The organism is Corynebacterium sp. MSK044 (assembly GCF_030232825.1).
Taxonomy (GTDB): Bacteria; Actinomycetota; Actinomycetes; order Mycobacteriales; family Mycobacteriaceae; genus Corynebacterium.
Genome location: NZ_JASPJJ010000017.1, coordinates 1 through 41,386 on the forward strand (window position 1 = coordinate 1; position 41,386 = coordinate 41,386).

General features: G+C 61.1%; 41 protein-coding genes and 1 tRNA gene. 28 read left to right on the forward strand and 14 right to left on the reverse strand.

Features of this window, described 5'->3' with window-relative positions:
* Nucleotides 1-180: 180 nt before the first annotated feature.
* Entirely contained in the window at nucleotides 181-1,137 is a 957-nt protein-coding gene (locus QP994_RS09205; protein ID WP_284866385.1) for an HAD family hydrolase, read from the reverse strand.
* 95 nt (nucleotides 1,138-1,232) lie between these two features.
* On the opposite strand from QP994_RS09205, the gene QP994_RS09210 reads away from it, so the two are divergent.
* From QP994_RS09210 to QP994_RS09240, 7 genes are all read left to right on the forward strand, one after another.
* On the forward strand, nucleotides 1,233-1,451 hold the full coding sequence (locus QP994_RS09210; RefSeq protein ID WP_284856017.1) for a glutaredoxin family protein: 219 nt from the start codon (nucleotides 1,233-1,235) through the stop codon (nucleotides 1,449-1,451).
* Nucleotides 1,452-1,638: 187 nt separating this feature from the next.
* A complete protein-coding gene (locus QP994_RS09215; RefSeq protein WP_284866387.1) occupies nucleotides 1,639-3,387 on the forward strand; it encodes a bifunctional uroporphyrinogen-III C-methyltransferase/uroporphyrinogen-III synthase in 1,749 nt (582 codons plus the stop codon).
* Between the two features lie 63 nt (nucleotides 3,388-3,450).
* The gene (locus QP994_RS09220) at nucleotides 3,451-4,044 is read left to right on the forward strand and encodes a hypothetical protein (protein WP_284866389.1); all 594 of its coding nucleotides are present in this window, start codon (nucleotides 3,451-3,453) and stop codon (nucleotides 4,042-4,044) included.
* Nucleotides 4,045-4,064: 20 nt separating this feature from the next.
* Nucleotides 4,065-4,595 (forward strand): hypothetical protein, encoded by a 531-nt coding sequence (locus tag QP994_RS09225; protein WP_284866390.1) that lies wholly within the window; start codon nucleotides 4,065-4,067, stop codon nucleotides 4,593-4,595.
* Nucleotides 4,596-4,635: 40 nt separating this feature from the next.
* A complete protein-coding gene (locus QP994_RS09230; RefSeq protein ID WP_284866392.1) occupies nucleotides 4,636-7,353 on the forward strand; it encodes a heavy metal translocating P-type ATPase in 2,718 nt (905 codons plus the stop codon).
* Nucleotides 7,346-8,380, forward strand: coding sequence for an FAD-dependent oxidoreductase (locus QP994_RS09235; RefSeq protein WP_284866394.1), 1,035 nt, complete (start codon nucleotides 7,346-7,348; stop codon nucleotides 8,378-8,380). The genes QP994_RS09230 and QP994_RS09235 overlap by 8 nt, the downstream gene beginning before the upstream one ends.
* Before the next feature lie 31 nt (nucleotides 8,381-8,411).
* Nucleotides 8,412-9,200 (forward strand): DedA family protein, encoded by a 789-nt coding sequence (locus QP994_RS09240; RefSeq protein WP_284866396.1) that lies wholly within the window; start codon nucleotides 8,412-8,414, stop codon nucleotides 9,198-9,200.
* Nucleotides 9,201-9,214: 14 nt separating this feature from the next.
* On the opposite strand, the gene galK is transcribed toward QP994_RS09240, so the two are convergent.
* Genes galK through QP994_RS09265 form a run of 5 tightly spaced genes read right to left on the reverse strand, consistent with a single transcriptional unit; the run spans nucleotide 9,215 to nucleotide 14,399 of the window.
* Nucleotides 9,215-10,426 (reverse strand): galactokinase, encoded by a 1,212-nt coding sequence (gene galK, locus QP994_RS09245; RefSeq protein WP_284866397.1) that lies wholly within the window; start codon nucleotides 10,424-10,426, stop codon nucleotides 9,215-9,217.
* Complete coding sequence (gene galT, locus QP994_RS09250; protein ID WP_284866399.1) at nucleotides 10,423-11,532, reverse strand: galactose-1-phosphate uridylyltransferase; 1,110 nt, start codon at nucleotides 11,530-11,532, stop codon at nucleotides 10,423-10,425. Before galT ends, galK begins: the two co-directional genes overlap by 4 nt.
* Complete coding sequence (locus QP994_RS09255; protein WP_284866401.1) at nucleotides 11,533-11,793, reverse strand: hypothetical protein; 261 nt, start codon at nucleotides 11,791-11,793, stop codon at nucleotides 11,533-11,535.
* Nucleotides 11,794-11,807: 14 nt separating this feature from the next.
* Nucleotides 11,808-13,451: a sodium:solute symporter family protein gene (locus QP994_RS09260; protein WP_284866403.1), complete on the reverse strand. Its 1,644-nt coding sequence runs from the start codon at nucleotides 13,449-13,451 to the stop codon at nucleotides 11,808-11,810.
* 54 nt (nucleotides 13,452-13,505) lie between these two features.
* Nucleotides 13,506-14,399, reverse strand: coding sequence for an aldose 1-epimerase family protein (locus tag QP994_RS09265; protein WP_284866405.1), 894 nt, complete (start codon nucleotides 14,397-14,399; stop codon nucleotides 13,506-13,508).
* Nucleotides 14,400-14,582: 183 nt separating this feature from the next.
* Between QP994_RS09265 and QP994_RS09270 the strand changes: the two genes are divergently transcribed.
* From QP994_RS09270 to QP994_RS09295, 6 genes are all read left to right on the forward strand, one after another.
* Nucleotides 14,583-15,191, forward strand: a complete 609-nt coding sequence (locus QP994_RS09270; RefSeq protein ID WP_284855996.1) for a histidine phosphatase family protein — start codon at nucleotides 14,583-14,585, stop codon at nucleotides 15,189-15,191.
* The gene (locus tag QP994_RS09275) at nucleotides 15,192-15,791 is read left to right on the forward strand and encodes a TlpA disulfide reductase family protein (RefSeq protein ID WP_502870039.1); all 600 of its coding nucleotides are present in this window, start codon (nucleotides 15,192-15,194) and stop codon (nucleotides 15,789-15,791) included.
* Entirely contained in the window at nucleotides 15,792-16,574 is a 783-nt protein-coding gene (locus QP994_RS09280) for a cytochrome c biogenesis CcdA family protein (protein WP_284866407.1), read from the forward strand.
* Nucleotides 16,575-16,648: 74 nt separating this feature from the next.
* Nucleotides 16,649-18,355 (forward strand): cytochrome c biogenesis protein ResB, encoded by a 1,707-nt coding sequence (locus QP994_RS09285; protein WP_284866409.1) that lies wholly within the window; start codon nucleotides 16,649-16,651, stop codon nucleotides 18,353-18,355.
* 61 nt (nucleotides 18,356-18,416) lie between these two features.
* The gene (ccsB, locus tag QP994_RS09290; RefSeq protein WP_284866411.1) at nucleotides 18,417-19,433 is read left to right on the forward strand and encodes a c-type cytochrome biogenesis protein CcsB; all 1,017 of its coding nucleotides are present in this window, start codon (nucleotides 18,417-18,419) and stop codon (nucleotides 19,431-19,433) included.
* A gap of 116 nt (nucleotides 19,434-19,549) precedes the next feature.
* A complete protein-coding gene (locus QP994_RS09295; RefSeq protein ID WP_284856000.1) occupies nucleotides 19,550-19,798 on the forward strand; it encodes a helix-turn-helix domain-containing protein in 249 nt (82 codons plus the stop codon).
* A 100-nt stretch (nucleotides 19,799-19,898) separates the two neighbouring features.
* Here QP994_RS09295 and QP994_RS09300 read toward each other — a convergent pair whose 3' ends face one another.
* Nucleotides 19,899-20,183 (reverse strand): hypothetical protein, encoded by a 285-nt coding sequence (locus tag QP994_RS09300; protein ID WP_284866413.1) that lies wholly within the window; start codon nucleotides 20,181-20,183, stop codon nucleotides 19,899-19,901.
* Nucleotides 20,184-20,243: 60 nt separating this feature from the next.
* Between QP994_RS09300 and QP994_RS09305 the strand changes: the two genes are divergently transcribed.
* Nucleotides 20,244-20,582, forward strand: a complete 339-nt coding sequence (locus QP994_RS09305; RefSeq protein WP_284856002.1) for a DUF4229 domain-containing protein — start codon at nucleotides 20,244-20,246, stop codon at nucleotides 20,580-20,582.
* A 10-nt stretch (nucleotides 20,583-20,592) separates the two neighbouring features.
* Here the strand turns inward: QP994_RS09305 and QP994_RS09310 are convergent, their stop codons facing one another.
* A complete protein-coding gene (locus QP994_RS09310) occupies nucleotides 20,593-21,534 on the reverse strand; it encodes an AEC family transporter (RefSeq protein ID WP_284866415.1) in 942 nt (313 codons plus the stop codon).
* A gap of 42 nt (nucleotides 21,535-21,576) precedes the next feature.
* Entirely contained in the window at nucleotides 21,577-22,548 is a 972-nt protein-coding gene (locus tag QP994_RS09315) for a 1,4-dihydroxy-2-naphthoate polyprenyltransferase (protein ID WP_284866441.1), read from the reverse strand.
* A gap of 100 nt (nucleotides 22,549-22,648) precedes the next feature.
* Between QP994_RS09315 and QP994_RS09320 the strand changes: the two genes are divergently transcribed.
* On the forward strand, nucleotides 22,649-23,530 hold the full coding sequence (locus QP994_RS09320; protein ID WP_284866417.1) for a glycosyltransferase: 882 nt from the start codon (nucleotides 22,649-22,651) through the stop codon (nucleotides 23,528-23,530).
* Nucleotides 23,531-23,534: 4 nt separating this feature from the next.
* Here the strand turns inward: QP994_RS09320 and QP994_RS09325 are convergent, their stop codons facing one another.
* From QP994_RS09325 to menE, 3 genes are all read right to left on the reverse strand, one after another.
* Complete coding sequence (locus tag QP994_RS09325) at nucleotides 23,535-24,680, reverse strand: type II toxin-antitoxin system HipA family toxin (protein WP_284866419.1); 1,146 nt, start codon at nucleotides 24,678-24,680, stop codon at nucleotides 23,535-23,537.
* Nucleotides 24,677-24,892, reverse strand: a complete 216-nt coding sequence (locus QP994_RS09330) for a helix-turn-helix transcriptional regulator (protein WP_284866421.1) — start codon at nucleotides 24,890-24,892, stop codon at nucleotides 24,677-24,679. Before QP994_RS09330 ends, QP994_RS09325 begins: the two co-directional genes overlap by 4 nt.
* Nucleotides 24,893-25,089: 197 nt before the next feature.
* The gene (menE, locus tag QP994_RS09335) at nucleotides 25,090-26,238 is read right to left on the reverse strand and encodes an o-succinylbenzoate--CoA ligase (RefSeq protein ID WP_284866423.1); all 1,149 of its coding nucleotides are present in this window, start codon (nucleotides 26,236-26,238) and stop codon (nucleotides 25,090-25,092) included.
* A 75-nt stretch (nucleotides 26,239-26,313) separates the two neighbouring features.
* Here menE and QP994_RS09340 point away from each other — a divergent pair, with 75 nt between their 5' ends.
* The 5 genes from QP994_RS09340 to QP994_RS09360 all read left to right on the forward strand — a co-directional run bounded on the left by QP994_RS09340 (nucleotide 26,314) and on the right by QP994_RS09360 (nucleotide 31,939).
* The gene (locus QP994_RS09340) at nucleotides 26,314-27,471 is read left to right on the forward strand and encodes a sensor histidine kinase (protein ID WP_284866443.1); all 1,158 of its coding nucleotides are present in this window, start codon (nucleotides 26,314-26,316) and stop codon (nucleotides 27,469-27,471) included.
* Between the two features lies 1 nt (nucleotide 27,472).
* On the forward strand, nucleotides 27,473-28,123 hold the full coding sequence (locus tag QP994_RS09345) for a response regulator transcription factor (RefSeq protein WP_284866425.1): 651 nt from the start codon (nucleotides 27,473-27,475) through the stop codon (nucleotides 28,121-28,123).
* 58 nt (nucleotides 28,124-28,181) lie between these two features.
* Nucleotides 28,182-28,895, forward strand: coding sequence for an ATP-binding cassette domain-containing protein (locus QP994_RS09350; RefSeq protein ID WP_284866446.1), 714 nt, complete (start codon nucleotides 28,182-28,184; stop codon nucleotides 28,893-28,895).
* 4 nt (nucleotides 28,896-28,899) lie between these two features.
* Entirely contained in the window at nucleotides 28,900-30,339 is a 1,440-nt protein-coding gene (locus tag QP994_RS09355; RefSeq protein ID WP_284866427.1) for an ABC-2 family transporter permease, read from the forward strand.
* Nucleotides 30,340-30,475: 136 nt separating this feature from the next.
* Nucleotides 30,476-31,939 carry a PepSY domain-containing protein gene (locus QP994_RS09360; RefSeq protein ID WP_284866429.1) on the forward strand — a complete coding sequence of 488 codons (1,464 nt, stop codon included), beginning with the start codon at nucleotides 30,476-30,478 and terminating at the stop codon, nucleotides 31,937-31,939.
* On the opposite strand, the gene QP994_RS09365 is transcribed toward QP994_RS09360, so the two are convergent.
* Nucleotides 31,936-32,901: a 1,4-dihydroxy-2-naphthoyl-CoA synthase gene (locus QP994_RS09365; protein ID WP_284866431.1), complete on the reverse strand. Its 966-nt coding sequence runs from the start codon at nucleotides 32,899-32,901 to the stop codon at nucleotides 31,936-31,938. The two genes, QP994_RS09360 and QP994_RS09365, sit on opposite strands and share 4 nt — an antisense overlap.
* Nucleotides 32,902-33,060: 159 nt before the next feature.
* Between QP994_RS09365 and QP994_RS09370 the strand changes: the two genes are divergently transcribed.
* The 6 genes from QP994_RS09370 (at nucleotide 33,061) to QP994_RS09395 (ending at nucleotide 38,738) form a co-directional block, all read left to right on the forward strand.
* Nucleotides 33,061-34,098 (forward strand): o-succinylbenzoate synthase, encoded by a 1,038-nt coding sequence (locus tag QP994_RS09370; RefSeq protein WP_284866448.1) that lies wholly within the window; start codon nucleotides 33,061-33,063, stop codon nucleotides 34,096-34,098.
* Nucleotides 34,091-34,675, forward strand: a complete 585-nt coding sequence (locus QP994_RS09375) for a hypothetical protein (RefSeq protein WP_284866433.1) — start codon at nucleotides 34,091-34,093, stop codon at nucleotides 34,673-34,675. Before QP994_RS09370 ends, QP994_RS09375 begins: the two co-directional genes overlap by 8 nt.
* 27 nt (nucleotides 34,676-34,702) lie before the next feature.
* Nucleotides 34,703-36,346, forward strand: a complete 1,644-nt coding sequence (gene menD / locus QP994_RS09380; RefSeq protein ID WP_284866435.1) for a 2-succinyl-5-enolpyruvyl-6-hydroxy-3-cyclohexene-1-carboxylic-acid synthase — start codon at nucleotides 34,703-34,705, stop codon at nucleotides 36,344-36,346.
* Between the two features lie 84 nt (nucleotides 36,347-36,430).
* Nucleotides 36,431-36,820 carry a DUF3592 domain-containing protein gene (locus QP994_RS09385; RefSeq protein WP_284866450.1) on the forward strand — a complete coding sequence of 130 codons (390 nt, stop codon included), beginning with the start codon at nucleotides 36,431-36,433 and terminating at the stop codon, nucleotides 36,818-36,820.
* 51 nt (nucleotides 36,821-36,871) lie between these two features.
* The gene (locus QP994_RS09390) at nucleotides 36,872-38,035 is read left to right on the forward strand and encodes a glycosyltransferase family 4 protein (RefSeq protein WP_284866451.1); all 1,164 of its coding nucleotides are present in this window, start codon (nucleotides 36,872-36,874) and stop codon (nucleotides 38,033-38,035) included.
* A gap of 16 nt (nucleotides 38,036-38,051) precedes the next feature.
* Entirely contained in the window at nucleotides 38,052-38,738 is a 687-nt protein-coding gene (locus tag QP994_RS09395; protein ID WP_284866437.1) for a demethylmenaquinone methyltransferase, read from the forward strand.
* Between the two features lie 20 nt (nucleotides 38,739-38,758).
* Here QP994_RS09395 and QP994_RS09400 read toward each other — a convergent pair whose 3' ends face one another.
* A complete protein-coding gene (locus QP994_RS09400; protein WP_284866439.1) occupies nucleotides 38,759-40,009 on the reverse strand; it encodes a geranylgeranyl reductase family protein in 1,251 nt (416 codons plus the stop codon).
* Between the two features lie 92 nt (nucleotides 40,010-40,101).
* On the opposite strand from QP994_RS09400, the gene QP994_RS09405 reads away from it, so the two are divergent.
* Together QP994_RS09405 and QP994_RS09410 are read left to right on the forward strand one after the other, a co-directional pair.
* Nucleotides 40,102-41,118, forward strand: coding sequence for a polyprenyl synthetase family protein (locus QP994_RS09405; RefSeq protein ID WP_284856015.1), 1,017 nt, complete (start codon nucleotides 40,102-40,104; stop codon nucleotides 41,116-41,118).
* Nucleotides 41,119-41,189: 71 nt separating this feature from the next.
* Nucleotides 41,190-41,275, forward strand: a tRNA-Tyr gene (locus tag QP994_RS09410).
* Nucleotides 41,276-41,386 lie beyond the last annotated feature (111 nt).

The following is a 41,386-nucleotide window of genomic DNA, read 5'->3' on the forward strand; positions in this document are numbered from 1 at the left end:
AGCATATACTTTCAACGTTAATGCAGGTCACCTACTGGAAATCAGCCAATCCAGACACACTTTTTGACCCTTAAGCCCCAGCCCCAGTGTCCGCGTGCCCTTAACTCCCCGGAATCGTGCACGGATCCCTCTAAAACCCTAGGACTGCCCTTAAGTCCCCGGAATCGTGCACAAAGAACCTTACTTCTTCCTCCGGGCGGCTTTCCACCCCTTCATCAGGGCCACAACCCCACCGACAACCAACAAAGGAATGAAGGCCTCGGTGAAAGCGCGGCGGACCGGACGGTAGTCGCGGATGAGCCAGCCATTTTTCTCGGCGTGTTTGCGTAGTTGGCGGTCAGGGTTGATGGCTACGGGGGTGCCAACGAGGGAGAGCATGGGGATGTCGTTGACGGAGTCGGAGTAGGCGGTGCACTCCTTGAGGTCTAGGCCCTGGGCTTCCGCTAGTGCTTGGACGGCGTGGGCTTTACCGGGGCCGTGGAGGATGTCGCCGACGAGGCGGCCGGTGAATTTGCCGTCTTTTTCTTCGGCGACGGTGCCCAAGGCGCCGGTGAATTCGAGGCGTCCGGCCAGTGCTTGTCCGACTTGGACCGGGGTGGCGGAGACGAGCCACACTTGTTCGCCGGCGGCGATGTGCATGGCGGCGAGTTCGCGGGTGCCGTGGTAGGTGCGGTCCACCAGGTGGTTTTCCACGATGTCGGTGCACAGTTGCGTGAGTTCTTCCACGCTTTGCCCCTTGACCACACTGAGTGCTTTTTCCCGGCCTGAGGCCATGGCGTCGGGGAGTTCGGAGCCGAAGACACGGTAGCGAACTTGGGCGATGAGGTAGGGGAAGATATCCCCAAGTTTGATGTAGCGCCGTTTGAACAGTTGGTAGCCAAGGGCGATGAGGGAGTTGCCTTGGATGAGGGTGTTGTCTACGTCGAAAAAGGCGGCGGCGGTGACGTGTTGGGGGATGTCGGGGTCGGGGGTGGTGATGCGGATGCCACCGGCTTCGACGGCGGCGCGGGCGGCGGCGAGGCCGGCTTTGCGCTGATGGTCATCGTCGATAGGCGGGAGTGCGGTGCTTTCGATGAAGCGGCGCACGTTGCCCCGCGAGTGGGACCACTGTGAGCGGGGTCCATTGATTGGGCTCACGGGGTGTGTCCTTTCGGTCGTGCTGGTGGCGGTAGCCTAGTCCATCGTAGGCGCCCAACGCGTTGGAGAGGGGTTGGAAGGTGCTGGTTGAACTCATGGTGCGTGCGACGTGCGGTTCTTGTGAGCGTGTGGCCGCGCAGATTGAGCCGGTTGTCGCGGATGCGGGTGCGCAGTTAGTGCTTATCGACGTCGACGGGGACCCCGAACTCGCCACCGAATTCGGCGACCGCGTTCCCGTGGTGGTCATTGATGGTGAGGAATTCGCGTGTTGGGAAGTGGATAACGCGGAGCTTGCCGCGGCACTTCAAGGGTGATGGTGTAGGCGTCAGTTTTTTATTTCCGGCTGCTCAATTTAAGGTGTAACTACCACATGCCGTCGGCACTGCTATTCATATGGTCCCCTGAACGCTGATTCGGAGGATCTAGCAGGCGCGACGGCTACCCTGTGAATTTTTAGGTTCACCCAGTTTTAGCAGTCTGTTTTAGAAGAGATTTGTGTCAATGACGAGTGCCTCCACGCCCTTAGCCGCGCCCAAAAAGGCAGCTACCGCTAGTTCTGGCGACCCAGAATTGGCTGCTCTGCGGGGGAAGGTCATTTTCGTCGGCGCAGGTCCGGGTAATCCGGATCTGTTGACTATCCGTGCGCGTGACGTGCTGGAGCGCAATGCCGTTGCGGTTGTTGATCCGGATGTCTCCGCAGGCGTGCGTGATGTTGTTGGTTCGGTGCTTCCTGTCCCGGCGGAGAAGCTTGAAGCGGCTGCTGCTGCCTATGAGGAGATGTGCGCCAAAGCGAAGGAAGCCGGTGCGCGCCGTAAACCGGCTAAACCGGCTGATCCGACGGCGGCGGAGGTGTCGGAGTGGGCGCCGGATGGGGAAGGGATCGTCGAAAAGCTTGAGGTCGCTTTGGATGAGGCGGCTGCTGCGATTGATCGCGGTGATGCGGGCGATGGTGACGTGATTCGACTTGTTGCGGGTAACCCGTTGACCCGAAATGCTGTCATGCAGGAGATTTCTGCTGTGGCGGCTGCCGGGATTGAATTCCAGGTTGTGCCGGGCATGTCGTTGCCGTCGACCGTGCCGTCCTTTGCGGGCATCGCGCTGGGGTCCACGTACACCGAGGCTGACCTGGCTAATGAGCCGATTGATTGGGATGGCCTGGCTGCCGCACCGCAGCCGCTTGTGCTTCAGGCGGAAGTTGAGCACCTGCCGGTGATCAGTGCGGAGCTCACCGCGCGGGGCTTTTCCCCGGAAACTCCGTTGACGGTCACGGTCAACGGTACGACCCGACTGCAGCGCACGTTTGATGCGACGTTGGGCACGGTGGGCAAGCTGGATGCGGATTTGGATGGCACGCTCGTTGTCACCATCGGTACCGCGGTGGATGACCGTTCGAAGTACTCCTGGTGGGAGAACCGCCCGCTGTACGGCTGGCGCGTGCTGGTCCCGCGTGCGAAGGAGCACGCCGGGCCGATGAACGCGCGGTTGAACTACTACGGCGCTATCCCACAGTCTGTGCCCACGATTTCTATGGAACCGCCGCGTAACCCGGCGCAGATGGATCGCGCGATCAAGGGCATTGTTGAGGGCCGCTACCAGTGGATCGTGTTCACCTCCGTCAACGGTGTGGATGCCGTGTGGGACAAGTTTGAAGAACTCGGGCTGGATGCGCGCTCCTTTGCTGGTGTGCACTTGGCGGCAGTGGGGCAAAAAACCGCTGATGCGATTCGTGCCCGTGGCATGATCCCTGAACTGGTGCCACATCGCACGAAGCAGACCGCCCAGGGCCTGGTCGATGTCTTCCCGGATTACGTGGAAGAGATCGATCCGGTGGGCCGCGTGCTGCTCCCGCGCGCTGATATTGGTGGCGACGTTTTGGTGGAAGGCCTCAAGGAGCGCGGCTGGGAGGTGGACGATGTGGTGGCGTACCGCACCGTCCGTGCCGCCCCGCCGGCACCGGAGGTGCGCGACATGATCAAGACTGGTGGTTTTGATGCCGTGTGCTTTACCTCCGCATCCACCGTGAAGAACCTGGTGGGTATCGCCGGTAAGCCACATGCCCGCACCATCATCGCCTGCATTGGCCCTATGGCCGCGGCGGAAGCCAAGGAACAGGGCCTGCGCGTTGATGTTGTGCCGGAATCGGCTGACGTACCATCCCTGGTTGATGCGTTGGCTGAGCATGTTGCTGGACTGCGTGCTGCTGGCCAGCTGCCGCCGCCGCGCAAGAAGCGTCGCGCGCGCCGTTCTTAAGCCTCTAAGCTCATTTGTCAGCTCGGAGATTCCGGGACTGGAAGGATCAGTGATTTCATCACTATGACCACACCTGATCGGGGCACGCCCCCAAGCTACATTGCCCCAGCTGCTGCCGAGGAGCCGGGGAAGCCGGAGGCAGTGCGCCTGTTTGTGCTCACCGCCATTGTCATGCTGTGTGGTGAGGTGATTCACCAGATGTTCTCCGTAGCTGCGGTCCTGCTGGATCCATCCGCGATGATTGAGCAGGCGAAGCAGGCTCGTCCATCCGCGGCGAAGGAGGTTGGAGATGCAAACATGATGCTGCTTGCGTACGCTTCCGTGGGCATTGCGGCGCTGTTTGCCTTAGCCATCGTGGTGGTGCTGGCTATTGCGGTGCGGGCAGTGGCTAAGCAGGCCTCTTGGGCGGAAAACGCACTGAAGTTGCTCATGGTTTTCGGCGGTTACTTCGCGCTACGCGTCATGCTGATCTTTGCAGTGCCAGTCAGTGGCAGTGCTGTACCGACACCACTGATCGCCTTAGATGGGGCGATGCAGATCATCGCGGGAGTGGCCGGCGTGTGCGCCATTGTTTTTGCCACCCAGGATGAGGTGCGCAAGTGGACAGCCAAGCCCAATACCTCAAAGGATGCGAAGACACCGCACGGCCCCAAGTGATCTGAGGCAGACTAAAGACCATGGCCGGTATGTTTCCCACGATGGTGACGGATCCGAATGATCCAAACCGCAATCACAGGTCCTCAGCGTGGACAGCAGGGCAGGGCTGCCCACGCAACCTGCGTGTGGCGTTCTATCTCATCTGCACCGCGGGTGTACTGATGCTGCTCACCGCGTTCACGCTGCTGGCCAACGGCTATCCCGGTGATGACGTGATCCATGATGTGAGCAAACTCTTGGGTGATGTCGCCGACGAAGAATTTCGCCAAAGGTACATGACCAACATGCGGGTCACGGCGTGGGGCAGCATTATTCTCACGCTGTGGCTGGTGTCCGCAGCAGCGTATTTCCCCAAAGGCAGCAGTACCGCGCGCCGTTGGGCTGGTGTGGGCGTGGCTTTAACGTGTTTCTTGCACTTGGCGTCGTTTGTGGTGCAGTTAACGGCGTGGGTGTCCATGGTTGTGGTGGTTCTGCTGGTTGTGGCTATGCTTCTAGCGTTTCGTCCGGATTCAAACGCGTATGTGGATGAGATGAGTCCACGCTTCCAATGAAGCCAAGAATGAAGCCAAGAATAAAGAGCAAAGAGTAGCCATGACCAACCCAGAGAACAACGGTGAACACCCGGACCCGGTGACGGAGTCCCATGAGCAGCTTGGCCGTTCCATCCAGGATGCGATGGATGCTGCGCGTGAGGCGGGTATTGGCGTGGAAGAAAAGCCGGGGGAGGCATCCGTTTGGTTTGCGGCGGATGTTGAGGACAGGCCACATGTGTCCTATTCCTTCGTGTTGAAGAATCTGCCACCGGCGCCGGATATTGACATGGTTGAGGCCGCGGTGGAAGAGCTCGACGGGGTGGAGTGCCGTGTGGTTCATCCGCGTAAAACGGCGTGGGTGACGGCGACGGTGGATACGAGGCCGGAGGTGATCGTCGATAAGTTTGCGGAGCTTGGCATTGAGGCTTCGTTGACTGATACGTCGATGTTCCGTTACGCGGCGGCGGTGGAAAGTGCTGAGCATTATGTGCGGCGTAAGGCAACAAAGGATGTTCCGATTCAGCTGCGTCGTCGCCGTCGTTCAGCACAGCGTTCCCTGGATCGAGCGCGGCAGGCGGGTTTCGGTCCGCGGGCGCGACGCGAGGAGGCGCAGCGGAAGAACCAGAGCAAGGACCCGGTGAAGCGGGACAGGAAAGACGATGTTCTGTACACCGCACGTGATCTGATTACGCCGGCGCGCATGTGGGTTGCGCTGGTGCTCACTCTTCCGGTGTTGGTGCTGGCGTATGTTCAGGCGGCGCAGTTTGATGGCTGGCAGTGGATTGAGCTCGCCTTGGCCACCCCGGTAGTCACGTGGTGTGCGTTTCCTTTCCACCGTGCGCTGGCGGGTGGTGTGCGGCGCGGTATTACGGCGCTTGATGGCGCGAGTTCTGTGGCCATCATCATTGCTTATTTGTGGTCCGCCGCGGTGATTCTTCTCGCGCCGACGGGGCAGCGTGGTGGGCATTCAGGGTTCACGTGGTTTGCTACGACGTTGGGTACGGATCATGGCCCCGAGTTGTTCCTGGATGTGGCGTGCGGGATCACGTTGTTGCTGCTCATCGGCCGGAGGTATTCCATTCGTGCGCGCCGGTTGTTGATTGATGAGATGGCGGATCAATCACTCAACCCGGAGGTTGAGTACATCCGCATTAATAAAATGCGGGGGCGCGCGGAGATTGATAAGGAGCTCATCCCGGTTGCTGAGATCAACCGCGGCGATGACATTGTGGTGCATGTTGGTGAGGTCATTCCTGCTGACGGCAAGGTCATCGGTGGCAAGGCTCGTTTGAAGCAGGGGCTTATCGACGTCCACGAGCCCAACGACGTCAAAGTCGGCTCCACCGTCTATGCCGGTTCCGTGATTGAATCCGGGGAGATCAAGGTGCGTGCGCAGCGCACCGGCCATGCAACGCGCTGGTTGGTGGTGATGCAGTGGCTGCGGGATGTAGAGGTGCGTCAGCGGTACGCGACGGTCCAGTATGCCCAGAGTGCTGCACGGCTGTTGCCGGTATCGATGACCGTGGCCTTTTTCAGTTTCATTTTGTGGGGCTTGATTTCGGGCGATTACAACGCGGCTTTGCGTACTTCTTTGGCGGTTCTAGCTGGCATCGCACCGGTGGCGTTGGCATTGTCCCCAGCGTTGGCGCTGCGGTTGGGTATTGAGTCCGCGGCGCGCAACGGTGTGTTGTTGCGTGATGGTAATACGCTGCGTTCGTTGGAGACGGTGGACACGGTTGTGTTCAACCGCGTGGGCACCCTGGCAAAGTCCCAGATGTGTGTGGAAACGGTGACACCGGCGGAAGGGGAGAGCGAGGAGATGATCCTCCGCATCGCCGGTGCGGTGTCCATGGAATCGGACACCCCGGCCGGGCGCGCGCTGGTGCAGGGGGCACGTGAGGCGAAGACTCAGACGGACAACAATCCGGATCTACCCACGCGCTATGAATTGGTGAATGTGGCCACGGAGCCGAGCGGAGATGTGAGCGCGCGCGTGAATCTGGTGTTTGTGGATGAGGAGGGCCGTGAGACATCCACCCAGGTTGATGCCTTGTTGTGGCGGCCGGTGAATCTGTCTCACCTGCGTGGCCGTTTGGCGGTGGCTGCCACCTCGGGCGGTACCCCCGTGGTTGTGCGGTGGAAGGGCAAGGACCGTGGCGTGATCACGTTGTATGACCCGTTCAAGGACGACGCCGATGAGGCTGTGTCCCGCTTGGAGCAGATGGGCGTGGAAACGGTGATGCTCACGCGGGATACGTACCCGGTGGCTCGTCGTTTTGCGGATTTCTTGGGTATCTCCAACGTGCTGGCGGGTATTACGAATAACCGGAAGGCCGGGGCAATCCGCAACCTTCAGGCGGCGGGGGCGGAGGTCGCTTTGGTCGGTGATGCGTCCGTACGTGATGCGCTGCGCGCAGCAACGGTGAGCATCATGTATGCGGATTCGGAGGAGCTGGAGTTTTCCCGCCGTCGCGGGCGCACGGTGTCTGCGGTGTTGTTGCGCCATGATGTGATGGCGGTGCCGCAGCTTGTGTCGCACGCCCGCAAGGTGTGTGAGGTCATTGACCGCAACTTGGCGCTGGCGTGGATCTACAACGGCCTCATGTTGGTGTGTGCGGTGGCCGGTGTCATTCCGCCGATCGCGGCAACCGTGCTCATGCTTGGTTCTTCGCTGCTCATCGAGGGGTTGTCTATGCGCGCGCGTAGTTTCCCGAATGAGGATCGCGTGGAGCCGGAGACTATTTCTGAACTGGTCAACGGAGAGAACAATGGCTAAAACAAACATCGCTGTTATCGGTGCCGGGTTGGCAGGGCTCACCGCGGCCAAGCACATTAGGGGCGCGAGCGTCGATGTGTATGAAGCAACCGATCGCATCGGCGGCAAACTCCATACCGTCGCATTCGAAGGTGGCCCCACGGACATCGGTGCGGAATCTTTCATTCCCACCGACGTCACGCGCGCATTCGTCGAGAAGCTCGGCCTCACCGGGTCCCTCGTCGAACCCAGCGATGCGCCAACCATGCTGTGGGATGGCAAGGAGCTTTCGCTTATCGACGTCCCCCGCACCACCACCTTCCGCCACGGCCTCCAGGAGCTAACGGAGAAGCTCGCAGAGGAATCCGGTGCTGATATTTACATTGATGCGTTCATCTCCGGCATCACGCGTGCGACGGATAAGGAAAGCGGCAAAGAGGGCTTCCGCCTCAAAGGTGGGGAAGACAAGCTGTACGACCACGTTGTCCTGGCTGTGCCGGCACCGACCGCCGCGCTTTTGCTCAAGCAAGTGGATGCGGATGCTGCACAAGCGTTGGCGAAGGTGAAGTTGGCCAACAGGGTTGTGGTGGGCATGCGCTTTGCCACCGGCGAGGGCTTGCCAGAGGCTGCGGAGATCCGCATTGCGGACGGTGCGGACGGTGCGCAAGGCGTCCATACCGAGTCTTTCGTGTTCTCTTCCCAGCGTTGGCCACATCTCGCGCAGCGCGCGGGCGCACTGGTCCGCGCAACTCTCAATGCCGAAGCGCATGCGGATGAGGATGACCTGGTGGATTGGGCCCTAGATGACCTGACAAAGGTCACCGGCTTTGATGGCCGTGCTGCCGGACTGGAAGAAATCTACGTCCAACGCTGGTTCGGTGCCTTCCCGGAAGCCACCGATGCCAACAAGGCTGCGGCCACCGAAGCAGACGAAATGATCGCGCAGATCCCCGGTATCTCTGCAACCGGCGCATGGGTAAGCGGCCCTGGCATCCCCAATGTCATCGCCCATGCCCGTGCGACCGCGGATGAAGTGCCCACTGCGTAGATCGCTTCAACCCCGTGTAGTTTTGGGTGCCATGCACAAAGAGCAGGAGCCAACAGGCAACGAGGAGATGGTTGATCCGGTGGAACCCGATCAGCCAGATACGTCAGGTGTGCCAGAAGGTTCGAACAAAGAAGAACCGGAATGGTGGGAGCAACCCGGTCTGCCGTGGAACTCTAAGCCGACGAAGTCGGACTACTGGTGCCTGGCCTGGTTTGGCTTCGTGGGCATCTTTGGCATGTCCATGATCCCGCTGCGCGCGTGGCTGCTCGGTTTGGATCCACCGATCTTGCTGGCGGTGACGGGCTCGCGCATTGGTGCGGCCTCAACGGGCGCGCTCGCCGCGGTGGGTGAAGCACCGGGCTGGTTGTGGTTCCTGCTCATTGGCTCGCTGGTGAACATCAAGTTTGACTGGGTGTACTGGTGGGCTGGCAAACTGTGGGGCCGCGGCATTTTGGAGGTGCAGGCGCAAAACTCCAAGCGCACGGAGAAGAACTTCAAGCGCGTGGAGGGCTGGTTCCACCGCCTCGGCTGGGTAGCCATTTTCCTTGCGTACCTGCCCATCCCGTTGCCCATCGCGTTCGTTGTCTTTGTTTTGTGTGGCGCAACCGGCATGGATGTGAAGAAGTTCATGGTCCTCGACTTTGTGGCGAAGACCATGTGGTCCTTCCTCTACTTCGGCCTGGGCTGGTCGATCGGCGAGCCCGTCGTGTTTGTGCTTGAGCAGTACTCCAAGGTGGCCAACTGGATCGCCATCGGCCTTATCGTCGTGGTGTTCTTCGGTGTCTTCCGCGGGCAGTCCAAGACCGCACGCAAAGCGTGAGCTAATACCGCGAGCTAATCCACGCGCCGGGCGCCATCCTGCGCACTGGTCGCGTAGATCACCGGAGTGGGGTGGCCTTGGGCGGTGGTGTCAGCAGTGATAGCTGCGGCCACCGCATCAACATCCTCATCTCGGCATAGGGCGATGATGGACCCACCAAAACCACCACCGGTGATGCGGGCGCCCACTGCACCAGTGGACATTGCGGCCTGAACAGCAGTTTCGAGGGCGTCCGGGACGATCTCAAAATCATCACGCAACGAGGCGTGGCTTTCATTCATCAGCTGACCAAACTGAGGGATATCGCCAGCCTTGAGTGCCGCAATCGCACGGAGAGTGCGGGCGGTTTCCGTGTGTACGTGGCGCACACGGCGACGTACGACGTCTGCAGTGAGGTCAGTGGCACCGGATCCAGCTGAAGATGCCCATTCCACGGCGCGGTCCACCACATCGTCCTCACGGAACGTGCAGTCAAGGGCAGCAGCAACCTGGTCGATGAGACCGCGCCGGGAGCTGTACTCGCCCGTCACGTGGGAGTGTTCAACACGGCTGTCAGAGACAAGGAGCTGGTAGCCCTCCCAATTGCACGGAACCTGCTCGTGGGTGCCAGCCAGGAAATCGAGGGCCAGGGCAAAACCTTCACGGCCACGAACCACGGCGTTTTGGTCCAAGCCACCGGTGTTAGCACCCACGTAGTGGTTCTCAGCGCGCATGGTGGCGGCGATGATCTGATCATCAGTCGTCACCGACGCCAACAGGTCACGCACGGCAACAGCAACAGCGCACTCCAAAGCAGCGGAGCTAGATAGGCCAGAACCCAACGGCACATCGGAGATCACCGCGATGTCCAGGCCGGATGTGGCATCGCCGATGAGGGCATGGACAGTGCCGGCAATGTAGCCACGCCAATCAGGCAAACAGCCAGGCTCCGAGCTGGCGGTAGAGAGTTCTGCCAGATCCACTTCGGCATCGAGGATCTCGCCGTTGGGGGAGTGGGAGACCATACGCACAATGCTGTCCTCCCGCGCGCGGGCAGCCACGGCGGTGGCCATGGTGGTGGCAAAGGGCAGGCACACACCGAAGGCATAGTCCACGTGATCACCGATGAGGTTCACCCGGCCAGGAGCAACCCACACTCCGGTGGCGGTGCCACCAATGTGCTCAGTGAAGAATGCGCGCGCATCGGTGCTGAGACGGTCGGGGCTGCGGGTGGAAGAAACAATCACTGGTAGGCCTCCTTCAACGTGGCGGCGATGACCTCAGGGGTGGTGTCATTGATCCACGCGCCCATGCCGGATTCACTCCCAGCCAAGAACTTCATGCGGCCGGGGGAGCGCATGAGAGAGAACAGCTGGAGGTGGAAGCGCCCATCCTCCGGGGCATCCACCGGCGCTTGGTTCCATGCGGCGATGTACGGGGTGCGTTCAATGCCGGGGAAGAACTGATCCACCGAGGCGAAGAGCTTGTCGCAGATCACCGCAAGATCATCACGTTCAGCAGTGGTCAGTTCAGCGAAATTCGGCACCGCACGCTTAGCCATCACCATGACTTCTAGTGGCCACTTCGCCGCGGCGGGAGTGAACACCACAAAGTGGTCCGTCGCCTCGATGATGCGGCGGGCGGAGGTGAGTTCGGCGGCCAAGAGCGCGTCGAAAAGCGATGTGCCATGCGCTGCGCGATGAGACTGTGCCTGGCGTGCAATCGCGGCCATGCGGGGTGGGACGAACGGGTAGGAATAAATCTGACCGTGCGGATGGTGCAAGGTCACGCCGATTTCCTCACCGCGGTTCTCAAACGGGAAGACGGCTTTGACCGGTTCGAGGGCGGAGAGTTCGGCGGTGCGGTGGGCCCAGACGTCGATAAGCGCGCGCTTGCGGGTAAGTGGCAGATCCTTGAATGAGCCATTCGCGTCCGGCGTGAAACACACAACCTCGCAGCGTGACCACGCAGGAGCGCGCTCGAAAAGCTCTTGGCTATCGACGAACGGGCTATACCCCTCCGGCACATCCAACCGCATGCTCAAGGACGGGAAGCGGTTTTCAAACACGACAACCTGGTAGTCATCCTCCGGGATCTCACTCGGCTTCTGGCCGGGGCGTGTGGGGGCCAACGGGTCCTCATTCGCGGGCGGGAGGAAGGTCCGGTTCTGTCGGTGCGCGGCATAAATCGCCCACTCACCGGTGAGCGGGTCACGCCGCATCCAGGACTCGGTGAGCACCTCCGGCAATCCGCGCTCATCGGTGGCGGTGCGGTCCGGTGTGCCGGGCTCATCGAAGTAGATGAGCTCACGGCCATCAGACAATGTCGTACGCGTGATCTTCAACTCAGTCATCTACTCTGCTGCTTCCAATGTGTCGGGGTTGAAGGCGATTGGGCGCAACCGTGCCCACAGGAAGAACACCAGCGCAGTGACAGCAAGGGCGATGCCCACCCGCAGATTGTCGCTGGATTCTTTAGGGATCTTCTCGTCCACATTGAATCCCGGGTCGAGTACGAAGGAGCAGATGATCAGCACGATCCCATAGAAACCCAGCAGCGCGCCAATGACGTTGCGGATATCAAACGTTGCGGTTTCTGCTTGTGAATTAGCCATAAGAATCACTTCCTTTAGAGGAACATCAAGTTCAGGCCGATGACAAGGACAAGAGCGATCACACCAAGCGGGATGGTGCGCTGGTACCACGGCAGGGTGGCCTCAGAAGCATCAACGAGCTGGTCCTTCGGGGTGACGCTGCGGACAAAGCCCACGAGCTCCTCATCCGGCTTCGGGGTGGTGAACAGGGATACGATGACGGACACGAGGATGTCCACTGTGAACGCCAGGGAGGCAGCGACGAATGCGGTGCCCTGGCCGGGCAGACTGACCAGTGGGTCCTCACCCAGCGAGCAAGCCCAGAAGATGATGGCGGCAGCGGTACCTGCCACCAGGCCGGACCAACCGGCGTGCGGGGTCATGCGCTTCCAGAACATACCCAGGATGAAGGTGGCAAACAGCGGGGCGTTGAAGAAGCCGAACAGCGTTTGCAGGTAGTCCATGATGTTGCCAAAGTTGGCGGCGAGCAGCGCCGTAAAAACAGCGATCACGGTTGCGCCGACGGTGGCCAGGCGGCCAACGCGCAGGTAGTAATCATCGTCCTTGTCCTTGACCACGTAGGTCTGCCACAGGTCATAGCTGAACACGGTGTTGAAGGACGAAATATTCGCTGCCATACCGGCCATGAATGCAGCCAGCAGGCCAGCGATACCCACGCCGAGAAGACCATTGGGCAGCAAATCGCGCATGAGGTACAGCACCGCATCATTCGGATTGGCAGCACCCTCCATGATCGGGGTGACCAGGACGGACGCGACCATGCCCGGCACAACCACGATGAAGGGGATGAACATCTTGGGGAATGCGCCGATGATCGGAGTCTTGCGCGCCGAGGACAACGAATCAGACGCCATAGCGCGCTGAACTTCAACGAAGTTGGTGGTCCAGTAACCGAAGGACAGCACGAAGCCGAGGCCGAACACGATACCCACGACGGACCACACCGGGTTGTTGAATCCGGAGATGTCCTGGCCAGGCCAGGTGGAGAAGTGGCTCGGATCGTTGATAGCTTCCTTCAGTCCACTCCAGCCACCCACGTGGCGCAGACCAATGATGGTCAGTGGCAGCAGCGCGGCAACGATGACGAAGAACTGCAGCACCTCGTTGTAGATCGCTGCAGACAGACCACCCAGTGTGATGTAGGCCAGAACGATCACGGCGGCAACAACGAGCGTTGACCACAGCGGCCAACCCAGCAGTGCTTCCACCACCGTGGCCAGCAGGAACAGGTTCACGCCGGCGATGAGTAGCTGTGCGACCGCGAAGGAAATCGCATTAACCAAGTGTGCGGCCGGGCCGAAGCGTTTGAGCATGAATTCCGGGACGGAGCGGACTTTGGAGCCGTAGTAGAACGGCATCATCACAATGCCGAGGAAGATCATGGCGGGCACGGCGCCGATCCAGAAATAGTGCATGGTCTGCACGCCGTATTCCACACCATTGGCAGACATGCCGATGATCTCCACCGCGCCGAGGTTCGCCGAGATGAAGGCCAAACCGGTGATCCAGGCGGGTAGCCCGCGGCCGGAGAGGAAGAAATCAATCGACGAGGACACGCCGCGCTTCGCGGCCCATCCAATCCCCAGCACGAACGCGAAAAATACCGCGACGAGCATGTAGTCGACCCAGGAGGCGTCGAGCCTGAGGGCTGTATCCATGGCGGACACTCGCTTTCTGTTGAGTTACGGGTTCCGTATTTAGTTACTCGTTGTTCAATTATTAATCGCCCGCACGGTCCAGCTCACGCTTATACGCTCACCAGGTTCCAGCACGGTCAGGTCTTCGCCCGTGGCCAGGGCATTCGGAGGCGCGGTCATCGGTTCGACAGCCAACTCCCGCTGCGGGGAGGTGAAGATTTGGGTCCAGGGCATGTTTGCGTGCGCCTCTAGTTCCACCCCGCGCCCATCCCCATCCACCAGCCGGGCAATGTGTGGGTGTTCCACCGAATCAAACCCCGCGTCGTCGAGGTACACCCCGTTCATGTGCATCGGGCTGGCCGGCCACGGTTGGCGTGGGCCGGTGGGAATGTTGCGGGAGTCCACCGGTTGGCGCTCTTCGATGGTGTGGTGCAGCGTGCACTCATCGAGAGGTGCACCTTGGGGGTCTAAGTAGGTGTGCACACCCAAAGCGCATGGTGCGGGGCCGTGGTCACTGTCAGCCGGGGTGATGTTGCGCGCTGTCATCGTGCCGGTGATCCCGGTATCCGTCAGCGTGTACGTCACGGTGAGCTCAATCTGCCACGGCCAGCCAGGCTCCGGGCCCAGGACGGTGCGCAGCGTCGCGCTGTTGTCGGTGTGATCCACGATGTCGAAGATCCGCCCCCACGTGAACCCGTGGATGGCATGCCCACGTTCAGCTTCGGTGACCTCCAATTGGTGGGTCACGCCGTTGAAGGTGAACGTTGCATCCGCGACGCGGTTTGGCCACGGTGCCAGCACAATATTGGCTGCACCCGGTGGTCGGGGAGTGGGGTCGAAGCTCTTGAGTAAAGGGCGTTCGTCTACCTTCAAACGTCGAATAGCAGCACTTGAGGCCGTAATAATCGCGGTGACCTCGTGGTCCGCGTCCTGTCGAAGCGTGACTTCCGGAATTGTCTGGGCACCCATGCATCAATTATCCACGGGTGCACCCTCCTGCATGCAACCAGTATCAACCAATAGGATTAGTAATCGCGTTGTGTCTGGGTTTGTGTCCGTGACTATGTCCCAGGCACACTTTGACTTAATCGGACGCACCCCCTGCGTCCAGCAATTCCATGAAAACTGCAGTTTTAAAGAGGAGGGCTTGTCATGGTTGAGACCGTTGTCCACCTCGTCCGACACGGGGAAGTGCACAACCCGCAGAAATTGCTCTACGGGCGACTCCCTGATTTTCACTTGAGTTCCCGTGGCCGCTCCATGGCGGCACGTACCGCCGCGAGCTTTGAAGGCAAGGACGTGACCTACCTGGCAGCGTCCCCGCTGGAGCGCGTGCAGGAAACCGCGGCACCGATCGCAGAAGTGCTTGGGTTGGAGATTCAAACGAACCGGGACCTCATTGAGTCCGGCAATATCTTCGAGGGGCTGCGCACGAAGGGGCTTCGTAGCCAGCTGTTCAACCCGATCCGGTGGCGCCACATGGTCAACCCGTTGAAGCCCAGCTGGGGTGAGCCGTATACGGAGATTCTGGAGCGGATGCGACGCGCCGTGGATAAGGCTCGGGCTGAGGCTGAGGGCCATGAAGCAGTGCTCGTGTCCCATCAGCTGCCCATCGTGATGGTGCAGCGTTGGGCCCAAGGCAAGCCTTTGCCACATAGTCCGGCGACGCGAAAGTGTGACTTGGCCAGTGTGACCTCCTTGGTCTTTGAAGGGGACACCCTGAAGTCCTGGTCCTACGCTGAACCAGCGAAGGGGATTTAGATGCGTCGCTTTCATGCCATGGTTCTGTCAAGCGTGGCACTCCTCGGCGCGTTCGGGATGTCTGCCTGCGCTGTGCCTGGTTCGAGTGAGACTTTTGCCTTCCACTCACCCGGCGGCCAGGTAGAGATTTTCTACGACGAGGCGGATCGTGCTCCCTTGTCGGAATTTTCCGGCGAGTCTTTGATGGAGCCGGGCACGCAGATTTCCTTGTCGGACTTTGAAGGACAGATGGTGGTGCTCAACGCATGGGGCCAGTGGTGCGCGCCGTGCCGTGCGGAGGTGGATGACCTGCAGGAGGTGCAGGAACACTTGACTGGCCAGACTGTGGACGGCAAGCCCTCCGGCACGATCCTGGGCATCAACGTCCGTGACTACCAGCCGGAAATCTCCCGGGACTTTCTCACGGACAACGGGGTGACGTACCCGTCCATCTATGACCCGCCTTTCCGGACTGCCGCGGCCTTGGGTGGTATTCCCACCTCCGTCATTCCCACCACGATCATCCTGGACAAGCAGCACCGCCCCGCGGCAGTGTTCCTGCGTGAGGTAACCGCGTCCGAGATCATTGAGGTCACGGACCGCCTGGCGGGTGAGAACTAAATGGGTCATACGTTTGCGGACCTAGTTTCTAACGGCCCGCTTTTCGCGGGTTTCTTCGCAGCAGCCGTGGCCGGTCTCGTGTCCTTTGCGTCCCCCTGCGTGATCCCACTGGTGCCGGGGTACCTGTCGTACCTCACCGGCATTGTCGGTGGGGAAGTGAAGATGAAAGAGGGGGAAATAACCGTGGGCAAACGCCGCCAGGGAGCGGTGGTTGTTGCAGCGGCGCTGTTCATTGCGGGCTTTACCGCGGTGTTCCTGCTGGCCACGGTGACAGTCTTCGGTGCTATCAGTGTTATTGCGTTGAATTCTGACACCTTGATGCGCATCGGTGGTGTGGTGACCATCATCATGGGCCTGGTGTTCATGGGGAGTGTGCCGATTCTGCAGAAAGACACCCGCATGCAGCCTAAGAAGTGGGCCACGTGGTTGGGTGCGCCGCTGCTCGGCGGTGTGTTCGCGCTCGGCTGGACACCGTGCGTGGGCCCCACTCTCGGCGCGGTGATTTCAGTCTCCGTGGGCACCGAAGGCATGACCGCTGCTCGTGGCATCGTGCTGGTAATTGCTTATTGCCTTGGCCTGGGCATTCCCTTCCTGCTCCTGGCACTGGGCTCCGCCAAGATGGTGGAGGCCGTGGGCTTTTTGCGTAAGCATTCGCGTACCATCCAAATCATCGGCGGTGTTGCCATGGTGCTGGTTGGTTTGTTGCTGCTCACCGGGGCCTGGAATGTGTTCATCTCCTGGACCCGCCAGCTGGTTTTCGGTTACGGCGCCACCGTGCTCTAGAACTACTGAATAGTCGATAGATTCTTATGCTCTCTCCCGCGAAACCCTCCGCGAACTCTTCCGCAAGGTCTGCCATGACATTGTGGGCTAAGCGCACCTGGCACTGGTTGACCAGCATGCGCACGGCGCTGGTGTTGTTGTTCCTGCTGTCCGTCGTTGCGGTGCCGGGTGCGCTGTTGCCTCAGCGGGAAGTAAACGCCAGCAAGGTGGATGAGTACATCGCGGCGAACCCGACGATGGGCAAGATCTATGACGCATTGAGTTTGTTCGATGTGTTCGCCTCCCCCTTCTTTGTGGCGCTGCTGACTTTGCTGATCATCTCCTTGATCGGCTGCATCATTCCGCGTTCTATCGACCATTACCGCGCGTACAAGGCGAAGCCGACGCGCGCGCCGAAGTACCTGCACCGCATGCCATTCCATGCTGATGGTGATGTGGATGTGCCGCTCGAAGAGGCAGTGCAGCACGCCAAAGCCCAGTTCAAGCGCTGGCGGGTGGCGGAGTACACCGCTAAGGAAGATCGCGCGGGTGCTGTGTCCATCTCCGCGGAGCGCGGTTATTCGCGTGAGCTGGCCAACCTCATCTTCCACGTGGCCATCGTGGCCATCATCGCGGTCTTCGCGTTCGGCCGGATGGTGTTCTACGAAGGCCAGGTCATCGTGGTAACCAATTCAGAATCAGAGTTCGCGGTGCCCGTGGAGCAGTCGCGCGAATTCTGCAATACGTCCCCCGCCAACTTTGATACCTTCCGCGCCGGCCCGCTTTTCGACGGCACCGGGCTCACCCCCTTCTGCTTCGTCTCCCACGACTTCACCGCGGATTACCTGCCCAATGGCCAGGCAGACACGTTCTCCTCCACGGTCTCCTATGCGGAAGGGGAGGCGATGGCTTCCACTCCGCCGAAGAACCCGGGGGAGAACCAGCGCGGTTGGGAGGACTACACCCTGCGGGTAAACCACCCGCTGCGTGTGGGTGGGGACCGCGTGTATCTGCAGGGCCACGGTTTTGCCCCGCAGATCACCGTGACGTGGCCTAACGGTGAAACACGCACCCAGATGATTCAGTTCCGCCCCACGGATCTGACCTTCTTCCTGTCCACCGGCGTCATGCGCTTTGACCCGCCGGCGGGCATGTACCCGGATTTGATGGAGCGCCGCCAAAACCAGATTGCCATTGAGGGCGTCTTCGCCCCCACCGCCGCGTGGACGGGCCCGAACGGGGACATGCTCCAGTCGGCTTTCCCATCCATGAATGATCCGGCGGTCTCCCTCGACTTGTACATCGGTGATGCCGGCCTGGACACCGGCCGCCCGCAGAATCTCTTTGAGCTCGACCAATCCCTCATCGCCTCCGGTGAACTGGAGCGGGTGGAACGAGTGATGCTTAGTGCTGGTGAGGAGGTCACCATTCCCGCAGGGGATAACCCCGAAGGAGGGGAGATCACCTTGCGTTTCGACGGCGCCGCTGAATACGCCAACTACCAAATCTCCCGCGACCCCACCCAGGGCTGGGCACTCGTTGTCACCACCCTGTTATTAGGTTCCCTTGTTGGTTCTTTGCTGATAAAACGGCGCCGCGTGTGGGTCCGTTTCACCCCTTCCGCTGCTGGCGGAACGCACATTGAACTCGCAGGACTCGCCCGAACGGATCGCGCCGGGTGGGGCAGTGAGTTTGATGAGGTGGTGGGGGCGGTGCTCCGGGGCGTCGATAAGCAAGAGCTCGATGGCGCCCCACACGAGGCTGAGCTTGACGACGACTCTGATGCCGAAGAGTGGCACTGACGTGCAGTGATATGCCCCACAGCCTTGGTGCGTTGAGGGCGCGTGGAGTAGGGTTATTCGCATGTTGGTCAACTCCACCCTCGCCGACGTTTCCGATTTGTCGCTGCGTACGGCATTCGCTGTTTATATTGTTTGCCTGATTCTTTCCTGCATTCACTCCATGCGCGCGCAGGCCGTCATCGACCTCAAGCGTGAGCGTGCTGCGGTGGAGGAGAAAGAACTCGTCGCTGTCGGTGGCGGTGCTGGGGTGGAGAAGCCACGTTCGTCTGAACTAGGCAGCATCACCGTTACTGACGAGGACATTGATGCCGCTCGCCTGCGCGCCCGCAAGATGGCTGGCAGCACCCAGTACCTGACGTGGGTGGGCATCATCTTCCACGTGGTCGCTGTGGTCACGCGTGGCATGTCCGTGAGCCGTTTCCCCATGGGCAACATGTACGAGTTTGTGATCACCTCGACCGCTGTGACCATGGTCGCCGCCGCCGTGATCATCCAGCGTCGTGGCTGGCACACCACTTGGCCGTGGCTGCTCGCGCCGAACATCGTGCTGCTCTTCCTGGCCGCCACCGTGCTGTATGCCCAGGCTGCTCCGCTCGTGCCTGCACTGCAGAGCTTCTGGTACCCCTTCCACGTGTCCACCGTGTCCGTGGGTGCTTCCATCGGCCTGATCTCCGGCATGTTCTCCCTGCTGTACCTGCTGCGCATCTGGCAGCCGCGCGGGGAGGAGAAGGGCTTCTTCGGCGCGATTGCGAAGCCTCTGCCCAGCGCTAAGAAGCTGGATTCTTACGCCTACCGCACCGCGATTATCACCCTGCCTGTCTTCGGTATTGGCATCATGCTCGGCGCGATCTGGGGTGAGGTCGCATGGGGTCGCTTCTGGGGTTGGGACCCGAAGGAAACCGTCGCCCTGATCACCTGGATCCTCTACGCCGCGTACCTCCACGCCCGCGCTACCGCCGGCTGGAAGAACGCCAAGGCGGCGTGGATCAACGTGGCTGCTTTTGCAACAAGTATCTTCAACTTGTTCTTCATCAACCTCGTTGCATCTGGCCTTCACTCCTACGCGGGGCTCAATTAGCCTGTAAAAATCCTCAGGGGCGGGTATCTTGTAATAACAAGTTAGGTTTTCGGATGGTTAGTCCGCTGAAACCCTGTTAGAACTCTGTTATGCTCTGCCCATGAAGGAGCCCTCGCGTGCCTAATCCCCGCAATAAACAAGGCAAGCCCGCCAGCGACATCCCCGTCTTGATTGAACTCGGCGCCGCCCTTGCCCAGTACCGGCGTGAGGCTGGTCGCCTACAGCAGGAAGTCGCTGATGCCGCAGGCGTCTCGCGCTCAACGCTGCACACCATCGAACGTGGCGGTGCCGGGGTGCGCTGGGAGAAGGTCGTTGCCGTCGCCCAGGCCCTGGGGCTTGAGCCGCAATGGACAGAAAAGAAGTAGTTGCGGGGGATAGGTGTGATCGACTTTGGAAAGTCGGTCGCATGTCCTGCGAGTTTAATGAATTCCTGCAGCAGATCAGGATCTGTGTAGCGCTGGCCCTCTAGTCGTCTTGTTCCTCTTCTCGCTGCTGCTCGCGGCGCAGCCGGCGTTCCTCTTCCTCCCGGACGCGGCGCTCTGCTTCTTCCTTTGCGCGGCGTTCTTTGAACCGGTTCTTCTCAATGTTCCACAGGAACTCTTCATCATCGTCCGGCCCTTTAATGGCGGGCGGCTGCTGCACATTCTTGGTCCGCAGCGGGCCGTAGCGTTCAGAACTGCCTGGGCCGAAAGCGCGCCATAGCAGCCAGACGGCCAGAACGATCAGAAGCAAAAGAATTAACCGACCCATGCCTTCCAACATACTGGCTCGAACTGGTTCTCCACACAACGCCAGGGACGGCTAAGGTCAATGGCTGTGACAGACCCAAAGACGAACCAGACCACAGACTCCGCGCCAACCGTTGACCCGGAGGCCCGCTCGCGCGCTAACCGCGCCGCGTTGAAGTACGGGGCGCTGCGGTTCGGCCTTTTCGTTCTGCTTGCCGTGGTCATTCAGATCGTGGCTGTGGTGATTGATGCGCCGGTGCCCATTGTCATGTCGGCGCTGCTGGCCCTGATCGTGGCGTTCCCGCTGTCCATGCTGGTGTTTACCAAACAACGCGTTGAAGCCACCGAGGCGATGGCCGTGTGGAACAGCCAGCGTAAGGCTCGCAAGCAGTGGGTGAGTGATGAGTTGGCGGGGCGTTAAAGTTCCCCTTTTAAATTCCTTTGCCAAAGAGCAAAGCGATCACAACCATCGCGGGCAGGGACAAAAACGTGGTGATGAACACGGTGTCTCGCGCCACGGTCTCACCGGCGCGGAAGTTCGCGGTGTAGTTGTACACGTTTTGGGCGGTGGGCAGAGCCGACAGATTGACCGCGGCGTAGAGTGCTGAACCTTCAATGCCAGCCGCCACGCCAACAGCCCAGGCGACAGCGGGCATCACCGCGAGTTTCAAGAACGACGCGGTGATCGTCGCTGGCCGATCCGGCCCCGGCGACAGCACCGCGCCGCCGCGGAGGCTGGCGCCGAAGCTCATGAGGATCATGGGGATGGAAGCACCCGCCAGAGTTTCCAGTGGCGCCATCACTGGGTCCGGAATTGTCCACTCCATTGACGCGAACACCAAGCCAAGGAGCGGTGCCACAACAACGGGAGCAGTCAGCCCTGATTTCACGGCTTCCCACACATTCCGCCCACGGGACCCCGGTGCGGTGGGGTCCGCGCTTAAGCCAGCGATGACGATGGGGGAGACAATCACCATCTGCATGAGCAGCACCGGCGGCATGTAGGCGGCATCACCGATGACGTAAATGGCAATGGGCAACCCGATGTTCACGGAGTTGAAGTAACTAGCGGACGCAGCGCCAGCCATCCGCGTTGGCACATCTGCCTGGAAGAACAGCCGGGAGATTACCCAGAACACCGCCATGGTGATCGCGGTGGCAATGAACACCACGACCACGACGGGGGAAATGAACGTCGATGCATCAGACGTGGCCACCGTGGTGAACAGCAGCGCCGGGGAGGCAACCCAGTACGCGACGCGGTTGAACATGAGGCGCTGATCCCCAGCGCCAATGACTCCTCTTTGCGCGAGCACATAACCAGCGCCGATCACCACGAAGATGATGGCGAAGCCGGTTAAGACATCAACCACGTAAAAGCGCCTCCTTGGGAAACGTCGAAAAGCTTGCTTTGGCTACCGGTCGATGTAGACGGTCCACCCAAAGTCCTGGTATCCATCCACGGTGTAAGGGACTGTTTCACCCACCCACCACATGGGGGAGGCAGCGGTGAGTGCGACCGCAGTGACCAGGGACCACACCAGCATGGCGCGCCCATTGCGCCCCAGAACGGGGATGAGATCCGGGCCTTGCGCGCCGCGTTGAACCACCATGATCGAGCTGATCGCCCACGGCAGCGCCACGAGAGCGAGCAACGTGGTGAGGAGGGTCGTAGCAAGAATGAGCGTAACCACGAAGGGGATCAGGGTCAGCACACTAAACAGGATGCGGGCGCGTTTATCCCCGAGCTTTACAGCGAGGGTGACCTTCCCAGCTTCCTTATCCGTGGGGATGTCCCGGATGTTGTTGGCCAGGTTGATTGCCGCGGAGATCGCACCCACCGCCACGGCACACGCCACGCCCACCCACGTCACGGTGAGTGACTGCGTGAACTGGGTGCCCAGCACCGCCACGAGGCCGAAGAAGATGAATACGGAGACCTCGCCCAAACCCCGATAGCCGTACGGGTTCTTCCCGCCGGTATAAAACCACGCGGCAAGAATGCACACCGCGCCAACGAGGATGAGCCACGGTTCAGAGATCAGCGCTAGCACCAGGCCAGCAAGGCCGGCAATACCAAAAGAGATGAACGCAGCCCGCTTCACGTTCTCCGGGCGGGTTTTCCCGGAAGCGGTCAGGCGCGCGGGGCCCGAACGGTCATTGTCGGTCCCGCGCACGCCGTCGGAATAGTCATTGGCGTAGTTCACACCAATGATGAGCCCCATGGACACGATGAGAGCCAAGAAGGCTAGGGGGAGGCTCCACCAGAACTCATAAGCCGCTGCACCAGTACCCACGACAACGGGGGCTACCGCGTTGAACCACGTGTGCGGGCGTGCCGCCTGCCACCAGTCACGGAAAGTAGCTGATCCACTATCTTCTGGCATGTCAGCAGGGTCGGAGGAAGGGGTAAGAGGCGCGGAATCCATGTTGTCCATCATGCACTCAAAGTGGGCGCGGAGGGAAGCTGGGATAAAGTAGCGCTTCATGTGGATCGACTATGCCGTCCGCCAGGTGCTCCACACGGCGGGCACTTTCGCGCGCCAACCGGGTTTGTTGTTGGCAACAAAGGCGCACTCATTGTCGCTCCCCGACGCATCCACGGCAAGGGAGGGGGACACCGTCATTTCCCTAACCACCTACGGCAAACGCCTGTCCACCGCGGTGTACGCCATCGCGTCGCTCCTCGTGGGGACGGTGCGCCTGCCGGTGATCTTGTGGCTCGATGCGGAGGACTTCAATGGCCCGTGGCCACCGAGGTTGAAGCGCCTGGTTCAACGCGGCCTCGATGTGCGGTGCTCTGACGGCAAGTACGGCCCGCACACTAAGTACTACGGCACCTTCCAAGAGTTCGCTGGCAAGGGCGTGCGCGTGATCACGGTGGATGATGACATGATGTATCCACGGTGGTTCGTGGAAAAGCTACTGAATGCGGCGGACGCATCCCCGCGCAACGTTGTTGCCTACCGTGCGCACACGATCACGATGAACGAGGCCGCCCTCGCTCCGTACCGCCTCTGGACCGCCACCTTCACCACAGACCCCTCCTTCCGCCACTTCGCCACCGGCGTGTCCGGAGTGATCTACCCAGCGTCGATGGTGGAATTCGTCGCTGCTCGCGGCAAGGAATTTCAAGGAAAAGCACCGCTTGCGGACGACGTCTGGCTCAACCACTGCGCCCTCCGCTCCGGCCACCGCGTCCGGCAGGTGTTCCCCCACCCGCGAGAGTTCTCCATCATCCCAATGTCCCAGCGCCAAGCCCTAGTGCGCAGCAACCAGTGGGGTGGGGGCAATGACGTTCAACTCGAAGCCACGTACACCGATGAGGACATCGCTGTGCTTCTCAACGAACCCACGGACGAGGACTAGCCCACTAGAGCCATAGTTGGCGGCGGTGGCTCAGAACGCGGCGGAGATCCCGCGCGCGACGGGCATCAAAGTCAGTCGCCGCAATAATCTGCTCTGCTGCATCCTCTGTGGCGACAAGGGCAAGACGCATAACAGAGTCCGTCGCCCTTGCATTCAAACCGATCTCGGCGCAGAAAGCCCGAAAAACCTTTCCACTGATGTTGTCCTTTCTGCCCTGGATGGACAGCGCCATCGTGGTGCCGCCGTAGGGGAGGGTGGACGGAATATCGTAGATGGGGGAGACCTCTGCCATTCCGCCTCGCCAGATCAATGACATGTTCTTGGCGTGGAGATCGCCGTTGCCCGTCAGCCATGCCAATGCCACCTGAAAAGCGAGATTGCGAGCTGTCAATAATGGTGAAGAGCTCACCGCCATAAGTGCTTGCACCACCTCCTCCATCGCTGGGTTGTACTTCTCACTGGGGTAGAGCCCCATGATCTGGGCGCCGTCTTCGACATGAAGCCGTTCAACCCCCACGCGGTCGAAGCGGGAGATGAGGAGGCCGGGGCGGGAGGAGGCGTCGGTAAGCAATTGCACCTGCGCTAACGGAAACCCTGCGGTGCGGGCAATGCTGAAGCACGCTGCTTCATTTTCCACGAGCTGTGGGTACTCAGGGGGCGAAACTTTGAGAATGTACTCGGTGCCAGCGCCGCGGACTGGGGCCGCGATTGTGCGGGCGGATGCTTTATCCTGCACTCCCGGCACGGCGATCGGGTCGGTGATCCCCGCGGTGGTCAGTGCTTGTGAAAAGTCGAGTTCGCCATCTAAAGCGATGGCTGCGGAAGTCGGCTGGGGTTGCTGCCCATGGGGAACCACCACAACGTCCCCAACCGTGTTGGACCCAACGGCAAGGAGCAACGCCAGTTCATCATCCAGCGATGCCTTCACTGTGCGCTTGAGGCTAGAAAGACGCCGACCTTCCGGCAGCAAATTGGTGAAAAACGGGGGAATCGCCCCACCAAACGTGGTGTAAGGCGAACCCTGAATAGGCAAACTGGTTGCGACCGCGCCAGGGGCGTCCGCTACATAGTGAAACTCGGTGACACCACCTGGCTGCTTGGAGAAATAGCCGGCAAGCACGCCTGCCTTGTACACATCCGCGACAATCACAGCAGATCACCCCGGTGGACCCGTGGCTCTAAGTCGAAGCCGAGGGTGGATAGCACGGTGAAGACCTTGCCCACTTCGGCCGTTGGTTTGCCCTTCTCCAGCTCTCGCAGGAAACGATCCGAGACCCCCGCCAGGTCGGCGAGGTCTACCTGTGTCAGGCCGACGCGTTTACGTTGGGCCCGAACGAACTGGCCAAGTTCGCTGACGTCCATTGGCGTGGCTCCTCTCTTGCGTTGTGGGTGTGGCGGAGCGGGCGTTCCGAATTTGCTTGGTTGTGGATATCAGGTTACCTGTGGGCCGCCAGAAACGGAATGGGCGATCCGAATTTCGTGATTCTCGGGCGGACTGAGTCTTGATGAACGCTGGATCGGTGCGTACGTTCCGAATTTGGTGGGCGGGGCCCGGGACTTTAGACCTCCCCGGCGAAGATTGCCGCGACGGCGCGACGGTCGGGTTTGCCGGGGCCGGTGGTGGGGATCATGCGGAAGTGGCGGAGGTCTTTGGGGATCTGCCAGCGGGGGAGATCATCAAACGCTTCGATGAGGTCACCTAACTCGGCGGAGCCGGAGTAGGCGGCGCAGATGCGGTGGCCGAAGCGGTCATCGGGAACACCGACGACGCAGGCGCCGGTGACGCCGTCGAGGGAGAGCATGAACTCCTCAAGCAGTTCGGGCTGCAGTTTGAGTCCGCCGGTTTCAATGAGGTTGTCCAAGCGTCCACTGACGGTGAGAACCCCGTCAGTGAGTTCACCGGCATCGGAGGTGATGAACCAGCCAGGTTCGGCAAAGGCTTCGTGGTCAGGCAGGTTGCGGTAGCCGTGGGCGATCATGGGTCCACCAAGGTGGATGCGGCCATCGCGGACGCGGACGTGGGCGCCGGCGATGGGCTGGCCGTCATACACACAGCCGCCGGAGGTTTCGGAGGAGCCGTATGTGGTCACCACATTGATGCGCAGTTTGGCTGCCGAGTCGAGCATTTTCGGGTTGATGCGGCCACCGCCGACCAAGATGGCGTCGAAAAGCCTCAAGGCTTCGATCCCGGCGAGGGTGCTCATGATCTTGTTGAGCTGCATCGGGGCGAGCGAGGTGTACATGCGGTCGCCGGTGGCGGCGAGTGTTTCGGCGCGTGCGACGAAGTCGGAGGTGTGGAAGCCGTCGGTGAGGTCGACGAATTCCGGCTCGACGCCGGCGACCATGCTGCGCACGAGGACCTGTAGGCCCGCGATGTGGTGCGCCGGCATGGCCAGCAGCCACTGACCCGGGCCACCCAAAGCCTGATGGGTGGCATCGGCGCTGGAGATGAGGTTCACCGGCGTGAGTTGCGCACCCTTCGGCGTGCCCGTGGAACCGGAGGTGGCCACCACCACCGCGATATCGTCTGCGATGGACTGGCCGGCGCGCATGCTCACGCGGAGTTTATCCGCCCGCGTCGGGTCATTCGCCGGGACTGGGAGCACAGCGCATTCGCCAGAGATCGCCGCTTCCAGGTCCGGCATGATCGTCAGGGGATCAGCCAGATCAACGGGGAGGAGTTCGAGCATGTTGGGCACGCGCGTCATCCTAGCGTGAGTCAATCTCCTCCTGTGGGAGGAGGAGTCGGGCTGGGGCAGCGGGATAGGCTCATGTTTGTGCGTATGAAATCCGGTGAGCTCGTTGTCACTTCGCTGGCGGCTGGGTTGGCGCTGGTGTACACGGTGCCGCTGTTCACTGGCCATGTAGCTGCCCAGGATTGGGTTCAAGTGCTTCTGTCCTGGTGTTTTGTTGGGGCGCTGTCACGGTGGCAGAGAAATCCGTTGACATCATCAACATTGATGGTGTTGTTGAACGTGGCGTGGTCAGTGCTGTGGGTAGCTGCGCCGACGAATATTGGTTACGCGGTGTGGGTGATGTTGGTTCCGCTTGCGGTTTATACCGGACGCCGTCACGCCCAGGACATCCCCGAGGACACGAGGGGTGGTAGTGCGCGAGTTCGTGGAATGTGGCAAGCCAAACTACTCACCGCGGTGGCGGCAGCGTGGTGTTTCATCTCCCCGTTTATGTGGACGTGGGATGAGGACTTCATGCTGTTCTACCGGCGGCCGCCCGATGCAGCGTTGACATTGTTGTTTCACTGGGCGGTCATTGCCGTGGCGTATCTTCTTGCGGTAAGTGGGGCTGCTGAAGAGGAGACGAAGAAACATAGGTCGCACATGCGGGAGCAACGTTTAGTTGCGGCGCGGGAGGAGGAGCGGCTGAACACGGCCCGCGATATCCACGATGTGCTGGGTCATTCACTGACACTGATCAAGGTGCAGGCTCATGCTGGACTGACTGCCGGGACGGAACGAGAATCGCTCGAGCTTATCCGAGACACAGCGGGGGACGCTCTCGCGGATATTCGCTTGCTGGTTAAAGGGCTGCGGGATGAGGGTCCGGGACTCACGCCTGCCGGCACGGCCGAATCACTTCCAGCCGTGATCGAGCGTTTTCGTACCAGTGGCTTGGAGGTCACGCTCGATGCTCCGGAGCGGTTGAACGTGCCCACGGTCACGGCGCAGGCGCTGAACAGGATCGTCGCGGAAGCGCTGACTAATGCAGTCAAGCACCAGGAGAATCCGGTCGCAGAGGTCGCTGTTGAGCAGCGAGCGGAGGCGATCCGTGTGACCGTTTCGTCGGTGGGGCGTACGCAGGCGCATCCGGGGGCGGGCACGGGGATCGTCGGTATGCGGGAGCGTGCACGCGCGACGGGCGGGACTTTCGACATTGAGCACGAAGACAACAAGGTCACTGTCACTGCTGTGTTGGGAGTCTGAGATGCGCATTTTGCTTGCCGACGATCAACCGCTCCTCCTCCACGCCCTCACCACCATCCTGAACGCGCAACCGGATTTTGAGGTGGTGGCTACCGCTGCTGATGGTAAAAGAGCAGTGGAGCAGGTCAGGCAACACGACATTGATGTGGCTGTGCTGGATATCCGTATGCCTGTCCTTGATGGGATTTCCGCGGCACGTCAGATCATGCCACTTGGCCCGAAAGTGATCATGTTGACCACCTTTGATGATGATGCGTTGGTAAAAGCTGCGATTGAAGCCGGCGTTCACGGATTCCTGCTCAAAGACGCTGACCCGGAGGTACTGGCGGAGGCCATCCGGACGGTTTTTCGTGGTGAATCTGTCCTGGCTAGTGGTGTGACAGGGAAGGTGCTGGAGTGGGTGCGAGGTGGGGTGGATAGGCACAACGCTCTAAGTAACGAGCAGAGGCAAGCCCTTTCCTTTCTCACCCGACGCGAGGTGGAGGTGCTGGCCGAAATTGGAACTGGAGCAACGAATGCGGAGCTAGCTCAGCGGCTATTTATCGCGGAAACCACAGTGAAAACACATGTGAAGAATTTGCTGCACAAGCTCGGTGCACGCGACCGAGTTGCCCTGGTGCTCTTTGCGCAGCGCGCTGGGATAGTGGACTAGAAAATCCTCCCACGGGGGGATTACACATCTGACCTGGACAACAAAGATGGTGTGCATGATCAGTTCGCACCTTGCTTGTTCAGATGTTTCCGTTACTTTTGGTGACCACCATGTCTTGAAAGATGTGTCGCTGACAACGTCACCTGGTCGTGTGCATGCGCTGCTTGGCCCGAACGGTGCCGGCAAGTCCACGCTGATGTCGATGCTGCTTGGCCTGATTAAGCCCGATCATGGCAACGTGACGTTGATGGGGCAGCCTTTCAAGCGATCCCAGTTGCGTTTTGTTGGGGCCTCCATCAATGACCCGGCGTTTTACGGCCACCTCAGTGCCCGCGACAACCTGCGGGTACACACAACATTGCTCGGTCTGCCGGATTCGGAGGCAGATCGAGTCATTGAGCTTGTCGGGCTGGAGGCCGCGGGGAAGAAGAAAGCCTCACATTTCTCCACTGGCATGAAAGGACGCCTGGCGTTAGCGCAGGCGCTGCTCGGCGAACCACCAGTGTTGATGCTCGATGAACCTCAGAACGGCCTTGACCCGGAGGGCATCGCGCACCTGCGTGAGTATTTGAAGGACTATGCCCGTGCTGGGCGTACCGTGCTGGTCAGTTCGCATCAGCTTGGTGAGGTCCTTCACCTGGCCGATGATGCCACCGTGATCGCCGATGGCACCGTGCGGTTTGCAGGCGAATTACGCGAGCTTGGCCCGAACCTGGAGGAATCCTTCTTCCAGCTCACCCGTGGCACTGCTGCGAACGGGGAGGTGCTCTAAAACAATGCGGGAACTGCGTGCTGAATGCATCCGTGCGAAAGGCTCCGTCCTGTGGTGGCTCGCCGGCAGTGGTCTAGTGCTGGGCTTAGTCCTGTCGGGAATGTCGCTGGCCGGCGTTGTTGAAGACGCTTCCGACATGCTCAACTGGCAAGCATTGCTGGTCACGGGCATGCTCGCGCCGATCGCCGCGCTGTATGCAGGGCTGGTGGAGCAACGGGAAAAACAGTCGCGCTCGGGCGGAACGCTGTGGCGCCCGGCATCGCAGCATGCGACACGCGCTGCCCGGCTTGTGGTGGTGTGGGTAGCGCTTGGCTTATTTTTCTTGCTCGATTTCGGTGCGACATGGGCGCTTGCTGCGCTTTTCGGTCTCGAGCACGCGGCGCGCGTCCTATTGATCGGAGTTTTCACGTGGGTCGGTTCGCTCGGTGTTGCTGGCGTAGCTGCGGCAGTGAGCCGCCGCTACGGTCTTATCGTTGCGCTCGCTGGTTCCCTCATTTGGCAGTTCCTCGGCTATTTCGCGGAGCATGACTGGTGGTGGCTCAGCCCCGGCGCGTGGCCTATGCGTCTCGTGCTGCCCACGATGAGGCTGCACTTCAATGCAACACCATTGGAGGCAGATTCGCCGTTGCGGTATGAGTCACCGTGGCCGGCCTTCGCTCTGTGCGTGCTGCTCGCCGTGGTGGGGATGGCGTGCACAGTGCTTGTTCCAGCGCGGCCGACGCCTCTGCGCTTGCGCCGCCAAACCGTCCATGCGGTGACCGCGCCGGTAGCTGATAACCCTGCAATACCCGCTGTGAACCGTCCGGCCGCCGTGCCACACCTGGCAGCACTTCGTGGCATTCATCGCGCTGCGTTGAATCCGGCGGTGATTGGGTGCGTGGTCTTGTCCGTGCTGGTCATGCTGCTCGCACTGCGCTACGACCCATCCGTACGCACGGGCTTGTTCACCTATGCGATCCTGCCCGTCGGTGCGGGTCTTCTCCCAGTACTCGTGTGGCCACAGTTGCGGCCGGCCTGGGTTCTCATGCAGATAGAGCACGCGCATGTCCGCGCAGCATTGCTTGGTTGGCTGCTCATTGTGGTCACGCTCGTTGCGCTCCTCGCCGCGGTGACCTGTGGGGCAATGCCTATCGACGTCGCACGTCGCCTCCTCCTCGCCGCCCTCATCGGCGGCGCGATGGTATTCCTCTCACTGGCCGTTACTGTTCGTTGGGGCGTGGGGTGGGCACTCGCTCTGACACTGGCCGTGACCATCTTCTCCGCCACGATTGGCGGAGATGTCCTTGCCAAGAGCGCGCTCTGGGTGATCGCGCCGACGGCTTGGCCGGAAACTGCCACCACTTATCCTCGCTTCATCACAGCCGTTGGATTGGGGCTTGTGTTCTTGGTCAGCAGTGCTGCCACGGCTCACTGGCAGCTCCAGGGACCACAGCGTCGGCGTTAGCTGGATTTGTGTAGGTGGGGGTAAATAATTTTCAACCGCTGACGTTTGTGTTTCTTTAAAAAACATATTTTGGGGAACTTGTGCGTCACAGGATGCGACTTTTATTGCGTCCCAATCTCAATCGAAAGGTGCACATGTGTCTCGGACAACACGCCAACGCAGCGGCTTGCCCGCGCTGACCAGAAGAATTCACTTTTATGCCGGGCTGTTTATCGCCCCGTTCATTTTCATCGCGGCACTCAGTGGCGCGCTGTATGCCATCGCGCCCACCCTGGAAAACCTCGTGTACAAAGATGTGCTGACCGTGTCCGCGCCGGAAGGCGGCGATGCCACGGAGGTGCCGCTGGCCAGCCAAATCAAGGCCGCGCAAAATTCGCACCCCGACATGGATGTGGCGCAGGTCTGGCCGTCCTCGAAGGCTGATGAGCCGACGCGCGTGCTGCTTATCGACGAATCCTTGGCCGACAACAGCGAACTCCGCAGCATCTTCGTCGACCCGTACACCGGCTCGGTGATGGGCGATGAGCCGAGCTACTCCGGTTTGGGTGAGCTGCCGCTGCGCCACTGGATTTCTGCTACACACAAAAATTTGCACCTGGGTGAGGTGGGTGAGCTCTACTCCGAGATCGCCGCGAGCTGGTTGTGGGTTGTGGCCCTGGGTGGCTTGTTCCTGTGGTGGCGCATGGCCCGCAAGCGTGCGCTGACTGGTCTGGAGAACAAGAGCGGCCGCCGCCGTAAGGTTCTCAACTTGCACGGTGTGGCTGGCACCTGGTTGCTGGTGGGCATGCTTGGCCTGTCCGCGACGGGTATCACCTGGTCTGTGTTTGCCGGTGGCAACGTCGATCGCACGATTACGTGGCTTGGCGGTAAGGCGGAACCGATTGAGACCTCGCTGGTTGCCCAGCCTGAGGCTGCTGAAGCTGATCCGCATGCGGAGCATAATCACTCCGGTGCTGCGGCTGCGGGTGGCCTGACCCCCGCACAGATTTCAGATCAAGCAGCGACCGTCCTGGACACCGCACGCGCTGAAGGCCTGACGGGGCAGGTGCGCCTCTTCGTCCCGGAAGCCACTGACCACGCGTGGCAGGCCAGCGAACGCTGGGTGCCGTGGCGTCTCACCTCCGACGCAGTGAGCGTCAACGGCGAAACCGGTGAGGTTGTAGACCGCCTGCCGTTCTCGGAGCTGCCACTGTTTTCCAAACTCACCCAGTGGGGCATCTACTTCCACATGGGCATCATGTTCGGCCTGGCTCTGCAGATCACCCTCGCCCTCGTTGCTCTGGGGATCTGCGCGATGGTGGTGATGGGCTACATCATGTGGTGGCGCCGTCGCCCCACCAAGAACGGTGTTGCCGGTGTTCCGGGCCGCGCTGATCTGACCCGCACGGACTGGGTCATCATCGCTGCCGTGGGTATCCCGGTGGGCTTGTTCCTACCGTTGCTGGGTCTCAGCTTTGCGGCCATGTTGGCAGCAGACAGACTCCTAGCGCGCCGCAGGAAGCCCGCCACGGAGTCCGCTGTGGAGTCCGAGAGCGACCTGAACGCAGGATCGAACCCGGGCCCGGAGCCAGAGCCGGAGAAAAAACCCCAGCTCGCCTAGTAATAGAACGGGAACTCGTCCCAGTTCGGCGGGCGCTTCTCCAGGAAGGAGTCGCGGCCTTCCACCGCCTCGTCGGTCATGTAGGCGAGGCGGGTGGCTTCGCCGGCGAAGACTTGTTGGCCCATGAGGCCGTCGTCAAGCAAATTGAAGGCGAATTTGAGCATGCGCTGGGCAGTGGGGGACTTGCCGTTGATTTCGCGGGCGACCTGGATGACTTCTGCTTCGAGTTCGGCGTGGTCGGCGACGATGTTCACGGCGCCCATGCGGTGCATGTCGTCGGCGGAGTAGGTGCGGCCGAGGAAGAAGATCTCGCGGGCGAATTTCTGGCCGACCTGCTTGGCCAGGTACGCCGACCCGTAGCCGCCGTCGAAGGAGCCGACATCGGCGTCGGTCTGCTTGAAGCGGGCTTCCTCGCGCGATGCGATGGTCATGTCGCACACGACGTGGAGGGAGTGCCCGCCGCCGGCCGCCCACCCGTTCACTACAGCGATGACCACCTTCGGCATCGTGCGGATGAGACGCTGAACCTCCAGGATGTGTAGGCGGCCGCCCTCGGCTTTTACGCGGGCTTCATCGACATGCTCCGCGGTGGCGGCTTCCACATCACCGTCGTGGCTGGTGGCGTACTGGTAGCCGGAACGGCCACGAATGCGCTGGTCACCGCCGGAACAGAACGCCCAGCCGCCATCCTTCGGGGAGGGTCCATTGCCGGTGAGCAGCACAACACCGACAGACGGATCCCGGCGCGCGTGGTCGAGCGCCCGGTAGAGCTCATCCACCGTGTGCGGACGGAAAGCATTGCGCACTTCTGGCCGGTTAAACGCAATGCGCACGATGCCGTTCGCGCGGCCCTCACCGGCGTGACGGTGGTAGGTGATGTCGGTGAAATCAAAACCCTCGACGGTGGTCCACTGGGATGGGTCGAAGGGCTGGGCGGTGGAATAAGTAGCGGAGTTGGTCATTCCGTCATTGTGCCATTGAGTGTGTTTGAGCGTGGTCGAGATATCTGACCGCTTGTCGGTGCAACTTTTGTAAAACCCCAGGTCGCGATTTTGAGTGGTGAGATATCTCGGATCCCTTGCGTGGCCCACTAGAGTAAACCTCCAGAACACGGCGTGGAGGTGAAGGATTTGGAGCTGGCGGACATTCTGGACCGCGCCCATGTGGTTGCGTTGCCGATGGTGGTGCCGTTCCGGGGGATCACCACGCGGGAGGCCCTCCTCATCGACGGCCCGGCGGGGTGGGGCGAGTTCGCGCCCTTCCTGGAGTACGGCGACCGCGAATCCGCCGCCTGGTTGCGCGCCGGGTTGGAGGCCGCCTACCAGGGCTATCAAGGTCTTGACATGGGGGACCGTGCGGTGCGCATCAATGGCACCGTGCCCGCGGTTGCCGCGTCTGAGGTTGAGGGGGTGCTCGAGCGCTTCCCAGGGGTGGACACCTTCAAAATCAAGGTGGCGGAGAAAGGGCAGACGCTTATCGACGGCATCTCCCGCATCGCCGCCGTCCACACCCACCGCCCCGATGCGGAACTGCGCGTGGATGCGAACGGTGGATGGTCCGTGGAGGAAGCAGTCCAGGCGGCCACTGCTTTGGCGGATGCTGCTGGTGGGATGCTGCGCTACATTGAGCAGCCGTGCAAGACAGTGGAGGAGCTGGCGGAGGTGCGTCGCCGGATAGACGTGCCGGTTGCTGCGGATGAGTCCATTAGAAAAGCCGCGGACCCGTACCGTGTTGCCGAACTTGATGCAGCGGATGTGGCGGTGGCCAAGGTGGCGCCGCTGGGTGGGGTGGGAAACACCCTGACAATTGCGAAGGATCTTGCCGCGCACAACATGAGCATCACCGTTGCTTCGGCGCTGGATACAGCAGTGGGAATTGGTGTGGGGTTGATCGTGGCGAAGGCGGTGGAGATGTCCATGGCTGGTGTCACTGTGAATGCCGCTGGGCTGGGCACACAACGGTTGTTTGTAGAGGATGTTGTGGAAAAACAGGAGCTTCGTGGCGGCTGTTTGGACGCTGCCCCGTGCGTGCCCGATGCGGACCGGTTGGCAGCGTTGGCAGCGTCAGGGGAGCGCAAGGATTTCTGGTTTGACCGGCTGCGACGGTGCTGGGACATCCTTGATGTCGCGGGTGGAAGCTACGATGTGCCCTATGGATGATCAGACGCGCAAGTTCCCGCGGGATAACTCAGACGACCGGACGGAATACTTGGGTTCGACCTCGCCGGCGCCACGGCAGTACATGCCGGATGAGGATAATCAGACGGCCTACATTGGTAATTATTCCTCCGGGTACGAGGACCGCTATAGCGATCCGGAGCCATATGACGAGCCCTATCGTCCGGCTGGCTACAACGGGCAGCAGTTCGCGCCTGAGAATGCCGAAAAATCAAACAGCACCGCTATCGCATTGGGGATTATCGCGGTGCTCATGGCGCTCGCCGGTGTGGTGCTGTTCTTTCTGTGGCGTGGTGCGGAATCGCGCGCAAACCAGCCACCACCAGCACCGGTCACACTCACCGAAACGGAAACGGTGACTACGGGGAAGGATGGCTTCTGGGAAAGCCTGTTCAACAGTGATAAAGAGGGCGACGGTGAGATCACAGTGCCCACTGAGCTGCCATCGGAATTGCCCACTGCGATTCCCACGGAGGTCCCGGAAGATGTCAGGGATGATTTCCAGAGCATGCTGGATGATTTGAAGAAGCTTATTGACGAGATGAAGGCGTCCAATTAGATCCTCATAGATCTGATGAGAAAGAGAGTGTCTAACTCAGTGGATTCCCTAGACTCCCTCACGCTGGCACAGCATGTGGCGCAGGTGCTGGCAGAGCACGTCACGGATGTGGTGTTGAGCCCCGGCTCGCGTAATTCTCCTCTTGCGTACGCCTTACTGGCACGTGAGGACATCACGGTGCACGTGCGCATTGATGAGCGTTCGGCAGCGTTCACCGCCCTTGGCCTTGCGCGGGTGCAGCGGCGCCATGTGGGTGTGGTGATGACGTCGGGCACTGCCGTAGCCAACGCCTTCCCAGCGGTGGTGGAGGCTTACATGTCCCACACGCCGCTGGTGGTAGTGAGTGCGGACCGTCCAGAGCGCCTCGTGGGTACCGGTGCATCGCAGACCATCTGGCAGCAGGGCATCTTTGGCCGCTACGCAGAAACCCAACAGGTCACATCCCCAGCCGACCCGATTTCCTTTGCAGCGGATCAAGTACACATCAACGTTGCTTTTGACACCCCGCTCGTGCCACAGGCACTGCCGGAGCCAGCAGGCCAGCCGCGCAGGGTGGGGCCGGGTCGACTGGTCCGCGACGGGGCAGCTTTTGTAGACCACGGCGTGGTGGACGTGGATCTGGATAAAAACACGCTCGTCATCGCTGGTGATGAGGCGTGGGAAGTGCCGGGCCTGGAGCACGTTCCCACCATCGCGGAGCCAACTGCGCCCACGCCGTTCCACCAGGTTCATCCGCTGGCGGCGCGATTCTTCGTCCAGGATGAGGTGGCTATTAGTCATGACGGTGGGGACTTCGCGGCGTCGACAAAGCCTGAGCAAGTCATCGTGGTCGGGCACCCGACGCTCCACCGGGATGTGCTGGCGCTCATGGGGGATTCGACCATTGAGGTCATCGGCCTGTCCCGCACGGACACCTTCACCGGTAACCCGCAGCGCCGTGGCAGCCGGGTGAACGTTACGGGGCAGCCCAGCGATACGTGGTTGAAGATCTGCGAGGCAGCAGGTGACGTTGGCGCGCAGACAGTGCGCGATGCCCTCACAGATGAGGCGTTTGGTTTCACTGGCCTGCACGCCGCGGCGGCGGTGTGTGACACGTTGGGCGTGGGCGACACGATGGTGCTGGGTTCTTCCAACCCGGTGCGCGACGCCAGCTTGGTGGGTATGCCCTTCGATGGCGTTTCGACGTTTGCGGCACGCGGCGCAGCCGGCATCGATGGGACGATCTCCCAGGCCGTTGGTATTGCCATGGCAACTCAGGCGCTTCACCCGGAGGAGATCCGCGCACCCCGCACTGTTGCGCTCATGGGGGATTTGACGTTCCTCCATGACATTGGCGGACTGCTCGTGGGCGGTGAAGGGATTGTGCAGCCGCGGCCGAGCAACCTCACCATCGTGGTGGCCAATGACAACGGTGGCGGGATCTTCGAGGGGCTTGAAGTGGGTGCGCCGACGCTGCGTGACCAGTTTGAGCAGGCTTTTGGCACCCCGCATGATGTGGATATTGAGTCCCTGTGTGAGGGCTACGGCGTTGCCTATGCGCGGGCAGAAAGCACAGCTGAGCTGACCGATGCGTTGATGGACAACATCGATTCCCCGCACCCGGTTCTGGTCATTGAGGCCGTGACTACGCGCACGTCCCGCCGGGACCTGGCTGAGCGGTTGAAGAAGTAGGGCGAAAGGGCACACCGAGTGAGAATTGTTGTGACGCGGGAGACTGTTCGTCGCCGGCTCCACCAGCTGATCATCGCGTTGTACATGTGCGCGATGCTCGGTAGCGTGGCCATGGTGGCGGGTCCGGCGTACAACGATTACCTCATCGCCAAAGACTCAGGCCGGGGTATTGCCACGGTCAACAGCGTGTCCACTCTGCGCATGTCGGTGGAGTACCAGGATGAGCAGGGGCGCTTCCACACCCCGCCGTACGGCTTGCTGTACCCATCCGGGATCGGGGAGGGGCAGCAGGTGTGGGTGGCGTATGCCAAGTCCAACCCCGACATCGTGAAGGTGGAGGGCCGTCAGTGGACGTTGGCCATCATCCCGGCGCTCTCAGTTGCTGCTGTGTCTACCCTGATTGCGGCTCTTGCTTGGTGGGCAGTGAGTGCTCTTGCCACCCCGCGTGATCGTCGGAAAAGAAAATTAACCTAAGGTTTCCCGTAATTCCATGACCAGTTCGGCGCAGGCATGGATAATGCCATCATGCGTGTTGCCATTGTTGCCGAGTCCTTCCTACCCAATGTCAATGGCGTAACCAACTCGGTTCTGCGAGTGCTGGAGCACCTCAAGGAGACGGGGGTAGAGGCAGTGGTCATCGCCCCGGGTGCTCGGGAATATCAGGAAGAAATCCCGGATTACCTTGGTTTTCCTATCGTGCGGGTGCCCACGATCATGGTGCCTCGCGTGGACTCCTTGCCCGTGGGTGTGCCCAGTGGCCGGGTGCTTCAAACGGTGAAAGAGTTCAAGCCGGACATTATCCATTTGGCCAGTCCGTTTGTGTTGGGTGGGATTGGGGCGATCGTCGCTAAGCAACAAAAAGTGCCTTGCGTTGCGCTGTTCCAGACGGATGTGGCGGGCTTTGCTGCGAAGTACCGTCTGGGCTTGCTGGAATCGGCGGCGTGGCGGTGGACGCGCAGGCTGCACAACCTGACGCAGATGACGCTGGCGCCATCCTCGGTGGCGATTTCGGAGTTGGAGGCCCACAAAGTACGAAATGTGCACAAGTGGGGCCGCGGGGTGGATTCGGTGCTGTTCCACCCGCAGAAACGCCGTGAGGATCTGCGCGCGAAGTGGGATCCGACGGGGCAGAAGAAGCTGGTTGGCTACGTAGGCCGGTTGGCGTCGGAGAAGGGCGTGGAGCGTCTCGTGGCACTGTACGGCGATCCGAATATTCAGCTGGTCATCGTGGGAGATGGGCCACTGCGGCGTGATTTGGGCAAGCTCATGCCGGGCGCAGTGTTCACGGGGCAGCTCGGCGGTGAAAAGCTCGCCGCCGCCTACGCAAGCCTGGACCTGTTCGTACACCCAGGCGAGTTTGAAACCTTCGGGCAGACACTCCAAGAAGCGCAAGCTTCAGGCGTGCCGACGATTGGGCCGCGCGCCGGTGGCCCCATCGACACCATCCAGGAGGGCTACAACGGCCTGTTGCTGGATGTGGAGACCTTCGAACGTGACCTGCCGGCAGCCGCAGCGCATATTCTCGCCGACGAGAACCTGGCCACCATGAGCGCTAACGCGCGCACATCCATCGAGGACAAGACATGGCCGGCGCTGTGTGATCAGTTGTTGGGCTACTACAACGATGTGCTCGATGCGTACCCCAAACACAAGGGTATAGACCGTTTCCCGCGCATTCACCCTGCGTGACTTAGACTCGGTGGCTATGGCCAAGGCGAACCTGGAGAAGGACCCACACGATGTTGCGGGAATGTTCGATGATGTGGGAAAGAACTACGACATCACCAACACGGTGATGACGGCTGGCCTGGACCGCTACTGGCGCAAGCGCACTCGCGAGCTGCTGGACGTCAAGCCGGGGGAGAAGGTCCTCGACCTCGCCGCCGGCACCGCCGTGTCCACCGTCGAACTGGCTAAATCCGGCGCATGGGTTGTGGCCTGCGACTTCTCCCAGGGAATGCTGCGCGCCGGGGCGCACCGCGATGTGCCGAAAGTGTGCGGGGACGCGATGCACTTGCCGTTCGCGGACGAATCTTTTGATGCCGTGACCATTTCCTACGGCCTGCGTAACGTCTACGATTTCAAGGCAGGTCTGCGCGAGATGGCACGTGTAACCAAGCCGGGTGGACGCTTGGTGGTCAACGAATTTTCCACCCCCGTCGTGCCGGTGTTCTCCCAGCTGTACAGCCGCTATTTGCCCAAGATGATCCCACTTTTAGGCAAGGTGTTTTCCTCCAACGCGCCGGCGTATGAGTACCTCGCCGAATCCATCAAGGCGTGGCCCGCGCAAAAACAGCTCGCCGCTGACATCAATGCCAACGGCTGGGCCGAGTGCGAGTGGAAGAACCTGGCGTTTGGCATCGTTGCCCTGCACCACGCAGTAAAAAACTAATACCTCGTGTGAGCGTCAGCTCACACGAGGCTCCACAGAGGCGTATCCGCGCGCAAACCACTGACAACTTTCCCGGCGGTGCGCCAGGCGCGGGCGACGAGGTCCTTGTCCTCCTCCGTGATGAGGTTGCCCATGAGACGTGCCGCTGCCGGCATGAGGTAGCGGCCACCAAGGGTGCGCATGGCCACCGGCCCGGCGATGGGGAGGAACTGGGGGTAGGTGAGCAGACGTGCGGCAGTGCGCGCAAGCATGAACGCCTCGCCGTAGCTCTCGCGCAGAACCCATGGCCAGGCCAAGGTAGCGTCCGCGCCGGGGCCTATGGATTGGATGAGGTCCACGGCCATGATGGCCGTTTCTAGTCCGTAGTCAATGCCTTCACCGTTGAGGGGGTTGACGCAGGCAGCGGCATCCCCGATGAGCATCCAGTTTGGGCCGGCCACGCCACTGACCGCGCCACCCATCGGTAACATCGCCGAGGTGATGTTCTGTGGCTCACCCAACTGCCACTCCTCGCGCACCTGGTCCGCGTACTGCACCAGGAGTTTCTTGGTGTTCACCTTCGCCGGACGGGCATTCGTGGACAGGGCGCCACAACCAAGGTTGACCTGGCCCGAGCCCAGCGGGAAGATCCAGCCGTAGCCGGGTTGGATCTGGCCATCCGCATCGTTGAGTTCGACGTGGGAGTGCATCCAGGGTTCGCTAGCAAGCGGAGACGAGCAATATGAGCGCGCGGCGATGCCGTAGACCTCCCCGCGGTGCCACTGGCGGCCGAGCTTCTTGCCAAAGGGGGAGCGCACACCGTCCGCCACGATGACCCAGCGCGCCTGGATCTGGCCGCGGGGCGTTTCCACTGCGGAGATGGAGCCGTCCGCACCGAAGGAGACGCCTGTGGCAGGGCAGTCATAAAACACGTAGGCGCCGGTGGTGGCTGCTAGTTCGGCCAAGGTGGCGTCGAAAAGCGTGCGTGGGCTGGCAGACCCTTCCGTGCCGTACACGCTGCGTGGCCACGGTGCGGTGACGGAACCCCCATAACCGTGGAGTTTCAGGCCACGGTTGCGGTAGGCGGGCAGTGCTGATTCGAGGCCGAGCTCTTTCAGCGCGTGGACCGCGCGGGGGGTCAGACCATCACCGCACGTCTTATCGCGGCCGGCGGGAGCGGCATCCACAACCACCGTGCTCATACCAGCCCGAACCGCGGCGATCGCGGCGGCGGAACCGGCGGGGCCAGCGCCGACAACCACGCAGTCATAGCGGCCTAAAAACGAATTCACGGTACTCACGGTACATATTGCCCTAATTGGATGTGGGGTGGACTACGGTAAAGGAGGTTCATATTCTCGCTGTAGACCCGCAAGGACGATAGATGACTCACGGCTCTCCTACGCCGCCCGCAGCCAGCAACCAGCTGGATCTTGGGGATGAGGCGCTGGCGGCTCGCGTTGCTGACGGGTTGGCCCGAGTGGAACAGCTCATGTTCCAGCGGCTCAACAGTGGGCAGGATTTCCTGTCCGCCAAGGTCACACACCTAGCCAAGGCTGGCGGTAAGCGATTCCGCCCGGTCATGGCCATGCTGGCTAGCGAGTTCGGCCCGCACCCCCAATCCGCCAACGTTGTGCGTGGCGCCACCATCGTTGAGATGGTGCACCTAGCCACGCTGTACCACGACGATGTGATGGATGAGGCGGACAAGCGTCGCGGAGTCGAGTCTGCCAATTCGCGGTGGACGAACACGGTAGCCATACTCTCCGGCGACTTCCTGCTGGCTGAGGCCTCCCGCATCATGAGTGAGATTGATACCGCCACCGTGGCTCACTTCGCCGAAACCTTCGGCCAGCTGGTCACCGGCCAGATGCGGGAGACCCTCGGCGCCGGCGACAACGACCCGATCGAGCATTACTTAAGCGTCATCCGTGAGAAGACCGGCGTGCTCATCGCCTCGGCCGCCCATCTCGGCGCGGTTCACTCCGGTGCGGATCAGCCCACGATTGATGCACTGACCAGGCTCGGCGAGGCCGTGGGCATGGTGTTCCAGATCGTCGACGACATCATCGACATCTTCTCCGACACCGATCAGTCCGGAAAAACACCTGGCACGGACCTGCGCGAAGGCGTGTTCACCCTGCCCGCGCTCTATGCCATGCAGGATCAAGGTCCCGCCGGGGAAGAGCTCCGTGCGCTTCTCACGGGGCCGCTTATCCACGATGCCGAGGTCACACGTGCCCTCACCCTCATCAGCCACACCGATGGCCGCGAACGTGCCCTCGACCGTGTCCGCGACTACTTGGCCGTGGTGGATGAGTGCCTGGATCAGCTCCCCGACATTCCGGCCAATGCGGCGATGCGTCAGATCGCCCGCTACACCGTCGACCGCGTGGGCTAAAGCGCGGAAACGTTTGTTAGCCAGCTGATTTGCACTTTTTCTGGGAGGCTACTGTAGAGTAGTCCAAGCACGCCAGGTTGCCCGAGCGGCCAAAGGGAGCGGACTGTAAATCCGCCGGCATTAGCCTTCAGAAGTTCGAATCTTCTACCTGGCACCAACACACCGAGAGGATCATTCCCTCGGTGTTTTTGGGGTTAAGGGTCAAAAAGTGTGTCTGGCCCCGGCGTGTCGTGGGGTTAGATTTGGCCTTTTTGGATGCCGATTGAGT

Excerpts from the sequence above, each read along its gene's own strand:
- QP994_RS09225 (WP_284866390.1), top strand. The coding sequence starts at position 4,065 with ATGGCCGGTATGTTTCCCACGATGGTGACGGATCCGAATGATCCAAAC.
- QP994_RS09275 (WP_502870039.1), top strand. The coding sequence starts at position 15,192 with ATGCGTCGCTTTCATGCCATGGTTCTGTCAAGCGTGGCACTCCTCGGC.
- QP994_RS09240 (WP_284866396.1), top strand. The coding sequence starts at position 8,412 with ATGCACAAAGAGCAGGAGCCAACAGGCAACGAGGAGATGGTTGATCCG.
- QP994_RS09320 (WP_284866417.1), top strand. The coding sequence starts at position 22,649 with ATGTGGATCGACTATGCCGTCCGCCAGGTGCTCCACACGGCGGGCACT.
- QP994_RS09210 (WP_284856017.1), top strand. The coding sequence starts at position 1,233 with ATGGTGCGTGCGACGTGCGGTTCTTGTGAGCGTGTGGCCGCGCAGATT.
- QP994_RS09355 (WP_284866427.1), top strand. The coding sequence starts at position 28,900 with ATGCGGGAACTGCGTGCTGAATGCATCCGTGCGAAAGGCTCCGTCCTG.
- QP994_RS09265 (WP_284866405.1), bottom strand. The coding sequence starts at position 14,399 with ATGGGTGCCCAGACAATTCCGGAAGTCACGCTTCGACAGGACGCGGAC.
- QP994_RS09230 (WP_284866392.1), top strand. The coding sequence starts at position 4,636 with ATGACCAACCCAGAGAACAACGGTGAACACCCGGACCCGGTGACGGAG.
- QP994_RS09305 (WP_284856002.1), top strand. The coding sequence starts at position 20,244 with ATGGCTGTGACAGACCCAAAGACGAACCAGACCACAGACTCCGCGCCA.
- QP994_RS09390 (WP_284866451.1), top strand. The coding sequence starts at position 36,872 with ATGCGTGTTGCCATTGTTGCCGAGTCCTTCCTACCCAATGTCAATGGC.
- galT (WP_284866399.1), bottom strand. The coding sequence starts at position 11,532 with ATGACTGAGTTGAAGATCACGCGTACGACATTGTCTGATGGCCGTGAG.
- QP994_RS09280 (WP_284866407.1), top strand. The coding sequence starts at position 15,792 with ATGGGTCATACGTTTGCGGACCTAGTTTCTAACGGCCCGCTTTTCGCG.
- QP994_RS09330 (WP_284866421.1), bottom strand. The coding sequence starts at position 24,892 with ATGGACGTCAGCGAACTTGGCCAGTTCGTTCGGGCCCAACGTAAACGC.
- QP994_RS09405 (WP_284856015.1), top strand. The coding sequence starts at position 40,102 with ATGACTCACGGCTCTCCTACGCCGCCCGCAGCCAGCAACCAGCTGGAT.
- QP994_RS09270 (WP_284855996.1), top strand. The coding sequence starts at position 14,583 with ATGGTTGAGACCGTTGTCCACCTCGTCCGACACGGGGAAGTGCACAAC.
- QP994_RS09220 (WP_284866389.1), top strand. The coding sequence starts at position 3,451 with ATGACCACACCTGATCGGGGCACGCCCCCAAGCTACATTGCCCCAGCT.
- QP994_RS09365 (WP_284866431.1), bottom strand. The coding sequence starts at position 32,901 with ATGACCAACTCCGCTACTTATTCCACCGCCCAGCCCTTCGACCCATCC.
- QP994_RS09340 (WP_284866443.1), top strand. The coding sequence starts at position 26,314 with ATGAAATCCGGTGAGCTCGTTGTCACTTCGCTGGCGGCTGGGTTGGCG.
- QP994_RS09215 (WP_284866387.1), top strand. The coding sequence starts at position 1,639 with ATGACGAGTGCCTCCACGCCCTTAGCCGCGCCCAAAAAGGCAGCTACC.
- menE (WP_284866423.1), bottom strand. The coding sequence starts at position 26,238 with ATGACGCGCGTGCCCAACATGCTCGAACTCCTCCCCGTTGATCTGGCT.
- QP994_RS09315 (WP_284866441.1), bottom strand. The coding sequence starts at position 22,548 with ATGCCAGAAGATAGTGGATCAGCTACTTTCCGTGACTGGTGGCAGGCG.
- QP994_RS09385 (WP_284866450.1), top strand. The coding sequence starts at position 36,431 with ATGTGCGCGATGCTCGGTAGCGTGGCCATGGTGGCGGGTCCGGCGTAC.
- ccsB (WP_284866411.1), top strand. The coding sequence starts at position 18,417 with ATGTTGGTCAACTCCACCCTCGCCGACGTTTCCGATTTGTCGCTGCGT.
- QP994_RS09345 (WP_284866425.1), top strand. The coding sequence starts at position 27,473 with ATGCGCATTTTGCTTGCCGACGATCAACCGCTCCTCCTCCACGCCCTC.
- QP994_RS09375 (WP_284866433.1), top strand. The coding sequence starts at position 34,091 with ATGGATGATCAGACGCGCAAGTTCCCGCGGGATAACTCAGACGACCGG.
- QP994_RS09285 (WP_284866409.1), top strand. The coding sequence starts at position 16,649 with ATGACATTGTGGGCTAAGCGCACCTGGCACTGGTTGACCAGCATGCGC.
- QP994_RS09395 (WP_284866437.1), top strand. The coding sequence starts at position 38,052 with ATGGCCAAGGCGAACCTGGAGAAGGACCCACACGATGTTGCGGGAATG.
- QP994_RS09235 (WP_284866394.1), top strand. The coding sequence starts at position 7,346 with ATGGCTAAAACAAACATCGCTGTTATCGGTGCCGGGTTGGCAGGGCTC.
- QP994_RS09260 (WP_284866403.1), bottom strand. The coding sequence starts at position 13,451 with ATGGATACAGCCCTCAGGCTCGACGCCTCCTGGGTCGACTACATGCTC.
- QP994_RS09255 (WP_284866401.1), bottom strand. The coding sequence starts at position 11,793 with ATGGCTAATTCACAAGCAGAAACCGCAACGTTTGATATCCGCAACGTC.
- QP994_RS09300 (WP_284866413.1), bottom strand. The coding sequence starts at position 20,183 with ATGGGTCGGTTAATTCTTTTGCTTCTGATCGTTCTGGCCGTCTGGCTG.